The organism is Croceicoccus sediminis, assembly GCF_007570835.1.
Lineage (GTDB): Bacteria > Pseudomonadota > Alphaproteobacteria > Sphingomonadales > Sphingomonadaceae > Croceicoccus > Croceicoccus sediminis.
Genome location: NZ_SUNC01000001.1, coordinates 959,645 through 1,017,315 on the forward strand (window position 1 = coordinate 959,645; position 57,671 = coordinate 1,017,315).

46 protein-coding genes (2 of these 46 running past the window's edge) are annotated in these 57,671 nt (G+C 61.3%); 18 read left to right on the plus strand and 28 right to left on the minus strand.

Going from position 1 to position 57,671, the window contains the following annotated elements:
• Positions 1-738, minus strand: partial view of a CaiB/BaiF CoA transferase family protein gene (locus FAX90_RS04530; RefSeq protein WP_144095921.1) — the 5' portion only. It extends 435 nt beyond the left edge of the window; 738 of the gene's 1,173 nt are visible here — the first part of the coding sequence; its start codon is at positions 736-738; its stop codon lies beyond the left edge, outside the window.
• A gap of 178 nt (positions 739-916) precedes the next feature.
• On the opposite strand from FAX90_RS04530, the gene FAX90_RS04535 reads away from it, so the two are divergent.
• The 3 genes from FAX90_RS04535 to FAX90_RS04545 all read left to right on the plus strand — a co-directional run bounded on the left by FAX90_RS04535 (position 917) and on the right by FAX90_RS04545 (position 4,523).
• A complete protein-coding gene (locus FAX90_RS04535; protein ID WP_144095923.1) occupies positions 917-2,083 on the plus strand; it encodes an acyl-CoA dehydrogenase family protein in 1,167 nt (388 codons plus the stop codon).
• Positions 2,083-3,420, plus strand: coding sequence for an MmgE/PrpD family protein (locus FAX90_RS04540; protein WP_144095925.1), 1,338 nt, complete (start codon positions 2,083-2,085; stop codon positions 3,418-3,420). Before FAX90_RS04535 ends, FAX90_RS04540 begins: the two co-directional genes overlap by 1 nt.
• An 80-nt stretch (positions 3,421-3,500) precedes the next feature.
• The gene (locus FAX90_RS04545; protein WP_144095927.1) at positions 3,501-4,523 is read left to right on the plus strand and encodes a LacI family DNA-binding transcriptional regulator; all 1,023 of its coding nucleotides are present in this window, start codon (positions 3,501-3,503) and stop codon (positions 4,521-4,523) included.
• Here FAX90_RS04545 and FAX90_RS04550 read toward each other — a convergent pair.
• From FAX90_RS04550 to FAX90_RS04565, 4 genes are read right to left on the minus strand one after another with little or no spacing between them, the layout of a single operon-like run.
• Positions 4,520-5,998 (minus strand): aldehyde dehydrogenase, encoded by a 1,479-nt coding sequence (locus tag FAX90_RS04550; protein WP_144095929.1) that lies wholly within the window; start codon positions 5,996-5,998, stop codon positions 4,520-4,522. The two genes, FAX90_RS04545 and FAX90_RS04550, sit on opposite strands and share 4 nt — an antisense overlap.
• The gene (locus tag FAX90_RS04555) at positions 5,995-7,077 is read right to left on the minus strand and encodes an alcohol dehydrogenase (RefSeq protein WP_144095931.1); all 1,083 of its coding nucleotides are present in this window, start codon (positions 7,075-7,077) and stop codon (positions 5,995-5,997) included. Before FAX90_RS04555 ends, FAX90_RS04550 begins: the two co-directional genes overlap by 4 nt.
• 24 nt (positions 7,078-7,101) lie before the next feature.
• On the minus strand, positions 7,102-7,608 hold the full coding sequence (locus FAX90_RS04560; protein WP_144095933.1) for a MaoC family dehydratase: 507 nt from the start codon (positions 7,606-7,608) through the stop codon (positions 7,102-7,104).
• Complete coding sequence (locus FAX90_RS04565; protein ID WP_144095935.1) at positions 7,605-8,489, minus strand: HpcH/HpaI aldolase/citrate lyase family protein; 885 nt, start codon at positions 8,487-8,489, stop codon at positions 7,605-7,607. The genes FAX90_RS04560 and FAX90_RS04565 overlap by 4 nt, the downstream gene beginning before the upstream one ends.
• 104 nt (positions 8,490-8,593) lie before the next feature.
• Between FAX90_RS04565 and FAX90_RS04570 the strand changes: the two genes are divergently transcribed.
• The gene (locus tag FAX90_RS04570) at positions 8,594-9,856 is read left to right on the plus strand and encodes a hypothetical protein (RefSeq protein WP_144095937.1); all 1,263 of its coding nucleotides are present in this window, start codon (positions 8,594-8,596) and stop codon (positions 9,854-9,856) included.
• Between the two features lie 878 nt (positions 9,857-10,734).
• Here the strand turns inward: FAX90_RS04570 and FAX90_RS04575 are convergent.
• The 7 genes from FAX90_RS04575 to FAX90_RS04605 all read right to left on the minus strand — a co-directional run bounded on the left by FAX90_RS04575 (position 10,735) and on the right by FAX90_RS04605 (position 19,524).
• A complete protein-coding gene (locus FAX90_RS04575) occupies positions 10,735-11,442 on the minus strand; it encodes a FadR/GntR family transcriptional regulator (RefSeq protein WP_144095939.1) in 708 nt (235 codons plus the stop codon).
• Entirely contained in the window at positions 11,439-12,194 is a 756-nt protein-coding gene (locus FAX90_RS04580) for an AraC family transcriptional regulator (protein WP_170234864.1), read from the minus strand. Before FAX90_RS04580 ends, FAX90_RS04575 begins: the two co-directional genes overlap by 4 nt.
• Before the next feature lie 55 nt (positions 12,195-12,249).
• Entirely contained in the window at positions 12,250-13,563 is a 1,314-nt protein-coding gene (locus FAX90_RS04585; protein WP_240704712.1) for an MFS transporter, read from the minus strand.
• On the minus strand, positions 13,560-14,963 hold the full coding sequence (locus tag FAX90_RS04590) for an FAD-binding oxidoreductase (protein WP_144096840.1): 1,404 nt from the start codon (positions 14,961-14,963) through the stop codon (positions 13,560-13,562). The genes FAX90_RS04585 and FAX90_RS04590 overlap by 4 nt, the downstream gene beginning before the upstream one ends.
• Positions 14,964-14,967: 4 nt before the next feature.
• Complete coding sequence (locus FAX90_RS04595) at positions 14,968-17,142, minus strand: TonB-dependent receptor (RefSeq protein ID WP_144095942.1); 2,175 nt, start codon at positions 17,140-17,142, stop codon at positions 14,968-14,970.
• A 113-nt stretch (positions 17,143-17,255) separates the two neighbouring features.
• A complete protein-coding gene (locus FAX90_RS04600) occupies positions 17,256-18,029 on the minus strand; it encodes an SDR family NAD(P)-dependent oxidoreductase (protein WP_144095944.1) in 774 nt (257 codons plus the stop codon).
• Positions 18,030-18,039: 10 nt separating this feature from the next.
• Positions 18,040-19,524, minus strand: coding sequence for a carboxylesterase/lipase family protein (locus FAX90_RS04605; protein WP_144095947.1), 1,485 nt, complete (start codon positions 19,522-19,524; stop codon positions 18,040-18,042).
• A 409-nt stretch (positions 19,525-19,933) separates the two neighbouring features.
• Between FAX90_RS04605 and FAX90_RS04610 the strand changes: the two genes are divergently transcribed.
• Positions 19,934-21,352: an alanine/glycine:cation symporter family protein gene (locus tag FAX90_RS04610; protein WP_144095949.1), complete on the plus strand. Its 1,419-nt coding sequence runs from the start codon at positions 19,934-19,936 to the stop codon at positions 21,350-21,352.
• Here FAX90_RS04610 and FAX90_RS04615 read toward each other — a convergent pair.
• Positions 21,340-22,251, minus strand: a complete 912-nt coding sequence (locus FAX90_RS04615) for an AraC family transcriptional regulator (protein WP_240704713.1) — start codon at positions 22,249-22,251, stop codon at positions 21,340-21,342. The genes FAX90_RS04610 and FAX90_RS04615 overlap by 13 nt on opposite strands.
• 223 nt (positions 22,252-22,474) lie before the next feature.
• Between FAX90_RS04615 and FAX90_RS04620 the strand changes: the two genes are divergently transcribed.
• The 3 genes from FAX90_RS04620 to FAX90_RS04630 are packed head-to-tail and all read left to right on the plus strand — an operon-like array spanning position 22,475 to position 25,807.
• Positions 22,475-23,272 (plus strand): alpha/beta hydrolase, encoded by a 798-nt coding sequence (locus tag FAX90_RS04620; RefSeq protein ID WP_240704714.1) that lies wholly within the window; start codon positions 22,475-22,477, stop codon positions 23,270-23,272.
• Positions 23,250-24,629 carry an amidohydrolase family protein gene (locus tag FAX90_RS04625; RefSeq protein ID WP_144095951.1) on the plus strand — a complete coding sequence of 460 codons (1,380 nt, stop codon included), beginning with the start codon at positions 23,250-23,252 and terminating at the stop codon, positions 24,627-24,629. Before FAX90_RS04620 ends, FAX90_RS04625 begins: the two co-directional genes overlap by 23 nt.
• A complete protein-coding gene (locus FAX90_RS04630; RefSeq protein ID WP_144095953.1) occupies positions 24,626-25,807 on the plus strand; it encodes an amidohydrolase family protein in 1,182 nt (393 codons plus the stop codon). Before FAX90_RS04625 ends, FAX90_RS04630 begins: the two co-directional genes overlap by 4 nt.
• A gap of 7 nt (positions 25,808-25,814) precedes the next feature.
• Here the strand turns inward: FAX90_RS04630 and FAX90_RS04635 are convergent, their stop codons facing one another.
• Complete coding sequence (locus tag FAX90_RS04635; protein WP_144095955.1) at positions 25,815-26,867, minus strand: PepSY-associated TM helix domain-containing protein; 1,053 nt, start codon at positions 26,865-26,867, stop codon at positions 25,815-25,817.
• 186 nt (positions 26,868-27,053) lie between these two features.
• A complete protein-coding gene (locus tag FAX90_RS04640; protein WP_144095957.1) occupies positions 27,054-27,641 on the minus strand; it encodes an FMN-binding negative transcriptional regulator in 588 nt (195 codons plus the stop codon).
• A gap of 363 nt (positions 27,642-28,004) precedes the next feature.
• On the opposite strand from FAX90_RS04640, the gene FAX90_RS04645 reads away from it, so the two are divergent.
• Together FAX90_RS04645 and FAX90_RS04650 are read left to right on the plus strand one after the other, a co-directional pair.
• Positions 28,005-30,221 carry a TonB-dependent siderophore receptor gene (locus FAX90_RS04645; RefSeq protein WP_144095959.1) on the plus strand — a complete coding sequence of 739 codons (2,217 nt, stop codon included), beginning with the start codon at positions 28,005-28,007 and terminating at the stop codon, positions 30,219-30,221.
• Positions 30,222-30,418: 197 nt separating this feature from the next.
• Positions 30,419-33,511: an amidohydrolase family protein gene (locus FAX90_RS04650; RefSeq protein ID WP_170234865.1), complete on the plus strand. Its 3,093-nt coding sequence runs from the start codon at positions 30,419-30,421 to the stop codon at positions 33,509-33,511.
• 587 nt (positions 33,512-34,098) lie between these two features.
• Here FAX90_RS04650 and FAX90_RS04655 read toward each other — a convergent pair.
• From FAX90_RS04655 to FAX90_RS04685, 7 genes are all read right to left on the minus strand, one after another.
• Positions 34,099-34,848: an SDR family NAD(P)-dependent oxidoreductase gene (locus FAX90_RS04655; RefSeq protein ID WP_240704715.1), complete on the minus strand. Its 750-nt coding sequence runs from the start codon at positions 34,846-34,848 to the stop codon at positions 34,099-34,101.
• 2 nt (positions 34,849-34,850) lie between these two features.
• Complete coding sequence (locus FAX90_RS04660) at positions 34,851-35,756, minus strand: MBL fold metallo-hydrolase (protein WP_144095965.1); 906 nt, start codon at positions 35,754-35,756, stop codon at positions 34,851-34,853.
• A complete protein-coding gene (locus tag FAX90_RS04665; protein WP_144095967.1) occupies positions 35,753-37,363 on the minus strand; it encodes an FAD-binding oxidoreductase in 1,611 nt (536 codons plus the stop codon). The genes FAX90_RS04660 and FAX90_RS04665 overlap by 4 nt, the downstream gene beginning before the upstream one ends.
• Positions 37,360-37,683, minus strand: a complete 324-nt coding sequence (locus FAX90_RS04670; protein WP_144095969.1) for a c-type cytochrome — start codon at positions 37,681-37,683, stop codon at positions 37,360-37,362. The genes FAX90_RS04665 and FAX90_RS04670 overlap by 4 nt, the downstream gene beginning before the upstream one ends.
• Before the next feature lie 33 nt (positions 37,684-37,716).
• Positions 37,717-38,748 carry an aromatic ring-hydroxylating dioxygenase subunit alpha gene (locus FAX90_RS04675; RefSeq protein ID WP_144095971.1) on the minus strand — a complete coding sequence of 344 codons (1,032 nt, stop codon included), beginning with the start codon at positions 38,746-38,748 and terminating at the stop codon, positions 37,717-37,719.
• A 60-nt stretch (positions 38,749-38,808) separates the two neighbouring features.
• A complete protein-coding gene (locus FAX90_RS04680; protein ID WP_170234866.1) occupies positions 38,809-41,397 on the minus strand; it encodes a TonB-dependent receptor in 2,589 nt (862 codons plus the stop codon).
• 149 nt (positions 41,398-41,546) lie between these two features.
• Entirely contained in the window at positions 41,547-42,341 is a 795-nt protein-coding gene (locus tag FAX90_RS04685) for a helix-turn-helix domain-containing protein (protein ID WP_240704716.1), read from the minus strand.
• A 124-nt stretch (positions 42,342-42,465) separates the two neighbouring features.
• Here FAX90_RS04685 and FAX90_RS04690 point away from each other — a divergent pair, with 124 nt between their 5' ends.
• The 6 genes from FAX90_RS04690 (at position 42,466) to FAX90_RS04715 (ending at position 48,831) form a co-directional block, all read left to right on the plus strand.
• Positions 42,466-43,677 (plus strand): Tm-1-like ATP-binding domain-containing protein, encoded by a 1,212-nt coding sequence (locus FAX90_RS04690; RefSeq protein ID WP_144095975.1) that lies wholly within the window; start codon positions 42,466-42,468, stop codon positions 43,675-43,677.
• Positions 43,674-44,144, plus strand: coding sequence for an acetyl-CoA carboxylase biotin carboxyl carrier protein (locus tag FAX90_RS04695; RefSeq protein ID WP_144095977.1), 471 nt, complete (start codon positions 43,674-43,676; stop codon positions 44,142-44,144). Before FAX90_RS04690 ends, FAX90_RS04695 begins: the two co-directional genes overlap by 4 nt.
• An 11-nt stretch (positions 44,145-44,155) precedes the next feature.
• Entirely contained in the window at positions 44,156-45,490 is a 1,335-nt protein-coding gene (locus FAX90_RS04700; protein ID WP_144095979.1) for an acetyl-CoA carboxylase biotin carboxylase subunit, read from the plus strand.
• Positions 45,487-46,965 (plus strand): biotin carboxyl carrier protein, encoded by a 1,479-nt coding sequence (locus tag FAX90_RS04705; protein ID WP_144095981.1) that lies wholly within the window; start codon positions 45,487-45,489, stop codon positions 46,963-46,965. Before FAX90_RS04700 ends, FAX90_RS04705 begins: the two co-directional genes overlap by 4 nt.
• Positions 46,962-47,816 carry an HAD-IIA family hydrolase gene (locus FAX90_RS04710; protein WP_144095982.1) on the plus strand — a complete coding sequence of 285 codons (855 nt, stop codon included), beginning with the start codon at positions 46,962-46,964 and terminating at the stop codon, positions 47,814-47,816. The genes FAX90_RS04705 and FAX90_RS04710 overlap by 4 nt, the downstream gene beginning before the upstream one ends.
• 106 nt (positions 47,817-47,922) lie before the next feature.
• Positions 47,923-48,831 carry a beta-keto acid cleavage family enzyme gene (locus FAX90_RS04715; RefSeq protein ID WP_240704717.1) on the plus strand — a complete coding sequence of 303 codons (909 nt, stop codon included), beginning with the start codon at positions 47,923-47,925 and terminating at the stop codon, positions 48,829-48,831.
• A gap of 45 nt (positions 48,832-48,876) precedes the next feature.
• On the opposite strand, the gene FAX90_RS04720 is transcribed toward FAX90_RS04715, so the two are convergent.
• The 4 genes from FAX90_RS04720 to FAX90_RS04735 form a co-directional block, all read right to left on the minus strand.
• The gene (locus FAX90_RS04720) at positions 48,877-49,308 is read right to left on the minus strand and encodes an acyl-CoA thioesterase (protein WP_144095984.1); all 432 of its coding nucleotides are present in this window, start codon (positions 49,306-49,308) and stop codon (positions 48,877-48,879) included.
• Between the two features lie 790 nt (positions 49,309-50,098).
• The gene (locus FAX90_RS04725) at positions 50,099-52,273 is read right to left on the minus strand and encodes a TonB-dependent receptor (RefSeq protein WP_144095986.1); all 2,175 of its coding nucleotides are present in this window, start codon (positions 52,271-52,273) and stop codon (positions 50,099-50,101) included.
• 265 nt (positions 52,274-52,538) lie between these two features.
• Positions 52,539-52,796 carry a hypothetical protein gene (locus FAX90_RS04730; protein ID WP_144095988.1) on the minus strand — a complete coding sequence of 86 codons (258 nt, stop codon included), beginning with the start codon at positions 52,794-52,796 and terminating at the stop codon, positions 52,539-52,541.
• A gap of 1 nt (position 52,797) precedes the next feature.
• Entirely contained in the window at positions 52,798-54,159 is a 1,362-nt protein-coding gene (locus FAX90_RS04735; protein WP_205700615.1) for a TRAP transporter large permease subunit, read from the minus strand.
• A 274-nt stretch (positions 54,160-54,433) separates the two neighbouring features.
• Here FAX90_RS04735 and FAX90_RS04740 point away from each other — a divergent pair, with 274 nt between their 5' ends.
• Entirely contained in the window at positions 54,434-55,171 is a 738-nt protein-coding gene (locus tag FAX90_RS04740) for an IclR family transcriptional regulator (protein WP_144095989.1), read from the plus strand.
• Between the two features lies 1 nt (position 55,172).
• Here FAX90_RS04740 and FAX90_RS04745 read toward each other — a convergent pair whose 3' ends face one another.
• Positions 55,173-56,111: a hydroxyacid dehydrogenase gene (locus FAX90_RS04745; protein ID WP_240704718.1), complete on the minus strand. Its 939-nt coding sequence runs from the start codon at positions 56,109-56,111 to the stop codon at positions 55,173-55,175.
• A 59-nt stretch (positions 56,112-56,170) separates the two neighbouring features.
• On the minus strand, positions 56,171-56,857 hold the full coding sequence (locus tag FAX90_RS04750; RefSeq protein WP_144095993.1) for an RraA family protein: 687 nt from the start codon (positions 56,855-56,857) through the stop codon (positions 56,171-56,173).
• Between the two features lie 162 nt (positions 56,858-57,019).
• Between FAX90_RS04750 and FAX90_RS16795 the strand changes: the two genes are divergently transcribed.
• A protein-coding gene (locus FAX90_RS16795; RefSeq protein ID WP_240704719.1) for an MBL fold metallo-hydrolase crosses the window boundary here: on the plus strand, positions 57,020-57,671 show its 5' end (the start). The gene runs 1,433 nt beyond the window's last position; only the first 652 of its 2,085 coding nucleotides appear in the window; its start codon is at positions 57,020-57,022; its stop codon lies off the right edge, out of view.

Here is a 57,671-nt window from a genome sequence, read left to right on the forward strand (position 1 = left end):
GCCATCACGCGCCTCGAACGCCTGATACGGCACGATCTGTACGGCGCCCGACCCTTCCCTTCGCGGCAGATCGCCTGAGGCGAGGTAGTTGCCCAAAGGAACGGTCAGCCAGCCGAGCGCGGTTTCAAGCAGCGAGGTATCGACCCGCCCCCCCTGCCCCGTGCGCCTGCGTTCGTAAAGCGCGGCCAGAATGCCGATCGCGGCCCAAAGGCCCATTCCCATGTCGACGATCGAGACGGCAACGCGCACCGACGGGCGCCCCTCCTCGCCCATCATGCTCATCATGCCGCTGAAAGCCTGAAGCAGCGGATCGTAGCCGGGACGATCCCGCAAGGGGCCGGTGTTGCCGAAAGCGCCGCAATTGCAATAGATGAGATCGGGACGCTTGGCCGTGAGATCCTCGGCACCGAAGCCCAATCGCTCCATCGCGCCGAACTTCATGTTGTGAACAACGACATCGGCCTTTTCGACGATGAATTCACGCAGTCTTTCCGCGCTTACCGTGTCCTTGAGGTCCAGCGCGACGCTGCTCTTGCTCCGGTTCAACACCTGGAACATGACCGACTTGCCTTCCCAGAAGGGTGGGCCCCAGCCCCGCGCATAGTCGCCGCCGTCCGCATTCTCGACCTTGATGACATCGGCACCCAGCTCGCCCAGGATCAGCCCGGCATAGGGCGCAGCGACGCTGTGGCCGAATTCGACGACCGTGATCCCTTCCAGTGGGCGGTTACTCAGCATCCGGGGCGTTTCCTCTTCCTGCCTGGCTATTCGTGCCTGTCGCCGATTTCCGATTCGGATCGATCTGTGCAGCCACTCGCGACCATAAGGACCGCGACACCCGTGTCAATGAACCGTTTCATTGACACCTCGTGGGAGCCTGCTATCCGCTCCTCAAGACCACAGGAAGGGCAAGCTTATGACCATGATGGACACCGGGCTGGACTATCCCGAATTGCGCGATTCCATCGCCCGCCTCTGCGCGGATTTCCCGGGAAGCTACTGGCGCGAACTCGAAGATCGCAGCGGCTATCCGACCGAATTCGTCGCCGCGCTGACCGAGGCGGGCTTTCTCGGCATGCTCGTACCCGAAGAATATGGCGGTTCGGGCCTGCCGCTGCGCGCGGCGGCGGTCGTGCTGGAAGAAATCAACGCCAATGGCTGCGTCGCCAGCCAGAGCCACGCCCAGATGTACATCATGGGCACATTGCTGCGGCACGGCAGCGATGCACAGAAGGCGAAGTACCTGCCGGGGATAGCCGCGGGCGAGCTGCGCCTGCAGGCGTTCGGCATCACCGAACCGACGACCGGATCGGACACGACCAGCCTGAAAACCCATGCAGAGCGGCGCGGCGATACCTACGTCGTCAACGGGCAGAAAGTCTGGACCTCGCGGGCAGAGCACTCCGACCTCATGCTCCTGCTGGCGCGCACGACACCGCTTTCGGAAGTGAAGAAACGCACCGAGGGCCTGTCGGTATTCCTGATCGACATCCGCGAAGCGCAAGGGCGCGGCCTCGACATCCGGCCGATCGACGCGATGATCAATCACAACGCCACCGAAGTGTTCTTCGACAACCTCGAAATTCCGGCAGATTCGCTGGTCGGAGAGGAAGGCCAGGGCTTCCGCTATATCCTGAGCGGCATGAATGCCGAACGCATCCTCGTTGCCACGGAAGCCGTCGGCGATGGCCGCTGGTGCCTGAAACGCGCGGTCGAATACGCCAACGAACGTGTCGTCTTCGGCAAGTCGATCGGCAGCAACCAGGGGGTCCAGTTCCCCTTGGCACGCGCGCACGTAGAGCTGGAATCGGCAGACCTCCTATGCCGCAAAGCCGCGGCCCTGTTCGAAGCCGGTGAGGATTGCGGCAGCGAAGCGAACATTGCCAAGCTGGTGGCGTCCGAGGCCGCTTTCCACGCAGCCGACATCGCAATGCAGACGCACGGCGGATTCTCGTTCGCGCGCGAATATGAGATCGAACGCAAGTGGCGCGAAACGCGGCTCTACCAGATCGCACCGATCTCGACGAACATGGTGCTCGCCTACGTCGGGCAGCACGTGCTCGGGCTGGGCCGGTCTTACTGATGAGCAGCCTGACCGCAGACATTGCCCGCGATGCCTGCACCTTGGCCCCGGGCGATATCCCGCCCGAAGCCCGGCGGGTGGCACGCCACTGCATGTTGGACCTGCTGGGCGTGACGCTGGCCGGTGCCGACGATCCCGTAACCCGCATCCTGCGGGCCGAAGCGGAGGAGGAGCAGGCGCGGCCCGCAAGCACCGTGATCGGTACGCCGCTGCGAACGAGCGTGCTGCAGGCCGCGGTCATCAACGGCACAGCTTCCCACGCGCTCGACTATGACGATGTCAGCCTCGCGCTGAACGGGCATCCGACCGCGGCGATCCTGCCTGCCCTGCTGGCGCAGGCCGAGGCGACGGGAGCCACGGGCGAAGCGGTGATGACGGCATTCGTCGCCGGATACGAAGCCGCTTGCCGCATCGGAACGCTGATGCAGCCCGACCACTACCGGCGCGGGTTCCACAACACCGCCACCATCGGGGCGCTGGGCGCGGCCATCGCATGCTCCCGCCTGCTGGGTAGCGACACGGCGACGACGCAGCGCGCCATCGGTATCGCCGGAACCCTGGCGGCGGGTCTGAAGCACTCCTTCGGAACGATGTGCAAACCGCTCCACGCCGGCTGGGCCAACCGCACCGGCCTGATGGCCGCGCGCTATGCGATGCAGGGGATGAGCGCGCGCGAGGACATGCTCGACGCGGCGGGCGGCTTCGCGCACGTGTTGAGCCGGGATCACAATGTCGAGGGCGCCCGTGCCGAGCCCCCCGGCGGCTGGCACATCCTGTCCAATCTCTTCAAGTATCACGCCGCCTGCTACAACACCCATGCGGCGATCGACGCGGCGCGCGAGATCGCCTGCCAGCCGGATTTCGGCCCCGATGCGATCAGCAGCGTTACCGTACGGGTTAATCCGGTGCTCGACACCGTCTGCAACATCCGCCAGCCATCGACCGGGCTGGAGACGAAGTTCAGCCTCACCCACACGGTCGCACTGGCCCTCTGCGGGATCGACACGGCCAGCATCGCGACCTTTTCTGACGCCAACGCCGTCCGCCCCGATCTGGTCGCCATGCGCGACAGGGTCTCGGTAGAATGGATCGATGCGCCCGATACGTTCGCCCGCGTGATCGTGAAACGCCGCGATGGCGAGCGTTTCGAGGCGACGGGCGACAGCAGCGTCGCGAGTGCCGATCTGGACGAGCAGGAAGAGAGACTGGCAGCGAAATTCACCGCGCTGGTGGGCCCGATACTGGGCAACGAGCGCACGGACCGCCTTATCGATACCGTCAGCCGGTTTGAACTGCTGGACGATATTGCCCCGTTGCTCGCGTATCAGTGCGGTTGACAGCGGTTCGTGAAGCTGGCGGAGTAATCGCGCGGCACTGAGAAGGTTGCCCACAACCGTTCAAACACGAGGCGCAATGCATGGCCAAAAGGCCGACAATCAAGGAATTGGCGGCGGAGGCAGGCGTGTCCGTGGGCACCGCGTCGCGGGTCATCAACAAGCATCCCAACGTCGGCGAAGCGGTCCTGCGCAAAGTGAACGAGGCGATCGAGCGTCTTGGCTTCACGCCCGATTCCGCGGCGCAGAGCATGCGCGGCGGCACCACCCGCAGCATCGGCATCATCATTCGCGACATAACCGTCCCCGCCCTCGCCAGCTTTACGAGAGCGGCGCAAGACACCCTGGAAGAGGCCGGCTACGTCCTCATCGTCCTGTGCTCGACCGACTCCAAGGAGCGCGAGCTGGAACTGCTCGACGTCCTTCGCAAGCGCCGCGTCGACGGTTTGATCATGGCCACCTCGTCAGAGCGCGATCCCGACGTCCTGGCCGCGTGTGAGCGGCTGGAATTGCCGATCCTGCTGCTGGACCGCGAATATCCGAAAGACTGGGACGCGGTGCTGGTCGATCATGAGGCAGGCATGGAAGAGGCGATGGATCACCTCCTGTCGCTAGGCCATTGCCGCATCGGGCTCGTGACCGGCCAGCCGACCGTCCGGCCATCGCGGGCGCGCACCGAAGGCTATCGGCGCAAGCTGGAAGAGGCCGGAATCGCCTACGACCCGGCGCTGGTTCGCACCGGCGGGTTCGATCTCAATTCCGCCTTTTTCGAGGCATCGGCCCTGCTCTCGCTGCAAGATCGGCCCACGGCCCTGATCGCGGGCGGGATCAATATGCTGGGCGGAGCCATTCGCGCGATCCGCGCCGCAAGATTATCGGTGCCCGGCGACATCTCTCTGATCGGCAGTGCCGACACCGAGCTTGCCATGTTCTCGACCCCGCCGACCAACGTGATCAGCCACGACGCGGCCGAACAGGGCCGGCTGAGCGCGCAACTGATCCTGAACCGGCTGGCGGGCCGATCGGGACCGGACCCGCACCGGCTGACCCTTTCCAGCCAGTACGTGATGCGCGGGTCTTGCGCGCCTCCGGCCAAGTCCGGTTAACGCATGACGAAGGGGTTGCCGGTTGCCATCTGCTGCGCGATCCACACCGACTTCGTCTGCATGTATTCCATCATCGCTTCCTTGCCGCTTTCGCGGCCCTGCCCGGATCGCTTGAACCCGCCGAAAGGCGACATGAAGCTGACCGCGCGGTAGGTATTGATCCAGACCGTGCCCGCCTTCAGCCGTTCCGCCATGCGCAGCGCGCGGCCAATGTCCGACGTCCATACGCCTGCGGCAAGGCCGTAGACGATGTCGTTGCCGATCCGCACGGCATCTTCCTCGGTATCGAACGGAATGATCGACAGGACCGGGCCGAAGATTTCCTCCTGCGCGATCGTCATGTCGTTCGTCACGCCGGTAAAGATGGTCGGCTCCACGAAACGGCCACCCTGGCTGCCGCTGCCCGTGTAAGGCTTTCCGCCCAGCACGCAGGTCGCGCCATCGCGTTTCGCGATCTCGATATAGCGAAGGACTTTCTCGTACTGCGGCACCGTGGTGACCGGCCCGACGTGCGTGTCCATCGACATCGGATCGCCGATCGCGGCCTGGCTCGCCACTTCGACAAGGCGGGCGACAAGCGCGTCGTGCACCGATCGCTGAACCAGCAGGCGAGAGCCTGCAAGGCAGGTCTGCCCGGTCGCGGCGAAAATTCCGGAGATCGCACCGTTCACGGCCGCATCGATATCCGCATCCTCGAACACTATGTTGGGCGACTTTCCGCCCAGTTCGAGGGTGACCGGCATGATCTTGCGCGCGGCGCTTTCATAGACCTTCTGACCGGCCATGTCCGAACCGGTGAACGCGGCCTTGGCGACGTCGGGATGCTCCACCAGCGGGGCACCGGCTTCGATCCCCATGCCCGTCACGCAGTTGACCACGCCGTCTGGAAAGCCCGCTTCCCTGACGAGGTCCATGAACTCCAGCGTGGAGGTCGAGGTGAATTCCGACGGCTTGACCACCGCTGTGTTCCCGGCGGCAAGCGCAGGCGCCAGCTTCCAGGCGAGCAGCAGCAGCGGGGAATTCCACGCCGTGATCATCGCCACCACGCCAAGCGGTTCATGGGTGGTGAAATTGAGCATGCCGGGACGGTCCGATGGCAGCACGGCGCCTTCGATCTTGTCGGCCATCCCGCCGTAATAGCGGTACCACTCCGCAAGGTACTTCGTCTGCAGGCTCATCTCGGCAATCAGCTTGCCGTTGTCGCGCACTTCCAGTTCGGCGAGGCGTTCGGATTCACGCTCGATGATCTCGGCCAGCTTTACCAGCAGCTTGCCGCGCGCGGTGGGCCGCATTGTCGCCCATTCGCCTGCTTCGAATGCCGCCTTGGCCGCCGCCACCGCGCGGTCCACGTCTTGCGCGTTACCACGCGCGATCTTCGCCCAGACCTCGCCGGTATAGGGGTTGTCTGTGTCGAAATATTCGCCGCTCGACGGTTCGACCCACGCGCCGCCGATGTAATGACGATAGGTTTTCATTCCTGGCCTTCCCCCACTTCGGGCGTGAACACGATGCGCCCCGTCACCCGGCCTGCCTCGAGGTCTTCCATCGCCTCGTTGATCGCGGAAAGGTTGCGAAGTTCGATCGGCATCTGCGTGACCTTACCGGCCCGCACCATGTCGATCAGGGTGCGAAGCTGGGGCGAATTGCCCACGTGGCTGCCGCGCACCGTCATCGCCTTCTGGGTGAGCCAGACCTGCGGCATCTGGAAATCGCCGCCCGCCTGGCCGACGATGATGTACCGGCCCGCCTTGGCCAGCGCCCTGACCGCAATTCGCGCGGTCGCCGCGCCGCCGAACGTATCGACGATGCCCATGAGCCGGCCCCCGGCGATCCGCTGCAATTCGTCAACCGCTCGCGGGTGGCCGCTGTTCAATACGGCGGCCGCGCCCATCTCGCGCGCGGCGTCCAGTTTCGCATCGTCGATGTCGACTGCAATGATGTTCTCGATGCCCATCGCGCGCGCGATGGCGATGGCATTCATGCCCAGCCCACCGCAGCCCAGGATCGCCATCCACTCGCCATCGCGCAGCGGACCCATTTTCTCGAGCGCGTTCAGCACAGTGACGCCCGAACAGGCATGCGGCACCACGTCGGTCGGGTCGAGCCCGTCGATATCCACCAGCCACTTCTCGTCCTCGACCAGGCAGTGCGAGGCAAAGCCGCCCTTCTGGACCAGGCCGATGATGCGCATCGCCATGCAATCGCTTTCGCGGTCTTCGGCGCAGGCCTGGCATTTGCCGCAGCCGATCCACGGGAAGACGAGCACAGCTTGCCCCTCCTTCACCGACTGGACGTCGGGGCCGACAGCCTCGACGATGCCCGCCACTTCGTGCCCCAGAGTCACGGGTAGCTTGGCGCCGCGATCGGCGAAGCTGAGCGTGCCCTCCTGCCCCAGGTCCATATAACCCTTGCGCGCGTGAAGGTCGGAATGACACAGCCCCGCCGCCGTGACCCGGACAAGCACTTGCTTGCCCGTCGGCTGCGGCAGCGGTTCCCTGCGTTCTTCGAGGGGCGCTTGCCACTCCACAAGGTCGAAGCTGACAAGTTCGCTCATACCATCCTCTCCATCGCTTGTTTTTTAGATTTTCGGTTCGGGAAAGATATTGATGGTCGGCGCGGCATCCCGCTTCCAGACCATGACACTGCGGGCATATTCGATGACGACCACCCCGTCCTGGTTGAGGCCGCGCGTCTTCGCTTTCACGATACCCTGGCCCGGCCGCGACTTCGATTCGCGCTTTTCGGTGATTTCCTGCTCGCAATAGAGCGTATCGTCGGGGAAGACGGGATGCGGCAGGCTGACGTAGTCCCATCCCAGCGCGAAGCCGTTCTCGCTCAGGTCTGCAACGCCCATGCCGCCGATGATCGAAAGCGTCAGCGCGCTGTTGATCAGCGGTCGCTTGAACTCGGTCTTCGCGGCATAGTCGGCGTTGAAATGGATCTGGTTGGTGTTGTTGGTGAGCAGCGTGAACTGGATATTGTCGCTCAACGTCACGGTCCGCCCGATGCGGCAGCGATAGACGTCGCCAACCTCGAAATCCTCGAAAAACCGCCCTTCCCAGCCGGTTACGATGCGCCGTGTCATATCGTTTCGCCCGCCGCTTCGAGAAGCTGGAGCGCGCGGAGCACGATCGGCTTGTCGACCAGCTGTCCGCCCACCGCCACGGAAGCATCGCCCCGTGCCTCTGCCTCGCGGAAGCCCACGGCAATCTGGCGCGCGTATTCGATCTCTTCCGGTTGGGGCGAGTAGATGTCGTTGATAATGTCGATCTGACGCGGATTGAACGTCGACTTCGACGTGAAACCAAGCCGCCTGCTTTGCCAGGTATCGGCGATCAGGCCCTCTGGATCATCGAGGTTGGGATAGACGCCATCGATGCTGAGGATACCGGCGGCCGTCGCAGCGACGACGAGGGCGGACCGAGCATAAAGCAGGTCGGCCGCCTCCTTCACGCGGCTGGTACCGAGGTTGAGGTCGAGCGCGTAGTCCTCGGCCCCGAACATCAGGCCCACGACACGCGGCCCGGCATCGGCAATCGACACGGCATTGACCAGACCGCGCGCACTTTCGATCGCCGCAACGATCGCGGTGTGCCCGACTTCGAGCCTGCGGTCGCGCTCCAGCTGTTCGAGCATCTGCGATGTCTCGTGGATATCCTCGGCGCTGGCCACTTTCGTCAGCGCGATGCCTTCCAGTCCCGGCTGCACCACGGCCTCCAGATCCTCTTTCAGCCAAGGCGTCGCACGGTCGTTGACGCGCACGTAGCGGCGCGGCCCGCCCGCAGGAGCACCAAGAACCTCACGCGTCATCCTGCGCCCTTCGGGCTTCTCTGCAGGAAGCACGCCGTCCTCAAGATCGAAGAACACGACATGCGCGTCGCAGCCGAGCGCCTTCTCCAGGAAACGGGGCTTGTTGCCGGGGACGAACATGAAAGACCGGTTCTGGGCCGGGACGAGTTTTGGCATCGGGAATCTCCAGCTGTAAGCAGGTTGGCCCTCAGTCGTTGAAACGTTTCACCAAGTCAAGGGTCGGAGCCGTCGATGCCGAAAATCGAGAAGGACACTGATCCATGGCTGACATCACAGAGCATCTTCCCGGTTCAGTTTTCTACAGGAAGGAAAACTGCAAACTAGTTCATGGCCGGATCTCTGTGAATACAAATACCCTCAACCTGAATCCCTTAACGGCTTCGTCACCCGTCAGACCTATTCTGGCGCATCGAAAAGATCGCGCCGGGAGCTGTTCCATGACCAATTCTCGCATCCTGCTGGTTGTCGCCTCGCTTGCCCTCTTCAGCTGCAGCGCACCATCGGACGCGAGGCCTCTCGCAGGCGAAATCGACATTTCCGGGCAGGCAACAAGTTCCTGGGCAACTCGGCTAAATCCGTCCGGTAAGATCCCGAACGAGGGCTTTAGGGCAGTTTACTTCGACCGGAAGAACCTCAGCCGTCCACCTGCAACCGAAACCGTTGAAAGTATTGCAATCAAGTATGCCTGGGCCGACTTTCACCAGATTGATTCACCAAATTTCGGCGGATATTGGGTCGGCCAGCTGAACTTCCGCGAAGCAACCCTCAAGCAAATCACTGTCAGCCAGAGCTGGGCCAAGGCCCGCATCCTGATAGATGGCGACGTCGTCTTCGAAGGCGGCGAAAGCAAGAGTTTCGACCATGAATTCTCTCGGGGAAGTCACATTGTCGAAGTGGAATACATCAACAACTGGCACACGACCGAATTCAAGGTGACTATCGGCGACGTCGTGAGAGAATCTTCGCCGGAAGAAGTTCTATCCTATTTGCGCGACCACACATCGAAGAATGCAGGTTTGAATTATGTCGGCATCTACGAAAGCGGTTCGTCCGATACCCGTATAAACCTTTCGGTGCCGCGTTCGGGCAAACCGTTGGTACTGTGGCTTTCGTCGTACGAAGCGGTCGATTGGAACATTTCAGCATCCGACCATGTCGAGGCTGTAGTCATGTCGTCCTACGCGCCAGGCTCACGGCTATCTGGCATCTTGCCAAAGAAGGTCTTCCACATGCGTGGAGGCCCCAGACAGCATACCGAAGCGAAGCGTTGCACGTGTAGCGGTGGCGGCATATTCCACTGCGAAGATCGTAGTGACCTTGTCGCGATCGCGAGTGAACTTAAGCAGGCATCCGGACTCTCGCTTGTCGGCTATGCCATGAAGTATGCGGCTAGCGACCTGTCGATCGTACCGTTCGACGAAGACGTTAGGCAGCGCGTGGTCGCCATTCGCAAAAGCAATGACGAAGCAAAGCGCGCATGCTCAGTGCACTCCAACCCTGACTTCGATGAATTGTTCGACTAGGCACGAGTATCAGAGCGGGATTTCGCTGTTGAGATCGCAGCCACTGCGAAATCCGGTCAGCTTGCGTAATCGGATCCCTACCATGCGATCACGGCCGTCCGAACGTCCAAAAATTAATTGCATTGATTCGGGTGGGCAGCGTTCGCATTGACGTCATTTGCTGCCCAGCCGCTTCTATCTCAAAACCCGCGTAAGCTGACATGACGGCTTTTGGCGACGGATCCAACGCGCGGCAACGTCGGCAATTGGGGTGGGAAGCGGACTATTAGCCTTCCCAGTGACCGGCAGGCCATTTCTCTTTGCTGCGTCTTGGTCGACGTCTTTTCCTGCGCCATTCGAACGCGACTGGCACCAAGAGCGTGACCGACAATATGAGGGCAAGGCCGCTAGTGCCGACCCAAAGCCCAGCCACTTGTTCTGATTGCATGAATGGCTGATTGCCGAGGGCTAGTCCGCCGACAATTCCTGCCCAGCCTGCGACAAACAAGATTGCACCAGACATGGCTCGATGTCGAAACGAGAACCATTTAGGGATTAGCAAGAGGGCGATCACGAAAGCTACCGCACCAATCACCTTGCTTGTCTCGGCCCAATCCATAGTTGTCAAACTAGCATTTTGCCGAACGTCTGCAATGGGGTCGTTAGCTGCCTGTCCGGCTTCGGTAGCCGTACTACCATTCGCCAGGCGCTAAGCCGGCCGGTCAGCAATGCGTCCCAATATCGGTCGTTCATATTTCTAAGGCAATTACCCAAAAGCTGCCGATTAAAGGTCACAGGCCAACCACGGATTGCGTCGTGTCGCAATGCACCGGTTCGGCGGGTTCTGGTTTGTTTTTCTCGTGCGTTTGCCGGGAAGTTGCGATCAGGCTCTCGACACCCTAGCCGTCCCGCGAAAACAGATCGCCGATCGAACGCGCGAAATGGGCCTCCATCGCGTTTCGTGCCGCGTCGGGCTTCTGATCCGCTATCGCTTCGGCGACTGCCTGGTGGAGCCTGAGCGTCTCACCGTGCTCTTCCTCGGTTGTGCGACCCGCCCAGGCCTTGGGGATCGCCACTTCCATCATCTGTTCGAACGATCGCACGATCTGGTAGAAAAGCTGGTTTCCGCTCGCCAGCGCGATGGTCTGGTGGAACTGGGTGTCCGCGGCCGTGCGCGATTGGTCGTCCCGGCTGAGCGACAGTGCGTGGGCCGAGGACAGGATCTGATCGGCCTGTTCCTCGCTGCGGCGGGTTGCCGCCAGTTCGGCGGTGCGCAGTTCCAGCGTGCGGCGCACTTCCCACACGTCGGACAGCGTGACTTGCGACGTGCTGACCGCGTGGCTGATGGAGGAGCCCATGACCGACCCGTCGATCGCCGCCACGCGCGCGCGGCGGCCATTGCCGACATCGATCACTTTCAGCGCCGACAGTGCGTGAAACGCCTCTCGCATCACGGGCCTGCTGACGCCGAAGTCGGTGGCGAAACTGCCTTCGCTGGGCAGATTGTCGCCCACTTTCAGGTTGTGTTCGCTGATATAGTCTCGCACGGCAGCGGTCGCAGATGCGACAAGTCCGCCCTTTTCCGCGCGTATCTGCGGATTGGTCATGCCGCGATTCCCCGATGGCGCAGCGCTGTCGGCGCGAGGCCGAAGCGGCGGCTGAATGCACGAGTAAAACTGGCGTTGCTCTTGTAGGAGCATCGATGCGCCACGCTTGACACCGGCAGGTCGCTCGACAGCAGCAGGGTTCGCGCCTCGTCAAGACGCCGCTCGCTCAGCGCATCGTGAATGGTCTCTCCGTAGATTTCACGGAACCTGCGGACGAGCTTGTCACGGTTCACGCCGACTTCGCGCGCCAGCAGCGGAATGGTCAGCTTTTCGCGCCAGCGCTGATCGATAATGCGCCGGGCGCGCACGATGCATTCGATCTCGCGCGTCGACATATCCGTTTCACAATCGACAGCCACCAGATCGCCCGTATCCATGTATGCGTGTAATTGGCACAGCAGTTCGATGCTGCGCGCAAGGCGGAGTGTCTTGCGAGCTTCACCCTGCCCCTCGCAATCGGTGATCGACAAAGCGACCCGGCGCAGGGCTTCGGGCAAGTGCCAGTTCGCCGATTGGCCGCGCGAACGGGCGAATATACGCTGACATGCTTCGGCGTGAACGAGAAAGACCAGCAGGCTGTTTTCCAGGCCGTCCAGTTCCGGGGCCCCGCGGTAAGCGATCCGCGGTTGCCCTTCGTGGCCCAAGCCGAGGAAAGCGAAAACGACCCAGTCCCTCTGGTGCTCAACGGTTGGGAGCGGACCCTCACCGATGTAGCTCACCATGTCCTCCGACACGCGGATTTCGGTCTTCATTACCGGCATCTCCTCTTAGCGGAGACTTATCACCTGTCATATAGGTATACAAGACCTATCTTACAGGCTTTGGGGCCATCCGATAAGCGACGGCGAAACCGACGCAACCCAGCGCGCTGACGACACCGCCGACCAGCGCGAGAGCCATCGGCAACTGGTCTTCGCCGCCGAGCAATCCGCTGACAATCGTCACCAGCGTCGGTGCCACGCCGAAGGCGATCAGTCCGCCGATGGCGAGGAATGTGCCGATCGAAAGTCCACGAAGTTCATTCGGTAACAGGACCGCCAGTGCGGTTGCGGTGACCAGTCCGGTGATTGTGCCACCTAGCAGCAACACGAAGAGCGCGATCGCGAATACCGTCGTATCGGGCGCGAGTGGGAACAGCACGGCTGGCAGGGCGATGATCGAACCAATGATGGCCGCGATCAGGATGCCGCCACGCCTACCCGTGCGATGCCCGGCATCGGCCGCGATTCCGCCGATGATCGCGCCCAGAATACCCGCCCCGAAGATCACCGCACCCATCCATCCGGCGAATTCCTGCGGCGTGACACCGTAGGACCGCGCCAGCACGGGTGCCGCCCAGACTGTTGCCGCCGCGTCAGCCATCAACACCCCGATCTGCCCGACGAACAGCGGAACGAGGAACCGCCAATAGCCCAGCAATTCGCGAAACACCTCGCGAAGCGGCGCCTGCGGCCCGACGCGCGTTTCCATGCGCGGCGGTTCGCGCAGGAACGCCAGCACCGCCACGAACAACAGGCTCGCCAGTCCGAGCACCAGGTGAATGCTTCGCCATGGCGCCAGTCCGATCAGGCCGCCGCTCTCGATGAAATATCCCAGCAACCAGCCGCCAATCGCAAAGGCCAGGCCTGCGCCGGCATATTTGCCGATCGTCAGCAACAGCAGCGATCGGCCGCGCTTTTCGGGTAGGCAGAGATCTGCAGCGAGGGAGATGGCAATGGTGGTGGAGATATTTGCGCCGACGCTGCCCAGCATGCGTGCGATGAACAACACGGGCATGCTGTAGGCAAAGGCGGTCAGCAATGTTCCCGCGGTCCAGGCAGCCGCAGTCCAGAACAGCAGACGCACGCGCACGGTGCGGTCGACCAGAAGACCGACCGGAATGGCCAACGCGGCCAGCGGCAGAGAAACCGCGAGGCCATTGAGCAGGCTCATCTGGAAATCGCTGAAGCCGAGTTCGGCCTTGGCCTGTTCCTGCACCGCGCTGAACACGCCGAGCATGATATTGCCTGCCGCCATCGCAACGGCGAGCACGATCAGGACCAGCCATGCCTTGCCCGCCGCGGGCGGCGTCTGGTCGCTTGCCACGCGTTTGGGCGGAAGCGCCGCCTGAACAGCGCTCACAGCGTAAAGATCTTTCCGGGGTTGAGGATGTTGTGCGGATCGAAAACCCGCTTGATCATCCGCATCTGTTCGACCGCTTCGCCAAGTTCGGCGACCAGCGAGCTCTGCTTGCCCAGCCCTATGCCGTGTTCGCCGGTGCAAGTGCCGTCCATCGCCAGAGCGCGCTCGACCATCTTCTGGTTGATCGCTGCGACCTCGTCCATTTCCTCGGGCGCATCGGGATCGATGGAAAAGACGACATGGAAATTGCCATCGCCCACATGGCCCAGGATGGTGGCGGGTATCGCGCTCTGCTCCAGGTCCGCATGCGTTTCGCGGATGCATTCGGCCAGCCTGCTCATCGGGACGCAGACATCGGTCGCCCATCCGATCGCGCCCTTGCGCAGGTTTACCGCCGCGTAATAGGCCTCGTGCCGCGCGCGCCACAGCTTGTTGCGCTCTTCGGGCAGGTTCGACCATGCGAATTCGCCGCCGCCATTGTCCTGCGCCAGGGCTTTCACCGTCTCGACCTGCTCGGCCACGAAGCTGGCGCTCCCGTGGAATTCAAAGAACAGCGTCGGCGCTTCGCGATAGTCCATGTTGGACCATGCGTTGACGGCCTTCATCTGTAACGCATCGAGGATTTCGACCCGTGCCAGGGGGACGCCGCATTGTATGGACTGCACGACGGTATCGACCGCGCCGTCGAGCGTTTCGAAGCTGCAGACTGCAGAGGAAATCGCTTCGGGAATGGGATGCAGTCGAAGCGTGATCTCGACAATGATGCCGAGCGTGCCTTCCGATCCGACATAGAGCCGGGTCAGATCGTAACCTGCAGCCGATTTTCGCGCCCTTCGCGCCGTGCGGATCACCTTGCCCTGCGGCGTTACGACCTTGAGGCTGAGGACCGCATCGCGCATCGTACCATAACGAACAGCATTGGTGCCGCTGGCGCGCGTCGATGCCATACCGCCGATCGTGGCATTGGCACCGGGATCGATCGGGAAGAACAGGCCCTGATCGCGCAAGTGCAGGTTCAATTCCTCGCGCCGCACGCCAGGCTGTACCACGCAATCGAAATCCTCTGCATTCACCGCGACGATCCGGTCCATCCGCGTCATGTTGAGAGACACGCCGCCCCGCACTGCCGCTGCATTGCCCTCGATCGAAGTGCCCGCCCCGAACGGTATCAGCGGCACCCCGTGTTCGACGCACAGCTGCATCAGCGCCACGACATCGTCTGTGTTCTCGGCAAAGACGACGGCGTCGGGCAACATCGACCGGTAATGGGCCTCGCTCGACCCGTGCTGTTCGCGGATCGCCTGGCCACTTTCCACCTTGTCACCGAACCGGGTCTGCAAGGTCGCCAGAAAGCCGTCGGGCAACGGTTTCGGACTGGCGCCCGTGTTTTCCTGCGCCATCGGATCAGAACCGGTAGCTTGCGCGGACGCCGTAGCGGCGGGCATCGCCCATGATGCCAAGGTCTGTCGCCGGAAGCCCGGCGAGGAGCAGCGTGGTCTTCTCGATATAGCTTTCCCAGTAGTCTTCCTGGAACGCATTGCGCACGAATGCGGCGACCTCGATCGGTCCGTTGCGATAGGTCGCAGACGCACCGACCAGCCAGTAGCTGTCGAGGAACGTGGGCGTGGTCTCGTTCAGGGTGGCGGCCAGCCGCTTGCCCTTGCCCGTCACGTTCGCGCTCAACACGAATTCGCTGCCGCCGGAAATATCGATCACGTAGTCGGTCGCGAAATTGGCCATCCAGTCGGGCTGGAAAGTCAGCCGGTCGGACGACAGCGTGCGGCCGGTGGTCTGGGTATAGGCATCCGAATTGGTGAGGCGCGCGTGCAGCAGGGTCAGCCCGCCGGAGATCGACCATGCCGGAGTGGGACGAAACATCCCTTCAAGTTCGAGGCCGTAGGATTCGACATCACCACTGTTCAGGTCGACCGTCACCAGCCCGCCGCCGGCGGCAGGGGCAATGGAATTCAGGCCTATATAGTCCGAATAATCGTTGTAGAAGATCGCGCCCGCCAGGCTGAAATCGTTGGTGGGAGAGGCGATCTTCGCGCCCAGTTCATAAGTCCACGCGCTGTCGCCCTTATAAGTGCGGAAGGGCGCGGTAGGCGCGTTGAACCCACCGCCGCGATAGCCGCGCGCGACCGACGCATAGGTCATGAAATCGGGCGACCAGTTCCGCGTGATGGTCAGCTTGGGCTGGAACTCGTCGGACTTTATCTTTGCTTCGGGCAAGTCGCCGCCGGCTGCCCCGAGGGGGCCCAGAACCGTGATGACCGATCCATTGGCCGTGCGATCCTCGTGATCGTAACGAAGGCCCAGTGCCACTTCGAGATCGGCTGTCGGTTCCCAGAAGATCGTGCCGAACACTGCATAAGTATCGGCGCGAGTCTCGCTGGTGGAGGTGCGCTCGATGTCGAACGGCAGACCGGTGAAGGCACCCTTGATCAGCGATACGTCCCGCGCCGAGACTTTCTCGTTGCTGTAGAACAGACCGAGCAAGGTGGAGATGCTGTCGCTGACCTGGCTGTCGAGCCGCAGTTCGGCCGTGCGGGTTCGCAGATCGTCTCCACCGGTCGAGCGAACGAAATCGCCGAAACCGAAGTCCGCATCGGCATCGGGGCTCGAACTGTCGCGCGCATCGATCGCGCCGATCAGGGTGAGCGTGCTGGCAAGGCCGTCGAGCGGCAGCTCCATCTTCGCGTTCACGCCCTTGTACTTATACGCGACGCGGCCGAGCGCATTGAACTGGATATCGCGCGAATAATCGTCCGGGTTGGCGACCGACGAGTAGGGCGTGTTCACCGTGTCGATCCAGTCGTAATAGCCGTTGACCGTCAGCGTGAACGGGTCTGGCGTGAAGCGGATCGAGGCGTTTACCGAATCCGAATTGAGCGGATTGCCGTCGGCATTGAGCAGCGTGTTGCGGATGAACCCGTCCTGCTCGATGTGAGAGGCGGCGACACGCACCGCGACAAAATCGTCCACCAACGGCGTAGAGATCGAGCCGGCGAAAATCATCCGGTCGTCGGGACCTGCATAGCTGGCGCTCGCGCGGGCCTCGAACCTGTCTCCAGGCTGGCGCGTGATTACGTTGATTGCGCCGCCCAGTGTATTCTTGCCGTATAGCGTACCCTGCGGCCCGCGCAGAACCTCAATGCGTTCAACATCCAGCAACGGGTTGTTGAGATAGCCGGTGTTGGGCCGGTAGATGCCGTCGACGAACAAGCCGACGCCCGGCTGAACCGATTGCACCAGTGTGACACCCACGCCGCGAATTGCCACGAACGCGCGCCCGCCACCGTCGCTGTTGATGTTGAGGCCAGGCGACAGGGCAGCCGCCTCACGCACCGAATTGATGCCGCGCGCCGCCAGCACCTCACCGTCAATCGCCGTTGCCGCAATCGGCACGTCCTGCAGCGTTTCCTCACGCTTGCGGGCGGTTACCACGATGGTGTTCCCGCCCGTGTCCTGCGTTGTCGCAGTGTCGTCACCTAGCGCGGTCTGCGCCGCTGCGGGAACGGGTGAAATGGCAAGCGCGGCTACGCTGGCGAGCAGCATACGGGGGGGTGTCAATCTCATCGGCCTCTCCCAAGGTCATCCGTGTTCTTGTTACGTGACCTATCTTATAGCTTTTAAACCTGTCTGAAAGGTCGGAGACTGTGCCGAATGTCAGAAACGGTGTGCCGAACGGCTTACCAGCAGGTGTATCCGCCGTCTGCCAGAACGATACTGCCGGTCATCAGCGAGGCCATGTCCGATGCGAGGAACAGCGCGATTGAAGCGATTTCCTCCGGTTCGCCCAGCCGGCCCTGCGGCGTTCCGTCGATCCAGCGCCGGTACAACTCGCTTTCGGTGTCGGCAAAGGCGTTGAGCGGCGTTGCGATGTAGGTCGGAGCGACGGCATTCACGCGGATGCCCCGGTCCGCCCATTCGGCGGCAAGGCTCTTCGTCAACTGATGCACCGCCGCTTTCGACGCGTTGTAATAGCTTTGCGCCTGCGGGCGGTTGACGATGAACCCGCTCATCGATCCCACGTTGACGATGGCACCTTGCCCTGCGGCCAGCATGTGCCTGCCGAACGCGCGGGCGCACCAGAAACTGCCGTTGAGATTGACGTCGAGGACGTTCAGCCACAGCTCGTCGGGCACATCTTCGGCAGCGGTTTCGCTGCGCGCGATCCCGGCATTGTTGACGAGAATGTCGATGCGGCCTTCCTGTTGCATCATGGCGTCGGCAGCTTTGGTTACAGCAGCAGAGTCAGTGACATCGAGCAGCTGACCTCGGCAGTTAACGTTCTTGCCGCGCAAGTGCGACAGAGCCTGCTCCAGCCCTACCGCATCCCGATCCGCGATAACGACCCTGGCGCCCGCTTCTCCCAGAGCCTCAGCACACGCAAGACCGATGCCTTGCGCGCCACCTGTTACGAACGCGGTCCGCCCGTCGAGGCGCAATTTTTCAAGGTACATGTCTGATCCTTCAACGCGGGAGGAAAGCCGCGGCGGGCATTTCCGGTTCGGCAATCGCCTTGCCCGCGGCCAGCTGGTAAACCGGGTGCTCACCGTTCCATCGGGGCCAGGGAAGCGTTCCGTCGCTCGCAAACCCGGCCCACAAATCATGGATTTGCCGCGCCAGCGCGCGCGGTGGATCCTCACCCGTCAGCCCGCGCGGGCCGGTCACCGTGTGGAGCGTATCGAAAACGAACGGCAGTTCGATCCCGTGACATGCACCAAGCAAGCCGCCGCAGGCGGGCGACTGCCATTCCATTTCGTACATCCAGGTGTTGCCCTGGTGCGCCTCGGCAAACTTCCTCGCAGGATAGCGGAAGACCAGATCGGTCGTCGCCTCGGTAAATGCCTCGCCCGCGCGTTTTCCCTTCTGACCCAATCCATATGCCTTGAGCGCCTTGCGCGCCTTGGGAAGGGAGCGGGAAAGCAGCCACCACGCCATCAGGCCGGGCAGCTTGGCTCGCACGCCCGTGGGCACGAAATAGAGGTTCATCTCGTCGGCATTGGTGCCGATCAGCAGGTCGATATCGGCGCCCGACCCTTGCCGCAGGGCATCAATGGGCTTTTGCGGCAGCACGTCGTCGCCATAAACCGGGATGAACCGGCTGATGCCGAACACCGGTTCAAAGCCATCGGCATCGCGCAGGTCGATCGCATTGGGTTTCCCCAGCGCATCGATGGCGTCTGCCGCCGCGTCATGGCTTACCGTTCGAAATCCCGCCATGTCCGGCGTGATTTTCAGTTTCGCGGCCAGTTTGCGGACAAGCTTTTGCGCGACGCCGATGTCCCGAACCATCGCCCCGTGCCCGCTCTGTGCGATGGCCCTGCGGAACAGCCCCTTTGCCATCGGCGATGTCAGCAGGTCGGCAATCGCCATCGCTCCCGCGCTCTCTCCGAACAGGGTGACGTTTCCGGGATCACCGCCGAAAGCGGCGACGTTGTCCTGCACCCACTGAAGCGCGAACAGGATGTCTCGCAGGCCCAGATTGGTCGGTGCGCCCGGCACGGGGAGGAAGCCGTCGATCCCCATGCGGTAGTTGATCGCAATGCAGATTACGCCGCTTCCGGCAAAGGCGCTGCCATCGCTGATCGAGGCGTCCTTGCTGCCGACCACGAAAGCACCGCCGTGCACCCAGACCATGACCGGCGCATTCCGGGCCTCGCGCGGGGCCCAGACATTCAGCCTGAGATAATCGCCGTCGCCGCCGTCACTTCCCGTGCCGACCAGCGGCTCGATATCGATTGCCGGAAACGCCCTGATCCTTTGCGGCGCGCTGGGGCCGGGTTCGCGCGCATCGAACACACCCTCCCACGGCGTGCGGGGCTGCGGAAGTTCGAACCGTCGCGGTGGATCAGCATAGGGCACGCCAAGAAACGTCCGGACGGCCCCGGAATTTCGACCCAGCACCCTTCCCCCGGATATGGTGACCGTATCGGTGAGTAAATCTGTATCCATACCCTGTTATGGCCTGCCGGGTACGGAAACGCAGCCGCAAAGCGTTTGCCAAACTGCATAAAGGCTTTGCCGATTGCATATCGTGTTCGAACCGAAAACGGTCTGTACCGTTCGAAGGCGGCATGGATGAGAAGCCGGATGGCGACTTAGCGCGCCCAATTGAATGTCGGCTTCGTACCCTTCGCTTGCCAATAGCAGACTGCCGGGGGTGGCACTCGGCGGTCAGAAGCGGCCCAAATCGCCTATTGAATGTCCCGATGGAAAAGGGACACACGCACGCGAGCTGTTATTCGGAATGCATAGATAATCCGCAACTGCGAGCCTGCCGAATTCGTGGTAGCGTTGACCCTCGCGGCATAAGATCAAGCCTTGGCTCGTTAATCCTCCCCATCCGTATTTGGTTGAATCAATGAACGGTTTGAGCAGCGCAGTTACCGCAATTGCAGATGGATTGGCCGCTCTCATTTTTGCGGCGATTTCGATTGGCGGGGTGGAGGTTAATCTCATCGTCGTCTGGCTGTTTGCAGGGATGGTGTTTTTTACGGTCTGGCTTGGCTTCGTAAATCTGTACGGTTTCGGTAACGCATTCGATGCCCTGCGGGGCCGATATATGAGCCCGACCTCCCCGGGTGAGCTGACCCCGTTCCAGTCGCTGGCAACTGCACTTTCCGGCACTGTCGGGCTTGGCAATATCGCCGGCGTTGCCATCGCCATTGCAATTGGCGGTCCGGGCGCCGCCTTTTGGATGGTGGTCATCGGCTTTTTCGCCATGAGCCTCAAATTTGCAGAAGTCGTCATGGCGGTCCGTTATCGAAAGGTGCGGGATGACGGCACGGTCTCCGGTGGGCCGATGTGGTACCTCTACTTCGGCCTATCGGAGCGTGGACTGCCCAGGCTGGGCCGCGTCCTTGCTTATATTTACGCCTTTCTCGCCCTCTTCGCCGTATTGCAAATCTTGCAGGTCAACCAATCGTATTCGCAACTGAGCGCGGTTTTGGGTATTCCTGAAAAAGGCGGGTACGCTTTCCTCTACGGAACGGTGATCGCGCTTTTGACTGCTACGGTTCTTCTTGGCGGCGCGCGGTGGGTCGGGGCAGCCACCTCGAAGATCACGCCGTTCATGTGTGCGCTCTACCTTGTCAGCACGGTCTTCGTTCTCGCAGCCAATGCAAGCCAGATCGACGATGCAGTCGTGACGATAGTGACATCGGCTTTCTCTACCCAAGCGGCAACGGGCGGCGTTCTTGGCGCCTTCGTCGCAGGGATGCGCCGGGCGGTCTATTCGAATGAAGCCGGCGTGGGCACGGCGACCATGGCACACGGCATGGCCAAGACCGACGTGCCTGCTTCGGAAGGCTATGTCGCGCTGATTGAGCCGTTTATCGATACGATCGTGATCTGTTCGGCGACAGCACTGATGATCGTGGTAACCGGCGTATGGGATGATGGGTACAACGATATCGCGATGACCTCCGCCGCCTTTGCCACGGTGTCGCCCTGGTTCCCGGCCCTGCTCGCCGCCTGCGTCGTTCTTTTTGCCTTTTCAACCATTCTTGCTGGTGGCTTCTATGGCCAGAAAGTATGCGATTTCCTGTTCGGAGACCGCAAATGGGTGCACCTTGTCTATCTGGCTCTGTTTTGCGTGAGCTTGCCCATTGGCGCGATTGCGGATGTCGGTGCGGTCATCAATCTCGTTGACAGCTTTTTCTTCCTGTTGACCGTTCCGAACCTGATCGGCCTCTATCTACTGCGTCACGCAATCCGCCGGGAAGTGTCCTTGTTCAAGGAGCTTAAGGCTGCACGTGGCAAGACGGATCAGGCCATATAGCGGCTTGGCGGTACGCCGAAGGCGCGGCGGAACATCGTGCCAAAGCCGCTTGGGCTATCATAACCGACCTCGTACGCGGTCATCGTGATCGACTGACCTTCCGATAGCAGGGACAAGGCCGCAAGCAGCCTGACCTGCTGCCGCCATACGGACAGGCCAACCCCGGTTTCGCGACGAAAGGCACGCGTGAAAGTGCGTCGTCCCATCGCTGCAACCGAAGCCCAGTGGTCGATGTCCTGACCGTCGGCCGGATCGTCGAGGATCGCCTTGCAAACGCGCAACAGGCGTGGATCGCTGGGCATTGCCACGGAATACGGAGCTGTCGGCATTTCCCTGACTTCTTCCAGCAGGAATTCGACGATCCGATCCTCACGCGCCGTCCAGGTCGCATCAGGGTCGAAGTCCGCGATGGTGACGATCAGGGCTTTGACAAGATCCGAAACTTCTATGACGCGGCAGGCTTCAAAGTCGCTAAGCGACCCGGATTTTATATAGATCGTGCGTAGTGAAACCGGGCCACGGCAGGAAACTTCGTGGAGAGTACCTGCCGGGACGATGACAGCGCGTTGGGGCGGGATCACGACCGCCAGTTCAGGCGTCTTGACCGACATCACTCCGCTCGTCGCAAACAGGATCTGCACTGCGTCGTGAGCGTGCATGGGGTCCGTGAAACCGGAATCGTATTCATCCTTAAGCGCAACGATCGGATGGTCGGCTTGAAGGATGTCATCGCTTTTCAGCATGGCCCGTTCCCTAGTGAAAGCCCACTTTACCATTTGGAGGGCCAGTCGTAAAATCCGGAAGCATGCTGAGCGCCAACTTGGCCCGATCAGACCATCAATCGGCCCGCGATTTGGCGGGCTTCGTCCGCGCGTTACGCTAGGCGAGATCGCCAGCAACCTTGCTGGAGAACGTGAATCTTGAAATAGGGCTGAGGTGCGTAAGGTGGAGACGACGACAAGCAAGGGAGACCTGGACCCGGTGGACAAGGGCGTCCGCCAGTTCGTCGATGCGCTGAATGAAGGGTATGCGGCCTACCCCGATCTCGACAGCCTGCCTATTCAGCGCCGCCGGGAAATCGCCGAAGAAGTCCGCCGTGCGTGGCGAGAGGCCGGACCGATCATGCACGAAACCCGCGACTTCGAAGTATGTGGTGTGCGACTAAGGCTGCATCGCCCTACGGCGAACAAGGGTTTGCCGGTCCTGGTTTATCTTCACGGCGGCGGCTGGATGTTTTTCAGCAACGATACCCATGACAGGCTCATGCGGGAATATGCGGCCGCATCGGGCGTTGCCGTTATCGGGGTCGAGTACAGCCTTTCTCCCAAGGCGAAATTTCCGACCGCGTTGAATGAAATCGACACAGTGATCGATTGGCTGCTTTCCTATGGGGGTGGCCTGGGTCTCGACCCGTTGAGCATGGCAATTGGCGGCGATTCCGCGGGGGCAAACCTGGCGTTGTCGACGGCCCTGATCCGGCGCGATGAGGGCAAACGGCTTCCCGATGCATTGGTCCTCAACTATGGTGCTTTCGATCCGGAACACACCGATAGCTACGATCTTTATGGCGGCCCTCAGTTCCCTTTGAACGGAACGGAAATGGACATGTTCTGGGCCAACTATGTTGCCGACCCTGCCCAACTTTCCGATCCACGTGTTGCGCCGCTTCGGGCCGACCTGAACGATCTGCCGCCTGTTTTCCTGGCAATTGCCGAGTGTGACATCCTGACCGATTGCAACCATGCCGTTGCCGAAAAACTGGTCGCCGCAGGCGTGCCCGTCATGGCTCGCACCTATCCCGGCACAACGCACAGTTTCCTTGAGGCGATGTCAGTGGCAGAACCGGCGCAGCAGGCGATCGCCGAACAGGCCGCCTGGATCAAGGAACAGTTGACCGATGGCACTGAACTGGATCGCTGAAACTTTGCCGAATTGCTTGTTTGGCAGGCTCGCATGCGCAGCCCTGTTTCTTGTGCCCGGCCCCGCCGCCCTCGCCCAAGAACAAAAGACGGAACCAGTGACGGCCGACATCCTGTTTCGGGGTGCCAATGTGCTCGACGGAACCGGCGGCCGGTTCGTGGGGGATGTACACATCCGCGACGGCAGGATCGTGGCAACCGGGCAGAACCTCGCGATTGATGAAGCGGAGGTTCGCGATGCCTCGGGTCTGTGGATCACGCCCGGCATAATCGATGTGCATACGCATTACGGGACGTTTCTGATGCCGTACAACGCCGGGCAAGGCGAGGTATCGGATGTTACCGAGCAAAGCGGACCGGACGTTTCCGACACCTGGATCGAACATGGTGTCAGGCCGGTTGATCCTGCCTTTTCCCGTGCGCTGGCCGCGGGGGTTACGACGGTCCAGGTCCTGCCCGGATCGAACACTCTCCTTTCCGGCCGGGCTGTCGTCCTCCATCCTGTTCCCGCAGCAATTGTAGAGCGCATTCGTGTCGAGAAGGCACCGCGCGGGCTCAAGCTGGCGTGTGGCTCCAACCCGGCCTCAAGATCAGTGGACGACAACCGCTTTCCCAGCAGCCGCCAGGGCCAGATCGCGTTCCTTAGAGCTGCGCTCAGCAAGGCCAGGGCCCTGAACAAGCAAGGGCTGAACCCCACACTTGTGCCGTCGGATCAGAATGATCTGACATCGGACGAGGCAAAGGCCGCCGCGTTGATCGCGGCGATGGCGGGAAAGGTTCCGGTCCACATCCATTGCTATCGCGCGGAGGACATTGCGAACTGGGTAGAGCTGCTGAACGAGTTCGGCATTTCCGATATTACCGTCCATCACGCCTCGGAAAGCTACAAAATTGCCGACCTGCTGGCGAGGCGCGGCGCGTGTGCGGCGGTCTGGTCCGATTGGTGGGGCTTCAAGCGCGAGGCAGAGGACGCAATTCCCGAGGCTGCGGCGCTGATTGATGCCGCTGGTGGCTGCGCCATTATGCATTCCGACATTCCCGTCCTCGGCACCTTGTTGAATATGGAGGCGGCAAAGGCGGCCGCGGCAGGGCGGCGAGCGGGTCTCGATATCGGACCAGAGCGCGCCATAACGTGGATCACGCACAACGCGGCGCGGTCGCTGGGCATTGCCGACCACACGGGATCGCTGAAGCCGGGGTTCGACGCGGATGTCGTCGTGTGGTCTGGCGATCCGATGAGTGTCTACAGCAAACCCCTGGAGGTCTATATCGGCGGCGTGCTGGAATACGATGCGGACAAGGCCCCGCCGCCCACCGATTTCGAACTTGGCCGGCCGCAGCGCGGAGCGGGCCGATGATCGTGCGCATCTTCTTCCTGTTCGTGGCGTTGCTGTCGATGCCAGCGAACGCCAAGACTGTGGCCATCCTGAACGGGCAACTGCCAACCGGGCCGGACCACGGAGACGCCGTGACGATCATCATCACCGACGGCAGGATAACTTCGCTCGCCACTGACAGACCTGTTCCAGAAGACGCGATGGTTATCGATGCCGAAGGCCGAATGATAACCGCGCCCCTCTTCGCCGCGGCGACCCAGATCGGCCTCATTCAGCTTGGCGGATCCAGCAGTGAGGACGACAGTGCCGCCGGTTCCAGCGCACTCGGCCCGGAATTTGATCCCTCCCTCTCATTCGATCCCAATGCTCTTGCGGTTCAACTGGCGCGCGCAAACGGGGTCGGCCGGGCCATGGTCTATCCGGGCGGTGCTCCGGATCTGTTCGCGGGCATGGGCTTCCTGATCGACCTGAACGCCGATGGGGCGGAAGTGACCCGACCGCGATCTGCCCTATTCGCAATGGGTACCTCGGCGCGCGACGCGGCAGGTGGATCGCGGGCGGCGGCATGGGCCCAATTGCGCGCCCGCCTGCAGGACGGCGGACAAGACGGCGCCATCGCCGAGGTAAGAAATGGCAAAGTCCCGATCGTCTTGCAGGTCGAGGACACGGTGGACATCGACCGGGCCATTTCCTTGCAACGGGAATTCGGGCTCAATGTCGTGATCATGGGTGGCGCGGAGGCGTGGCGGCGAGCAGAGCAATTGGCGCAAGCCGACATCGCCGTGGTGCTCGATCCTCTGGATGACCTGCCATTTTACTACACGATGGTTGGCGCGCGCGACGATAATGCCGCCATACTGGCTGCAGCGGGAGTGCGGATCGCATTTTCCGTTTCGGCGCAGGGAATTTACCGGTCATGGACGGTTGCGTCGGCAAGCCGTTTGGGAGCGGGCGTCGCAGTCAGAAATGGCCTGCCTTACGGTGCGGCCCTGGCAGCCATAACCGAAAATCCAGCAGCGATCTGGGGTGTTGAAGGCGAAGCCGGCCTGCAAATCGGTAACGCGGCGGACCTCGTCATATGGGACGGTGATCCGCTAGAGCCGTCCACCGCTCCCTGGATGATCCTGTCCGGTGGTGAGATGTTATCGCGCGAGAACCGGCAGATCCTGTTGCGGGATCGCTATTTGAAGCGCGACTGACCTCGCCTCATCGCTTTGAACGACGCATTGTCCACTGCCGGTAACCGAGCCAGGCCAGTGTCAACAGCCAGAACCCGATCAGCATTGCCGCAATGCGGCCGGGCAGTCCCCCAAGCTCTCCGGTGTGCATCGGGAACAGGCCGTCGACAAAAGAACGTGCCATACTGTCGTTGAGCGGATCGAACCGGGCCATTTCCGAGCCCGTCGTGGCATCCACGATGACAGTCGTCATTCCATAGATCTTGCGGCCTTCGCCGGGCTGACGCAGGCGAACGACATAGGCCTTGTCGCCTTTCGTGGGCATCGTCAGCGCGGTGAGCGTGGCGCTTGGAAAGGCATTCATCGCAATATCGATAGCCTCTGCGGGGCCGGTCCGCATCGGCGCCTCGACCATATGAGGCGGCAAGGTGCGCGGTGGCGGCGATACGGTTGTTTCGACCGTATCGTAAAAGACCAGCAGGATTCCCGATCCGACTAACAACAGCGCGGGGATGGCTGCCCAAAGACCGATCGCGCGGTGCCATGAATAGTATCGGGCCCGCGCCGGTCCACGCCCGATCGGAATCAGGGAGCGGCGCCATCCTGCCTTCCACGGTCTCGCGATCATGAACCCTGCGATGATATTGCTGAACAGAAGCGCGCCACTAATTCCCACGATCCAGCTGCCGGTTTCATCCATCAACAGGTTCTGATGAAAAGTGACCAAGGTTTCCATCCACGCACCGTTGGCAATTTTCTCGCCGTCTTCCTGCACGCGCAGAACGGTACCCGATCCATCGATCCGCATTTCCCTGCTGCCCGTGGCGTCGGAAAGATAAACATCGAAGCGGTCTTGCCCGCTGCCGCTTGTCCAGATCGATGAAACTTCGCCGTCGTTGGCTTGCAGTTCTTCTATCCGCGCACCGACCACCTGGGAATCGAATGCGGCGGAACCTTGCGACAGCAAGGCGTCATCGATCTCCCAGTTGAAGCTGATGATCACCCCGCTGATGGCCTGCAAGACCCAGAAAATGACGACGGACAGACCGAGGTAACGGTGAATTTTCACAAGTGACGTCATGGAGATTCCAAGTTCAGGAGTGAGATAGCCGGCGGCCCATTTCCAAGACGTATTCCAGATCGTCAGCCCATCGCGGATGGGTGAAATACTGGCTGTTTGGCCTGACCATCATCAGGCCGGACGTGTGCCAATGACCGCTTCGCCTATGCGCACTGGAAGATGCCGCCACGATGGGTGGACAAGACATTACGTTTGATCGTCCTGCCGCCTCATCGCCGCGCCGAGCGGACTATCGGGAAAGTGATTCATGATCTTCTGGCGGGTTTCTTCAGTTTCGTCCTGCCCCAGCTTGAAGCGTGGTTTGCAGACCTCGACGGTGAATTCGAAACCCACGATCCGTTTCGAAAGCAGATCGAACCGATCGCCCATTCTGCGCGCAATCCATTCGGGATCGTTGCTGCCTTCCATATGCGCTGTCAGACGCTTCACGATGGATTGCGTGCGATGCTCCTGAAAATCGACGGTACCGCGCAGGGCAACGCTGGCAAAATTCCACGTCGGCCCCCAGCGCTCGTCTCCGACAACGCGGGGGGATATATAGGCGTCAGGGCCCTTGAACAGGATCGTCAACCGCGGGTCGGTGCGAAGGATCGCGGTTATGGGTGCGGCGATCGGCAAATGCCCTTCGATCCGAAATTTTCCCTGCTCGACGGGAAGGCAAGGCATCAGCCGCGCCTCTTCGGGGGCGGCCGCAGGCACCAGCCATGCCAGAGGACTGTCGGCAACAAGCGCGCGAACAGAGTCCTCGGCTACATCGGAAAAAGCTGTGTTCATGGCTGTGGCTGCACTGCGCTTTGCATCATGGTTTGGCGTGATGTTTGAATGCTAAACCGTGGTTGTTTGGCCCGCAGCCTCATGCAAGCCAGATTCTCCCATTTTCGGGCCACCGGCAGACCCATGGCCGCGCAGTATTACGAGTGCCGGTTCCCCGCCAATTTGCAGGGCCAGCCATCGCCCGCCCGTCTGTGGAGCAAAAAAGTCACAGTACCCCGCCAACCATAATGCATGACCAATTAGGAACAGTAGATGGCCCATCCTGGCGAATGGGCCGAGGGAAGAAAGGGTATTACGTAATTGGAAATGCGTGGCGCCGTCGGAGGGATCGACGGTTGCTCAACGATACCAAAGGGGAAAACTATGGCTCAGTTCGTCGACTTCAGCCGTGCCGCCGCCAAAGCGGGTATTGCAGGTTCCGCCATGGCCACGGTGCTCGCACTTAGCAGCACACCGGTTCTTGCACAGGACACTACGGGAACCGACAGCCTCGAGACCATAGAAACAACGGAAGGGGGCGAGCGGGTTATTATCGTTACGGCCCCTATGTATGTTCCGACCGCCGCGCAGACTGCGACGAAAAGCAATATCCCGCTGGTCGAGACGCCCCAATCGGTGAGCGTGGTCAGTCGCGATCAGATGGATCTCCTGAACTTCATCGATGCCCAGCAGGCGGTGCGATACGTGGCGGGTGCCTCGGGCGAGAACTACGGGCCCGACCTGCGCTTCGATTTCATCCAGGTGCGTGGTTTTCCGCCCAAACAGTTCGTCGACGGGCTTGCGACCCCTGTAACCTCGACGATTTTCTCCAATGGCCTTGATCTTTACGCATTCGAAAGCCTGGATATCCTGAAGGGGCCGGCCTCGGTCCTGTATGGCTCGGCACCCCCGGGTGGCATCTACAATCAGACGAGCCGTCGTCCCAAAAGCGCGTTCGGCGGCGAAGTGTCGATGAAATACGGCACCGATGATTACAAGCAGATAGCCATGACCGCGACCGGTGCGGCGAGCGATTTTGCCGACGTACGTGGCACTGTCCTGTTTCGCGATCGTGGTGCAGAGCGTGACGGTGTCGACGCCAAGCGTCTCTATGCCGCCCCCGCGTTGACGCTGCATCTCGGCCCGGATACCGATCTGACGCTGCTGTCCTATTACCAGTATGACGAAGTAAACGGCGATACGAACGGCTTCCTTCCGGTCGTTGGTACCTTGCTGGAAAATCCGAACGGTCAGTTGAGCCGAAGCGCCAATCTCGGCGCGCCGGACTACAACAAGTACGAGCGGAAACAGTGGGGCGCTGGTTTTGAATTCGAGCACGATTTCGCTGGCGATTTCGGCCTGACCGTCAATACCCGCTATTCGAAGTATTCCGAGGACCAGAAGGTCATCTACGCCTCCGGTTTCACCGATGAGACACAAAGCCGGGTTCTGCGGTCAAGCTTTCCTTATGCCGAAGACGTGAAGGCACTCGCTCTCGACACGCGCCTCGATGGCAAGGTGATGACGGGCGCTGTGGAGCATACGCTGCTGGCAGGTGTCGATTACCGCGACGTAGATAACGAAGCGGCCTTCGGATTCTGCGGGCCTGTCGATGCGCTGTTCTTCCCGTGCGCGCAAGGCGCCGTCTCGATAGACCTGTTTGATCCGGTCTATGATCTTGGTGATGCCTTCGTCGATACGCCCGTACTGTTCCCGTACACCGATCAGACGCTGAAGCAGACGGGTATTTACGCGCAGGATCAGATCGCGATAGGTGGCCTTCGCCTGCTCTTTTCGGGCCGGTACGACTGGGTAAAGCTCGACAGCTTTGGCGCCAAGGGCAGCCAGGAGGAATTCACCTGGCGTACGGGCCTAAGCTATGTCACCGAAGCGGGCGTGGTCCCTTACATAAGCTATGGTACTTCGTTCGAACCGACGCTTGGCGTTGATCTCGATGGTGACCCGCTAAAGCCGACCAGTGGCGAGCAGTGGGAAGCAGGCGTAAAGTTTGACGGGCGTTCGCTTGGTCCTGACGTCGACCTGTTCGCCACCGCGGCGCTCTTCGATATTCGTCAGAAAAACGTGACCAGCGCGGTCTATTCCCCGGTGGCTGCCCCGATCGGATCGACACAGTCGGGCGAGGTCAAGGTGCAGGGTGGTGAGCTCGAACTTGTCGCACGTATCCGCGATCAACTCGCGATCAATGCCGCCTATTCCTACACGGATAGCGAAATCATCGACAGTGAAGTTGCCGCCGAAGTGGGCGAGCCGCTGCCGGTCACGCCGAAGCACAAGGCTTCGCTCTTTGCAGACTGGACGTTCCAGCGCGGCGGTCTGGCCGGCCTCGGCTTTGGTGCGGGCGTCCGTCATGTATCGAGCAGTGCCGGCAGTGTGCCGGGACCTTTCAACCCGGTTGTCTACGCTTCGGAAAGCTCGACGCTGTTCGATGCCATCATCCACTACGATACGCCCAATTGGCGTTTTGCAGTCAACGGTTCCAACATCTTCGACAAGAAGTATGTTGCCCGTTGTGCTGCGGAATTTAACTGTAACTTCGGTGCGGGCCGCCAGGTGATTGGCACGGCGACCTACAAGTTCTGACAACAGGAAGGCCAAAGGTGATGACATTCAGGAGGCTGGCACTATCGATCGCTTGCCTCCTGATGTCAGGGCCGGTTTTTGCGCACGATCGCACGACGAACCAGGTTCTATCCGCCGGGCCGCAAAGCTCTTCGGCGTCAGGCGAAACACCGCCTTCTGGGCTATCCCCCACTCCGCCCGCTAGACCGGGGCAGACCTTGCCTCTCAAGCCGACGCGCGAGATCGCGTTCGACGTCGAGGAAGGCACCGCGCTTCAGCCTGATCTGTCGCCGGATGGACGGTGGATCGTTTTTGCGATGCTGGGCGATCTTTACGTGTTGCCCGCAGAAGGTGGTGAAGCACGCGCAATCACCCGCGGCATGGCTTTCGATACGCAGCCGGTCTTTGCGCCCGATGGCAAGTCGATTGCCTTTCTCTCGGACCGGTCCGGCGCGGAGAACCTGTGGGTTGTTCGGCCGGACGGCACCGAGGCCCGGCAGGTTTCGTTTTACGATGACGATCCGATTTTTACCTCGCCATCGTGGAGTGCCGACGGGCTGTCGCTGACAGTTTCGCGTTATTGGCCGGATCGAAATGCTTACGAATTGTGGCGTTTCGACGCATCCAGGGGCGGGATGGGCAAAGCAATCATCGCCAATCGCACCGAAGGTGACGACAGGTTACACCATGCATTGGGTGCCGTAACATCCCCGGACGGTCGTTATCTCTACTATGCCTCGCGAGGTGGCGATCTGAACCTTGCCGAACCGGTCGAGTGGCAGATCGTCCGCCGGGAAATACAGACCGGCGAGGTCGATGTACTGGTCGAGGCGGTCGGCGATATTCGTCTGGGGAAGATTCAGTCGAGCGCCTTCAGGCCGGTTATCTCTCATAATGGCGAACGGCTCGCTTACGTAGAGTGGCGCCCCGGTGCAGCGGTCTTGCGTTTGCTCGATCTGAAAACAGGGGAGTTAACCGATCTTGCCCCGCTCGATCCCGTATCGCTGCAGGCTTCGTACTGGAGCGATATTGCTCCGCGCTTTGCCTTCTCACCCGACGACAAGGCTGTCGTTTTTAGCGCAGGTGGCCAATTTCGCCGGATCGATCTTGCCAGCCGCCAAATCAGCACGATTCCGTTTCGTGCAAGGGTTCAGGCTGAACTGGCTCCTCTGGCAAGGGCCCCTGCTCGTGTAGAGACTGGTCCTGTTCACGTACGGATCCTGCAGAACGCCTCTCTTTCCCCTGATGGAGAGATGTTGGCCTTCTCTGCCCTGGGCAAGATATATCTCATGCCGAGCGCAGGTGGTGAAGCACGAATGCTCGCACCGGACTTGCCGCCACAGTTTCACCCGGCCTGGTCTCGCGATGGAAATTCCCTGATCTTCGTAAGCTGGACCGCGCGCGAAGGTGGGCATGTGTGGCGGCATGACTTGGCCACCGGCAAATCGGTTCGCTTGACGAACGCACATGCATTTTACACGCATCCGGTCGCGACGCCCGATGGCGGTATTCTGGTCATCCGATCGTCTACGGCAGACCGGTTGGCGACCTATCTCGAATTCGGGCAATTCCGGGATGCCGAACTCGTGCAGATCAGGGCCGATGGCTCCGAACAAGTCATGGCCAGTGGCATGATGGGCGGTACGCCGCAGATCCTTTTCGACGGTACGATTCTTTTGAACAGGCCAAGCGGCGTGTACGGTGTGAGGGACGACAGCCTGCGTGTCGCCGTCGAAGGCCCCAATTGGTATTTCAGCGAAGGCCCCGCCCAAGCAGACGATATCCGCGTCAGCCCGGATGGTAAGTACGCCTTGGCCCAGATCGCCCAGCAGCTGCATCTGATCTCGATACCCGAGGAAGGCGGGCGCACGGTTTCCCTGACGAGCAGTGCCGTCGGGCACGAGCAGGTCAGCACCGTGGGCGCCGACTATTTCGGTTGGAGCGATGACGGCCGGTCCTACTTCTGGTCGATCGGCTCCACCTTTCATTTTCGTGAGCTCGACAATTCATCCGATCGGACCATCACGGCCGACATCACCGTCCCGCGCGACATCACCAAAGGCCAACTCTTGCTGGAAGGGGCGACTGTGATCACGATGGGGCCGGCAGGTACGATCGCCGATGCAGAGATTCTTGTCGGGAACGACCGTATCGTCGCGATTGGGCCGCGTGGCACGCTTGCGGTTCCCGCAGATGCCGAGAGGCGGGACGTCAGCGGTGCTTACATCATCCCCGGATTGATCGACGTTCACGATCACGTCGCAGACATCCGCCGGGATGTCCTCGATTTCGAGGCATGGGGGCCAGCAGCCAACCTGGCCTATGGCGTAACGACCGCGTTTGATCCCTCGACGCTTTCGATCGATATGCTGGCCTATCAGGATGCAATCGATGCGGGCCTGATGACAGGCTCTCGCATATTCTCAACCGGTCCGGCGCTGTTTTCGTTCAACGACTTTCGTTCATACGATCAAGTCGAGTCAGTCCTCAGGCGTTACCGCGATCACTACCGCCTGACCAATATCAAGATGTACCGGACGGGCAATCGCAGGGTTCGTCAGTGGATTGTGCAGGCCGCTCGCAAACTGGGTCTTCAGCCAACGACAGAGGGTGCTTTGGCGATGAAGCTGGACCTGTCGCAAGTCCTTGACGGATATGCAGGAAACGAACACGCGATACCGCCACCGGTGCATTACGCGGACCTTTCGAAACTGCTGGCGCGCAGTGGTGTCAGTTACGACCTGACGCTCCAGATTACCCACGGCGGCTATCCGGCGCAGGACTATTTCATCGCCCGGGATACTCCACATGGCGATGCGAAATATGCCCGGTTCGCTCCCCCCTGGTTCCGCGATCAGAGGTTCTGGCAACGGGAATGGACCGATCCGAAAGGTTACATTTTCCCGCAAGTCGCGGCCAGCGCGGCCAGATTTGTGCGGTATGGCGGGCTGCTGGCAATCGGCGCACATGGCGAAGTGCCTGGGCTGGGCACGCATTGGGAAATGCAGGCCTATGCGATGGGCGGCATGACGCCATCGGAGATTCTTGCCGCTGCGACAATTGACGGAGCGCGGGCAATCGGGCGCAGTGCCGATCTCGGCTCGCTCGAGCCCGGCAAGCTGGCCGATCTCGTGATCCTGGCCAAAGACCCTCGTGAAACTATCGCGAACACGCTTTCGCTGACGCACGTGATGAAAGGCGGCAAGCTTTACGATGCTGGCACGATCGCCTCGGTCTGGCCCGAAGCAGGACCGCCTCCCCAATTCTGGTTCAATGAGGGGGGCACTGCCAGAGCAAATGCACCTGATTGACGCGTGAGGCGGCGCGGGTAGGTCCATGCCCGGACCCCACAAACCAATCAGTCCATTTCGTTAATTCACGCAGCCGATCTTGCAATAGCGTCCGCTATTGGGGTCGTTTGCTGCCGGTCCGGTTTCGGTCGCCGGATCGAGCAAAGCTACCATCCGCCAGGCGGTAAGCCATCAGGCAGCTTCGCGCCCCAATCCCAACCTTTGAAGCTGCCTTGCGGCACACCTGAAAGCTGATGCAATCGCCATACAGCACAGAGGGCAGGCTCTGGGACTTTCCTGTCGATCCGATGTGATCTGTGGAATGGCCGGAGAAGCGCGGCGCCGATCGGCTATGAGAGCGATGAGAGGTGAACCGGAAGAAGTCAGGCGCGTTGTGCTTGCCGGCATGCATAGAGCCGGCTTCCGCTAAATCGCTCCCTGCCAACGACGCCCTAACGCAAGACTGCCGCGCTCACCGAGCATGTGGTCCTTGGCCATTTGCACCCACGCCCAAAGTCATTCGCTCATTCCGACATGGAAACACTGTGAAGGCAGGTCTCAAAACGGCAGCTTCTTGGCGAGGCCATGCAGCGAGGATCATGGAACGGCTAATGCGATGTCTGTCCACCATCCATCACGAAGAACGAACCGTTGGTAAAGCTGGCCTCGTCGGAACATAGGTGCAGGACTGTGCCCGCGATTTCTTCCGGCTGAGCCGCGCGTCCGATAACGTTGTGCTTGAAGAACTCTTCGCGAAATTCCGGCGAATCCAGCCAGGCTTGCGTCATCGGCGTCGCCACGAGGCCAGGGCCGATGCAGTTCACCCGGATGCCCCGCTGCGCATATTCGATGGCCACCGCCTTGGTGAGGCCCACGACCGCGTGCTTCGCCGCGACATAGGCCGACATGTTGGGATCGGCGACCTTCCCCGCGACAGAGGCCGTGTTGACGATGGCACCGCCGCCGTTGTCGAGGAAGTGCCGCACTTGCGCCTGCATGGCGAAGAACACGCCCTTGAGGTCCACGTCCATGATCAGGTCGAGATCCTTCTTGGGCACTTCATGAAACGGAACCGGCGGCGGCAAGACACCGGCATTGTTGAATGCCGCATGGAGGCCGCCGAATTCGGCAACGCACCTGCCGACCAGGTCTGTCATGGCGTTAGGGTCGCGCACGTCGGCGCGTTGGTACATTGCCCTGCCGCCCGCGCTGCAGATCAGGTCCGCGGTTTCGCCGGCATCGTCATTCAGATCGCCGATCATCACCGCTGCGCCTTCGCGGGCGAAGGCCTGGCAGGTGGCCCGGCCGATGCCGGTGGCGCCGCCGGTGACGAGAACGGCCTTGTTTTCAAATCGCATGATCATTCATCCCAGGGTTCGATTTCGCCGGTTGCCACTTGGGCCGACGTGCAGAGCAGGAAGCAGTCCAGAACGTCGGTCGCGCCGGGAAAGCGGGCGCGGACCATGGCCTGCAACTCGGCCGAGTTTTTCGCCTTTGGCGCGGCCTCGCCCATGAAGGTGATGTAATCGCGCGTCCACTTGATGCCGGCATTGTCGTTGGTGCGGCCCGGAGAGGTGTGCCCGGCAATCACGCGGTTGGGCTTCATCGCCTCAATCCGGTCGAGCGCGGCGATCCAGTCGTCATAGCGATCGGGCGTGTGCTCCCCCAGCCAGACGTACATGCCGTTGTAGATCACGTCGCCCGCCACCAGCGTACGGGTCTGTTCGTCCCAAATGACGGTGGAGCGGACATGATCGCCCTGCATCGGGCCGAGGATCCGGAGCGGATGCCCCTCCAGCGAATAGACACCGCCTTCCACCGGCTCTGGCACGACAGGGCGGACGGGGGCATTGGCCCCCAGCATCGGGCCCCAGCGTTCGAACTTGATCGGCACGGTGCGCACCATGTCGGTGACGACGGCCTGCCCGGCGAGAATTTCCGCTTTCGGGAAGGCATCCTGCAACACGTCCAGCCCGAAGAAGTGATCAGGGTGATCGTGCGTGACCAACACGGCCTTGAGGGTCTTGCCGCTGTCGAGGATGCGCGCAACGACGCGATAGGCATCGGCGCGGCTGAACGGCACGTCGATCAGCACCGCGTCGTTTTCGCCCGATACGAGCGTCATGTTGGCGTGCAGGCTCAGCTCCGACGTCGGGATGACTTCGTAGGATAGCAGCGAAACCGGCGGCGGGCTTTCCTCGGCCTGCGCCGTGCTGGCCGCAAGCGCCAGAGTGCCGGCGATGGTTGCTGTGATCAGATGCTTCATGCGATCCCCGACTTTCCTGGTGCGATGATGTGATTGGGATCAAGCGCCTGCTTGATCTTGGCGTTGAACTCGCGGTTCACGGCGCCGTATTGCTGCGCGACCAGGTCCATTGTGTTGACCCCGGTGCGATAGCTGGCCCAGCCCTGCTCGCCAAAGCGCGAGACCATCTCGCGATAGCAAGTGTCTGCACGCCTGTGCTCCTCGGCATTGCTGCGGTCGAACAACAGGGCGATGATGTGGTGCAGATCGCGCCAGCCGATGGCAAAGGCGGCGGTATAATCGAAGCCGTACTTGTCGAGGATCTGGCGCGCCAGGCGCGTCTGCCGCTCGGCCTCGTCGCCCTTGGCCGCGGCGACCGGCGCGAACCACGCGAGGCCACCGCCACTACCGCGCCAGCGGATCATGCCAATCTCGTCAAGGTTGAGCCCGCCCTTCATCAAGGTGGCGTGGTGATGGAACCACGGATTGTCGCCCATCTCGGCCTCGGTGAGCACTTCGCCGCCACTGGCCGTCAGCACCTGGCGGACGACCGGTTCGATCGCGGCCACCGTTTCATCCGTGCCGTAGAGCGCGAAATAGGTGTTCCACATGCCCAGCCCGTTGGCTTTCGCCGCGCGCTTCACCGATGCATCGTCGAGAGGAGCGCCATCGGGCACCACGCTGTCGCGCCGCTTGAACATCGATAGCTGGTACGACGCGCTCATCATCAGGTTGCAGTTGGCGATCAGGTTGGACACGCGCAGCGGTCGCATCGCCTCGATGATGGCGGGCACGTCCTCCATGTTCGGGTGGCGGATCATGAAGGGCTTGTAGGCAGGCGGCTCCGGCATCAGCCACATGCCCAGCTTGGTGACGATGCCGTAGTTCGACTGGGTGAACAGCCCGTCGACGTAAGGGCCGTAACCCCACTTGAACGACTGCCATGCCGTCGATCCCTTGATGGAGCCCATGCCGGTGCGCATCAGCTGGCCATCGGGCAGCACCACTTCCATGCCGCACTGGAACAGGAAATGTTCGCCGTAGGGGGTATAGCCAACGCCGCGATCGAGCGTGTTGCCCATTGGCGAGGCGATCGGGCCGACGGTCGGCACGTCGATCCACAGCGGGATGTTGTTTTCTTCCAGATAGTCCTTGAGCTGCTGGTAGGTCACGCCCGGCTCCACCAGGCAGGTGCCCAGATCGGGGTCCACCTCGAGAATGCGGTTCATCCGCTTAAGGTCGAGCACCACCTGTCCCGGCGTTGCCGGCACCGCCGTGCCGTAGCCCATGTTCTTGCCGGTCGATATCGGCCAGATCGGCTGGCGAAAGCGATTGGCCGCCGCCACGATGGCCTGCACTTCTTCCACCGTGCGCGGCGCCACGGCCCCCACGGGGTGCAGCTGGTCGGTCGGCTCGGGCACATACGCCTTGTCATAGGGGAGCAGCCCCTCCGGGTCCCAGTATGCCCACTCTTCGCCCACGATGGACTGCATTTCCTTCATGAAGGCGTTGACGTCGGCGACTGTCTGGCCCTTGGCCATGCGCGAGTTGACGAGTGCTGCAGCGCCCGCCGTGGCCCCGATCGCGCCTGCTGCACCCAGCAGAGTGCGCCTGTTGATGCCGCTCATTGTCCACGCTCCTTCGGATCGGCTTCGCTTTGCTGGAGCCACGTGGCCAAGGCATCGAGCTCTTCATTGCTGATCTCGGTCTCACGAAACGCCGGCATGGCGTTGGGGCCCATGCGCACGAAGGCCTTCGTCACCTCCGGCGGCAGTTCGCGGCCGCGGATGACCGGGCCGACGTTCACACCGTGGCAGTACCCGCAGGTCTGCGCATAAATCTTTTCAGGCGCCCGCGGAGCAGGGTAGTTTGCAGGCTCCGCCGCCCACAGGCTTCCGCCGATACAGACCGCGATGACGGCCGACACGCTTGAGGCCAGGCGTTTCATTGGCTTAATCCCTTATGGCTAAAATGCTGCGCGTCATGCACGGTCGAGCGACTTCATCATTCGCTGGAAAATGGTGATCCCCTTGTCGGCGCTGGCCGGCATCGGCGGGCGATCGGGCTGACAATCGATGATCCTTTGCTGAGCTTCGATCATCACCTTGTCTTCGAGGAACGCCCCCTTGGCGACGTCGATCATGATCTGCGCGATATCCTCGCCGCCAAAGCGGGCGCCCGGTCCCCAGCTGAAGTAATACCGCGAGGTCTTTTCCCCTGTGGGCACGACCGCCTGGCTGGTGAAATTGTCGAACAGGATATCGTCGTCATCGGTCGGCGCCCTGCCGCCAAGCCGCTGCGCCGTACCCGTGGGGCACAGCGCGGTGTAAAGCAGGAAGGTGCCCGGAATGATGAAGTCGTAACTGGTCCAGATGTCTACCCGGTCAAGCTCTGCCGCCTTGCCGAGCGGCGGGACAGGCGGCGTATCGGCAATCCAGCGGGACGAGCGCACCCCGTTCGGCAGCGTTTCGACGTGCGGCCGGCTGCGCGACCATGCTTCATCGGCACCGAAGCTGGCCGCATGGACATAGGCCAGGTGCGTCAGGTCCAGCAGGTTGTCGTTGATCAGCTCGTAATTGGCTTCGTAATCGATCTGGCCGGTCTTCAGCACCCATTCCGGATCGTCGAGCGCCTTGGACTGCGCCACGACGGAAGGGTCGGCACGTTGCGGATCGCCCATCCACACCCACACCCAACTGCCGTTTTCGATCACCGGATAGGATTTGACGCAGGCGCGTTTCGGAATCTCGTCTTGCCCGGGAATTTCCACGCATTGCCCGTCGGCCGAAAACTTGAACCCGTGATAGAGGCACCGGATCGCATCGCCTTCCAGGCTGCCCATCGATAGCGGCGCCATCCGGTGGACACAGCGATCTTCCAGCGCGACCACACTGCCGTCCTGCTTGCGGTACAGCACGATCGGCATGCCCAGCAGCATCCGTTGCTGCGGTTCGCGCCCGAAATCGTCGCGCCAACCGGCTACATACCACGCGTTGCGTACGAGGTTGGACATGCCATTCTTCCTATCATGGCCGTTGCGGCCCCGGACGGCCCGCAACGGCTCTACATGCTCTCAGAGATCGACGCCAAGGCGCAGGTACCATTCGCTCGGGCGGCTCCAGGTCCCATAGATCATGCCGGCACCAAAGGCCTGCGACTGCCCGGTCACGATGTACCGTTCGTTGAGGATGTTGGTGACACCGGCCGTGAGGCTCCATCCGCCGGATGGCGCGTCATAGGTCGCATTGGCGTTGAGCATGTGCACGGACGGCCTTTCCAGCAGCAGCGTGCGCTCTGAATCGTTCCACATGCGGGAAGTATAGGTGTAATCGGCCAGCAGGGCGATTGACCCGCCGCCGACGTCAAACTCGTATCGCGGCGTCAGGTTGAACTTCCAGTCCGGCGATTTCGGCAGGTCCGCGCCAACGAAAGTCCCGGCCTGGAAAGGGTTCGGTGCAACCTGCGCCGGCGGCAGGACGTCGGTATAAGTCGCATCGGTGTAACCCAGCGATGCGTTGATCGTGAGGCCATAGCTCGGCGCCACCACGGCTTCGACTTCGAAACCCTTGATGCGTGCCGTACCGGCATTCTGCACCGTCGGGCTGACCCCCTGCTGGAAGTTCAGCTGGATGCCCTTGTACTTGGTGGTGAATGCTGCGGCATTGAGTTGCAGCATCCGGTCGAACAGCGTCGCCTTGACGCCCACTTCGAAACTCTCCGCCTTTTCCTCGTCGAAATCGGGCGCATACGGCAGCGGGTTGGAAAGACGCGTGGTCCAGCCACCGGTTTTATAGCCACGCGACCAGCGTCCATAGACCATGACATCGTCTGACGGGTGCAGTTGCAAACCGGCCATGGGCGAGAAGTTGCTGAACGATTTCTTCTGCGTCCCGTCGACGTAGTAGCGCAGCGGCTCACCTTCCACCGGGAAGCCGAGGATGGTGGGGCATGGCACCACGTCGCCGTTGTAGTCGGGGCAGTTGAACAGCTTGTAGTTGAAGCCGTTGGCATCGGACTGACCGCCGACGAACTGCTTGTCTTCGGACGTGTAGCGACCGCCCACGGTGATCCCGACAAGGTCGCTGACCCGCCAATCGACCTGTCCGAAAAAGGCGTAGTTTTCGGTTTCCAGGTCGTTCGGGCCGATGATCTGCAACAGGCCTTCGGCAAAGGTCACAAAGTCGCGCATCGACCCTTCCTCGCGGAAGTAATAGGCGCCCGCCACCAGGTTCATGGCACCGTCCATCGCTTCGCCGAGCAATTGCAGTTCCTGGCTGAACTGGTTCTGCGAGAGGGAGAAAGACGGTTCGATAATCGCCACCGGCGAATTGTCGAGATCCATCCCCGACGCCCATTTGAGATCGCGATAACCGGTGATTGACTTGAGCGAAAAACGGTCGGTCAATTCCACGTCCACTATGCCGGTGAAGCCGAACGTCTCCATGTCGGAAAAGCTGTTGCCGGTGGCATAGCTCTTGTCCTTGTCCGTCGACACGAAACGATCGTCATAGGTCAACCGGTCGTTAGAGGGATCGCCGTCAACATTCACACTGGCCAGCGGCGCCAGGTTGGCCGCCGGGTCCAACGGCGTACCGCGCACCCCGCACAGGGCGCCAGCGTTGCGCGCGGCGATCTGGTCTGCCGTCGCGTTTATGCAGAAATTGTACAATCCGCCGAAGAAAAAGCCGGACGATCCCGTGGCCACGTCAAGCGCCGTACCGGGGATGTTGTTCGCGGCCAGGCCGGCGAACGGGCCTCCGACATCGGTGGTAACGGCCAGCACCGAATTGGCCATGGCGGAGGAGTTGATCCGCATGTAATCACCACCGAACGTCACTTTCACCCGGTCGCCCGAATCCCACACCAGCTTACCGCGAAGGCTCCATTCGTCCTGCCCGCCTTCGCGGCGGGATGTCTCGTACCCGGTTTGCGGCAAAGCCATCGGCCGGTCGGCCGAATAGGGCTCGTCTGCCGGAAAGGGGACGCGTTTCTGGTATCCGTCGCGGTTCTTGGTGGAAAAAGTGACCGATGAACGCAAGTTCTCGGAGATCGGCAGATCGGCATACCCGCGTATATCCAGCCTATTGAATCGGCCGGTGGCAACGTCTCCGGTAAAGGCAAGTTCGTCACCCGGTTCGCGCGTCACCACGCTGATCGCGCCGCCGATCGTGTTGCGTCCGAACAAGGTGCCCTGCGGCCCCTTGAGGACTTCGATCCGTTCCACATCGGGCAGGTCCAGGTTGGCACCGACAGTGCGGGCAAGATAGACACCATCGAGGTAGATCCCCACGCCGGGGTCGATGTTCATGGCGAAGTCGTTCGCACCGATGCCGCGGATAAAGGCGGAAAGTACCGCCGTGGAGCCCGAGAACGGCGTGCCTGCATCAAGCGTCACGTTGGGTGCTGCGTTGGAAAGCTGGGCCACGTCGGAAACGGCACGCTCGCGCAATGCGTCACCGCCGAAAGCGGAGATGGCAATGGGCACGTCCTGCACATTTTCCGCGCGCTTCTGCGCAGTCACGACAATCACGTTGACCCCCGTCTCTCGAGAAGCAGGGTCTGCACCTTGCTGATCAGAGGAACCGGTGTCTTGAGCTGCTGCCGGAACGGCAATCGCCAGGGCCATGGCCGTGCCGCACAGGTGCACGAAATTCGTACGCATTCGCCTTCTCCCAAAGGACGCCCGCTTATGAGCAGGCTTTTTATTGCGACTTTTGGGATGGGGCGTTTTGAGCGGTTTGAACATCACCATCGCGGATGCATTTCACTTGGTGAAACTTCACGACGGAGAAGCAGGCTTGAGGTCCGGGGTCACCCCAAGGCCTCATCCAGCCGGCGACCGATGATCGATGCCGTTGCCTTCATGGTTGCCAGGTGCAATTCGACAACCTCGGCCAAGGTGGTGCGGCTGCTGGGCCAGGTCAGGTTCAGCGCTGCTATCGCTTGTCCAGCCGAATAGATAGGCACCGCCAACGACCGCCGCCCGTCTGCCCGCACCGCATCGTAGGTGCGATCCGGCCAGAAATGCACCGGGTCGCGGGCAGAATAGCCTTGTCTACGGGTTTGCTCCACGATCGATTCCAGCAGGCGCTCGCCTTCGGGATCGGCCTGTGCGGGGCGGATTCGCTCGATAATCGCCTCGCGCTCCATCGCGCTGCAAGCCGCCAGGTAAGCCCGCCCCGTTGCCGTATGCACATAGCTCAGCTTCAGGCCGACCGGGCCGAGAACCGCGGAATCCAGCCGCACGATAGGTCCGTTGGTCTCGATCACCTCGATATATTCCATCCGCGGCGCCGCGATCACTGATGGCCACATGACCCTCTTGCTGAGGTCGGCAAGGAAGGGCGAGGCGATCTCCGCCAGCTTGTCCGTGATGTCGGGCGGCTGGCCGGTAAATTTCAGGGCGCCCGCGACATAGGCGCCATCGGCCATGCGCTGCCACACCATGCCCCCTTCCGAGAGGGTTTTGAGGATGCGCAAAAGGGTGGCCTTGGGCAGCCCCGTGGCCTGGTTGAGTTCATTGAGGCTCATGCCGCGACGGGCCCGGATTGCACCGATAACCTCCAGCGCGCGCTCTACCGCGCGGATCGTCTTTACTTCGGCCACGAAAATCCTCCCAGTTTCACCACGTGAAATAGAGTTATGATTGGCGTTTAGTCAAATGACGAAATCTGGTTTGTGTCGTGGCAGAAGTTCCGCGCGATCGGAACCGCCTGAGAGGACCTGAGCAATGTCGAAGCCCAAAGTGATGATGATCGTCACGAACGATTCCAAGCATGAGGAAGCGGCTTTCGTGCGCGGCGTGCTAGAAGGCGATGGCTGCGACGTCATCCATCTCGATTGCAGCATCCGCCGCTATGTCGAAGGTGCAGAGATCACCCCGATGCAGGTTGCCGAGGCTGGTGGGCACACGATCGAACAGGTCCGCGCGCTGGGTCACGAAGGCAAGTGCCAGGCGGTGATGATCGAGGGCGCAATTAAGCAGGCAATGAAGACCCATGCCGAACAAGGCCTGTCGGGCGTGATTGCCGTAGGCGGTTCGATGGGTACCGGGCTGGCAGGCTTCGTGATGCAGGCGCTGCCTTATGGCCTGCCAAAGCTCATCGTCTCTACCATGGCCTCCGGGTTTGTCGCGCCATACATCGGCGTGAAGGACATCGCGATCATGAATTCGGTTACCGACATCTCGGGCCTGAACACCATTGCGCGCGACGTTTATCGCAATGCCGCCAATGCCGTTGCAGGAATGGCCAAGGGTTACTTACCGGAAGCAAGCTCCGGAAAACCGCTGGTCCTGATGACCATGCTTTCCACTACGGAGAAAACCGTACGCCCTATTCGCGAGGCGCTGGAGGCCGATGGCTGCGAGGTGATGGTGTTCCACTCTTCCGGCGCGGGCGGGCCGACGCTCGATTCCATCGCGGCCGACAAGGACGTGGCACTGGTGCTCGACCTGTCGGTTACCGAAATCGGCGACTACCTGCAAAACGGCCTCGCCAATGGCGGGCCGGATCGCGGCAAGGCGGGATTGCAAAAGGGCGTGCCGACCATCTTTGCCCCTGGCAACGCCGACTTCGTGATCGCTGGCCCTCTGGAAGAGGCGGAGAAGACCTTTCCCGGCAAGCGTTATCACAAGCATAATCCCGCACTGACTGCAGTGCGCACCGAAATGCCCGAACTGAAGCAGCTGGCCGACCATCTCGCGGGCATGTTTGCCGAGGCGAATGGCCCGATCAGCTTCTTCGTCCCCCTTGGCGGGTTTTCCAACCATGACAGCCCGGATGGACACATCCACGATCCCGACATGCCCAAGCCCTTTGCCGACTATGTCCGCAGCGTCATGCCGGCCAATGTCGATCTCCATGTCGAGGATGGCCATTTCAACGATGAGACGTTCGCCAATGCGATCCTCGCCAAGGCCCGTGAGTACCTGGCAGCATGAGCAAATTGCCCCTTACCCCTGAAGCCGTGTCCGAGATCGTCGCGATAATCGATGGCAGCGGCTACGACCGGCTTGATATAAGGACCGACGCCTTTCGCCTGCGCCTCGACCGGGGAAGCACAGAGGGCGGTTCAACTGGTGGCTGGACGCAGGACTGGGCTTTCTCCGAAACCGAGGCCACCGCTGGCGGTGAGAAGGTTGCCGCGGTTGAACAACTGCCCGATGGCCTGCTGGCCGTTGCCGCCCCGCTTCCCGGCGCCTTCTACCGCTCGCCGCAACCGGGCGCGCCGCCTTTCGTGGAAGTGGGCGACACGGTGGACGAGAATACCGTGGTGGGCATCATCGAGACGATGAAGCTGATGAACCCGGTGCACGCCGGATGCGCGGGCACGATCGAGAAAGTCGTCGTGGAAAATTCCGAAATGGTCGATGGCGGGGTCACGATCATGCATGTGCGGCCTGCGTGACGGAGCGGGGCATGATCAAGCGCCTCTTCATCGCCAATCGCGGCGAAATCGCCCTGCGGATCATCCGCACGGCGCAGCGCCTTGGCATTACCACCATCCTTGGCGCCTCGCAGGCCGATGCCACCAGCTTACCTGCCTTGCAGTCTGACGAGGTGGCCATCGTGGGCCCTGCCCCGTCGAACCAGAGCTATCTCGATGTCGATGCCGTCATCGCTGCGGCCAAGGCTTCGCGCGCCGACGCCATCCATCCCGGCTATGGTTTTCTGTCTGAGAACGCCCGCTTCGCGCAAGCCGCGGCCGATGCCGGGATCGTGTTCGTCGGCCCCGATATCTCCAGCCTGAACGCGATGGGCGACAAGCTCATGGCGCGCAAGGTCGGGATCGAGGCTGGCCTTCCTGTCGTGCCCGGAGGGGAAGCCGCTGACAAGGACGCGGCACTGGCCCGGGCCGAGGAAACCGGCTTTCCCGTGCTGCTGAAGGCCGTGTCCGGCGGCGGCGGCAAGGGCATGCGCCGCGTCGACCGGGCGGAAGACCTGTCGGCAGAAATCGACACCGCCATGGCAGAAGCGCAGGCGAGCTTCGGCGACCCGCGTATATACGTGGAACGCTTCATCGCAAGCGGCCGCCACGTGGAGGTTCAGGTGCTGGGCGATGGCAAGACGGCCATCCATCTCGGCACGCGCGACTGTTCGATCCAGCGGCGATTTCAGAAGCTGGTCGAAGAGGCCCCCGCCCCCGCCATTCCGGACGACAAGCGCGCCGCAATCGAAGAGGCCGCCGTACGCCTTACGCGCCACCTCAACTACAAGGGCGCGGGTACGGTCGAGATGCTCGTCGATGCCGAAACCTTCGACTTCTACTTTCTCGAAATGAACGCTCGCATCCAGGTGGAGCATCCGGTGACCGAAGCCATCACCGGCGTAGACCTGATCGAGCAGCAGATCCTCATCGCAGACGGCAATCCGCTTGGCATCAGGCAAAACGATCTCCTCCCCGTAGGTCATGCCATCGAAGTGCGGATCAATGCCGAAGACCCGGATGCCGATTTCCGGCCGTCCCCCGGAACGATTACGCGCGCCGCATGGCCCGCCGGTCCCGGCATCCGGGTCGACACGCATATCGCGACGGGCGGCAAAGTGCCGCCGTTCTACGATTCGCTGATCGGCAAGCTCATCGTCCATGCCGCCACGCGCGAAGAGGCGGTCGCTAAACTCGGCATGGCTCTCGCCACGATGGCGATAGAGGGCATCACCACTACGGCTGGCCTGCACGCGAAAATCGCCGCCGACGAGGCCTTTCGCAAAGGCGGCGTCGACACCCGCTTCTTCAAGGAGTTCGCGTCATGAGCGCGATCACGCTGACCGACGTGTCGATTCGTGACGGCAACCAGTCGCTGTGGGGCGCGACCGGCCTTTCCACCGCGCAGATCCTGGAAGTTGCCGGCCTGCTCGATCGCGTCGGTTTTGAAGCGATCGACTTCATCTCATCCAGCCACATGGCCGTGGCGGTGCGCTATTTCCGCGACAACCCCTGGGAACGCATCCGCCGGGTGCGCGCAGCGATGCCGCGCACGCCGTTGCAATTCATCACCACCGGTCTGCGGTTTATCGCCTGGCAACAGGCCGATCCCGAATTCATGCGCCTGGTTTACCGCCGCTTGCAGGCCAACGGCATCCGCAAGTTCATCATGCTCGATCCGATGCACGATGTCGAAGCCGTGCTGGCGGCGAGCAAGCTGGTGAAGGAGGAAGGCGAGGCGACCGTGATGGGCGCGCTCACCTTCACCCTGTCCGAAGTCCACACAGACCAGTTCTACGCCGGTTTCGCCGCCAAACTGGCGAAAAGCGAAGACATCGACTGTTTCTACATCAAGGATCCCGGCGGCTTGCTGTCGCCAGAACGCGCGCGCACCTTGGCCCCGGCGGTGAAAGCGGTGATCGGTAACAAGCCGCTCGAAATCCATGCGCATTGCACCATCGGCTACGGCCCGCTGGCCAGCCTGGAATCGGTGGAGAGCGGCGCTGTCGGCACGGTGCATGTCGGCATCGGCCCGCTTGGCGATGGGTCATCGCTGCCCGAAGCCTCGCGCATGGTCGCCAACTTGCGCGAACTGGGGCACGACGTTCCTATCGACGACAAGGCGCTGGCCGCCGTGTCCGATTACTGGAGCCGCCTTGCCGCCGCAGAGGGGCACCCCATAGGCCGTCCACAGAACTTCGATGCCAGCTTTCTGCGCCACCAAGTCGCAGGCGGCGTCATGACGACCACGCGCCGCCAGCTGAGCGAGCTGAACCTCGAGCACAAGTTCGACGAGGTGGTGGCCGAGACCGAACGGGTGCGTGCTGAGCTGGGGTATCCCATCATGGTCACGCCCTTCCCGCAGATGGTCATGAGCCAGGCGCTTGCCAACGTGATCGGCACGGGTCGCTATGCGCAGGTAAGCGATGAGATCCTGCGCTATGTCATGGGCAAATTCGGCCATCCGACCAGCCCGCTGGACCCGGACGTCGAAGCGGCGATCCTCGACCGGCCCCGCGCACGCGAAATCGCGGCAGAGCCTGCGTTCCCCTCGCTTCAGGAACTGCGCCGGAAATTCGGCCAGACCATGCCTGACGAAGAATTCCTGCTGCGCGCGGTGATGCCGGAAAACCACGTCGACGCGATGCTGGCCAATGGCCCTTCAGGTGCTCGGTACAGCCCCGAAGCAGCGCCGATCCTCTCCCTTCTCAAGCAACTGGCCGAACGCCCCGCGGCAAAAGACCTCGTGGTCGACGCCAATGGCATGCGGATCGCCCTCCATGCAGGACCTGCCGTCTCATGAGCCTGATCACGGATCAACTGGCCCAGCGTATCGCATCGGCCAAGGCCTTCATCTTCGACATGGATGGCACCATTGCGCTGGGCAACGCCGCGTCCGGCGGGCACGAGGCCCTGCCCGGCGCGATCGAACTGCTGGATGCGATCCGCAGGCTCGGCAAACCTTTTCGCGTGTTCACGAACGGCACCGGCAAGCCCCCGGCGATCTATGCAGCGGGTCTGCGGCAGGCCGGCTTCGACATCGCCGACGACGAGTTCATGACCCCGTCCACCGCCGCGGCGATCTGGTTCGAACAGCAGGGCATCGGCAAGGTCCGCGTGCTCGGCCGTGACGGGGTTGCCGCGCCGCTGCGCGAACGCGGGATCGAATGCGTGGAGCCTGCTGCCGAGGCAAGCGGTGTCGAGGCGGTCTACACCGGCTGGTTCCGGGAATTCACCTTCCCGGATCTGGAAGCGGCCTGCAAATCGATATGGGACGGGGCGATCCTCACATCCGCCAGCCACGTGCCGTTCTTCGCCACCGCCGACGGGCGCGCGATCGGGGCCAGCTTTGCCCTCAACGTCATGATCCAGTCGCTTACCGATACCGAGTTGACCGTGCTGGGCAAGCCATCGGTGACTGCCTTCAATTCCGCACTGGCGGGCATGGGCCTGTCCCCGGCAGACAGCCGCGACGTCGTCATCGTCGGAGACGATCCCGTCCTCGAAATCGGCATGGCCAAGGCCACCGGTGCGTTTGGCGTGGGGATGACCACCGGCCTGATGAAGCGCGACACGATCGACCAGCTGCCGCCGGAACAACGACCCGAACTGCTGATCGACGATCTTGCCACCCTGCACGCCGTCATCTCGTGAGGGCCACGCCAAACGATTGATAGCGATGCCAGCATTTGAACCAGAGGCGACGCGTGCCTGAGCGCACGATGACCCCGTCCCTCACCCTCGAGCCGAGAGATATCCGATGTCTTCACAAATCGATCTGAACAACCGCCGCATGCTCACCATCGCACCTACCGGTGGCATGTCGATGAAGAGCGCCAACCCGGCCCTGCCCACCCAGCCGCAGGAAATCGCCGACGTCGTCGCAGCATGCAGCAAGGCTGGCGCCTCGATCGCCGCGATTCATGCCCGGCGGCCGGACGATCAGGCCACCTGTAATCCGGACATCTATTCCGACATCAACGCGCGCATTCGGGCCAAGTGCGACATCATCATCAACAACTCCACCGGCGGCGGCAATTCCGGAGACATGCTGGTCGACCGCGGCGATGGCCTTTTCGAAACCGATTTCGAGGAACGCCTGCGCGGCTGCGATGCGGAGGGCGCGGAAATGTGCACCTTCGACGGTGTGACCGTGGCGGATTGCAACGGGGGCGAACGCGAAGTGGTGGTGATCACGACCCCTTCGCGCTGCGAAACCCTGGCGAAGCGCATCATCGACAAGGGCAAGAAGCCGGAGTGGGAAGTGTTCAGCCCTGAGCATATCCTGCAAGACGTCACTCGCCTGATCCAGAAGGGCTATGACAAGCCGCCCTATTACATCAACATGGTGCTGGGCGGCGACATGGGCTTTCAGGGGGCCATGCCCTATTCAGCCGACATTCTCGATTTCATGGTGAAATGCCTGCCCCCGCAATCGATCTGGTGCGTGTCCGGCATCGGCCCGGCGCAGCTACCCGCTTCGACGCAGGCCCTGCTGCTCGGCGGCCACGTTCGCGTGGGACTGGAGGACAACCACTATTATGCACGCGGGGTAAAGGCCACCAATCTCATGCTGGTCGAACGCCAGGTTCGCATCATGGCGGAACTGGGGATCGAGCCGATGTCTGCCGCACAGTCCCGGGAAGTGCTGGGCCTCAATCCGATCTGATCCCTTGCGGAAAGGCGCTGCTGGCCTAAGCCAGCGGCGTCTTTCTCACGCAAAGGCGTTACGGACCGCATCCGGAACACGTTCCGCCTTCATGCCGCCGGTTCGCGATGCGTCCGCAACGGTCCAGACGCGCTTCTCGACACCCGATACGCACAGTTCGCCATCCTTCAGCAGCCGATGCGCGATTGTGAAACTGCTGTTCCCGAAATCCGGCGCGGCCGCTTCAAGCGTGACCACGTCGCCATAGGCGGCGGGACGAACGAACTTGGCTGAAAGGTCCACCATGGGATAGCCGACCACGCCTCGTTCCTTCAGCATGTCGCGCTTGCGAACGCCCAGCGCCTGCTCAAAGAGAATGATCGTGCTTTCGCCAAACATTTCGAGGAAGCGAGGCGCATAGACGATACCGGCCGGGTCACAATGCCCCCATTCGATGCGGTATTCACGGGTCAGGAATGGCGTAAAATCTGATGTCATGCAAACGGCTTACTACGGCGATTTCGGGGTCGCAACAGGCTTCGAAACTGTCAGACAATGCGGAAGTGTTAGCGGGTTTCCGCTCGCTGCTGCACCATCAGTTTCAGTGACTGTTTCCGGACCGACAATCACAATTGGGCCTCGGATGGCACGTCCGGAATTCCAACTTGCGATCCTGGTATATGCCGCTCCCAGCCATTCGACTTTGGCGCAACTGGCGACGAGCGCTTCGATGCCGTCTTTTGAGAAACTGGCGAGATAGCCCAAAGGATCGAGCCTGGGGCAAATGATCCGCACAGCTTCGCGATGAATCCGTCAAAATCAGACAGACGTGCAGGCCTGATCAACCTACCGAAGTTGGTCGGGGACCGCCGGTGCCGAGGATCTGCGCGTACAACAGCTTTCTGTTTCTCGCCGCCCGATACGCAATCTTCCATAGTCGGTCCGGGGAATTTGCCGATTTCCAGATTTGGTGCGCCCGGCGTAACAAAGATGGGCACTCAAATCATTGGGAAATTCTGGTCCGGAGGAGAAGATGCGGTCCACTATGCGCCCTCGTTCAGGACGTAGACACCCAGTCCATCAACTCCCAAAACGGACGTTGTGCACGTGATGAGTTGCGAGAATAATCATAAATTGGGTTCTCAAGCCGGACCGGCTGTTAGGTGAGTGCGCGCACCCTGGCAGTTACTCAATGTGTGGGGGAATGCCCTCATCCCGGCATGGGGAAGAGGAACGACCACCCAGACTTAACCCATGCGATAAGCCTTCTGGTGGTCGTTCCAGTCAATCAAAAGTCGAAGCGAGCGCGCATGCCATATTCCCTCGGCGCCCCATAAAACTCGTTGTTGTCTCTCTGGCCGGTCGAATATTCTTCGTTGAAGATATTGGTGGCGAAGAAATCGAATTTGATATCATCATATTCGAACGAGATAGAGGCATTCACCAGATCGAACGCGGGCAGCTTGTCGCGCACGGGGTCGTAAGCGATATAGGCGAAGCGACTGCCCAGGTGTGTATAGGTGACCCGTGGCGTAATCGCGATTTCATCCGCATAGAACGTGTAGGCGGCCGTCGCATTGAAAGTAAGCTCTGGCGAGTACAGGGTCGGGCCGCCATCCGTCGTCAGGATAAACGGTGAATAGTCAGCGCAGGTCGGCGGATCGCCGGGATCTTCGCTCGGCCCGCACTGCGGCAGGTTGTTGACGCCCGGATTGGCATCCGCAAAGCTGCGGATATCTAGGATGTCGGCCCCGGAAAGCGAGCTGTCGGTATAGGCGAAGCCGCCGCTCAGATCGAACCCGCCGCTGCGGACCTGGACCTGGCCTTCGATACCTTTGACCGTGGCGTCCGTCAGGTTGATCAGCGAAGATCGCCCCGTTTCCGGCAGGGTGATATCCAGCTGGAAATCGCTGTAATCATAATAGAAGGCGCCAAGCTGGGCCTTGACCGGGCCAAGACTTCCCTTCCAGCCGATTTCGTAATCCCAGATGACTTCGGGATCGAACGAAGTTGTCGGGCTCGCAAAACCGCCCGACTTGTAGCCCTTTGCCACAAAGGCATAGAACAGGTGGTCGGGGTTCGGTTCAAAATTGAGCGCCAGCTTTCCGGTGAACTGATCATCATCATAGTCACCGGCGAGACTGCCCACTTGCACACCCGGAGGCGGGCCGACAAGACGCAGGCGAACGGCACCGTCTCCCGTGACATCGTAAGTGCTGTACCGGCCGCCAAGATCGACCGAGAGTGTATCCGTCAGGTCGTAGGTGACCTGTGCGAACAGGCCCGTGGTGATCTTGCGATTGGTGCCATCGACGTCGACCGGGAAACCGTTCGGGTTGTTGGTGATGTCGATCAGGATTTCGTTCCGCTGGTAATAGCCACCCGCGATCCAGCTCAAGCGCTTGCTGTCATCGGACAGGATGTTCAGCTCTGCCGTGTAGACTTCCTCGCGGACGTACTGGCTCTGCTCGTTAAGTGCATCGGACGTCGCGTCCTGATCGTAGAAATTGTTGATCTGCTTGTCCTGGTAACCGCCGATTACGCGGAAAGTCGTTCCGCCTCCGGTATAGTATTCCAGGCGAGCCGTGACTTGCTCGTTCGTTTCGTCGTTTTGCGTGGGGCTGTTGTAATCGAGACGGCGGATGTCCGACGTGCGCGCGTCTTCATAAAACGTGCCCAAGGTGGGGCGATAGGCATAGCCGCCTGTCTTCTTGTCCGCGAATTCGGCCCGGATGAGGGCATTGAAGCTGGCGGAAGGTTCCCAGTAGACGCCCAGCCGGGCACCGTATTCGTGCAGCTTGCCCGGCTCGCTGTCGATGGGAGTGGTGTAGAAGCTGCCACGATCGCGGAAAATGCCGGCAGCGCGAACGGCAAGCGTGCTGCTGACCGGAAGGTTGACCGCACCTTCAAGGCCGCGACGCTCGTAATTGCCGACTTCGCCCTGAACGTAGCCGTTGACAGCGCCAAGCTCGGGCGCCCTGGAATTGATAAAGATCGCGCCACCGGTGGAGTTCGAGCCGACGAAAGTGCCCTGCGGACCGCGCAGCACCTCTATCGAGGCAATATCGTAAAAGCTGTTGGTGCTCACGATCGGCGGCTGGAATACGCCATCGACATAGGTGGCGACACCGTTGGCGGCATTCGGGCTGCCGCTGGCGAGGCCGATACCGCGAATATTGACGGATTGGGTCAGGCCGGAATCGGTAATCGAGAGGCTGGGCGCAACCGTTTGGAGGTCGTCGAAACGCTCGACGCCAAGATCGGCAAGGCTATCACCGTCGATCACGGTTGCTGCGACGTTGACATCCTGCAGGTCCTGGTCGCGCTTGAGGCCCGTCACGATGATCACGTTGTCATTGCGAACCACATCCTGCCCCGAGGGTTCGGCCACTTGTGCGATGCCAGGACTTGCGACGCCGATTGCGGCGAAAGAGGCGCCGACGATAAAGGCAGATTTCTTCATGATTGTGCTCTCCCATCCTCCCGGTGCGGCGCACGTCAAAGTGCAACGACACCGATGTTATTGCGGGTCTGTTGGCAGCAGATTTGCCGTAAGACAAGCCTAAAACGAAACGAAGTTGCATTTTAATAGCAAAAAATTCTCACGCGACGGCGCCGGGCAGGACCTTCCGATCCGCAAACACGTGGTTTCCGGAATACCGCTCTGTGTTTCTGCAGGCGCGGTGACGCTGGATTTTGAGCGTGTTGTGGATGGCATTTGATGAAGGCTAGATTTCCTCAAGCTCTTCATCGTGACCTTGCCCGCCCGGCTGGAAATAGGATGCAAGGAAGGAGAGCAGGCCAAAGGCCGCTGACGCCGCAATGGCCGGTTTCAGAAGCAGTGCTTCGCTCATCACCAACAGCTGCGGCATCTGCAGCAGAACGCCGATAAACTGCGCCAATGTCAGTGCCGCCCCCAGGATCATGCACAGGCATAACGAAATCACGAACAACGTGCGCAGATGCGAAAAAATCCGGTTCTTCATGTCAGCCTCTCAAGAGCGGCAATACGCCAATGCCGACCAAGCAGGCGATGGCGAAGATTGGCAGGACGTAATAGACGATCAGTGGAATGAACGTCGCCTCGGGTTTCGCGCCGGTCAGTCCGGCGGCGATGAAGATGGATCCCGATGCCGGGGGAGATGCCCCTTCCGTCGACGCAAAGACCAGGATCGCAACGACCACCGCCAGAGGATCGAGCCCGATCCCGACCAGGGTCAGAAGCGAAACCTGCCCCACCGCGGTCAATGTCGCTGTAGAGGACAATGGCCCCGCCACGATGACGATCAGCAAACCAACTGCAATGAGCATGCCGAGCGCCGAGAATGGAACGGTCCGGGTAAGCATCTCGACGTCTGCTGCCAGGCCCAGGTTGCCTAAGACCTCGCTGGCCGCGATGGCAAAATAAAGTAGCGCTCCGATTGTCGCAAAACGCGGCATGGACCGGCCGAGCATGTCCACCCAGCCATGCACGCTGTGTGGCAGATTCCGGCGACCTGCGATCAGGGCAAAGGTCGTGATCATGACCGGAATCCAGATCAGGATCGAAATCGAATCGAGCGCGCTGGCCATGGCTTCGTTGCGACCGAAATAGTCGGCGATGGGGCCGATCGTGACAGCGATCGGGATAATGGCCCCCAGGAAGATCGACAGCGCCCCAAGGCCCGCTTTCAGCGTGGTCCTGAGCGGGAGGATGTCCGTGTTGCCCGATGTATGCGGGATGTGGTCCATGGCGATGAACAGTCGGACCATGACGATGCGATGCAATATCTGATATATTCCGGCGGTGAGCAGGGCGAGATAGACCTGTCCGGTCGTCACCAACTCACCTGCAAACCCGATCATGATCAGCATCGATGCGCTGGGCGGCAGCGCCGCGCCAAGCCCGCCATTGCCTGCCAGGACGGTAGCGGCACGCGCCGGGGTCCAACCGGTGCGCACCATCCAGGGTCCGGTAAATGAACCGCCGGCAGCCGTGTTGGCCGAGTTCGAGCCAGAAAGCGCGCCAAAGATGGCGGAGGCGATTGTCGCAACATATGCGGGGCCGCCGCGAATACGCCCGAAGGCGGAATTGAGGACATCGATGATTTTGCCGATCAGGCCAGTTTCGTCGATCAGGAACGCCATGAAAACAAAGGCGAGCGCGGCAAACAGAACCTCATGGTCAAGCGCACCGGTAAGTCCGTCGACAAGATAGCTGGGCGCTTGCGTGCCGGCAAAGGCAGCTGTCACCAGCAGGCCAAGCGCCATCGCCTCGCCCATGTTGCGCTTGAACAGCACATTCCAGGCGATGATAACGACGATGAAGGCAACAAGGGCCGCCAGGGCGGTGGGGATCGGCACTGTCATTCCACTTCGTTGCGACCCTGTCGGCCGAGATTGCACGAAGGCTTGGATGTTTGACGCGCGGCTCCGCCATCGGGCCATTGAGGCTCCCCGGAGCGCTTCACACCTTTTCCTCACCCTTTGGGACAGTCTTTTAGCTACACACTAAGAAAATGCAACGACGTTTCATATAAGCGCAGAATTCGCGGAGAGAAAGGCCCGCGCGCCGGGTTCGGACCCCAAAAACCGGCACTATGTGGAGCTATACAAGCGTTCTTCGCTCCATTAGACGGAACGCATGGTGGCAAAAGATCCGAAAACGATGCCTGGTCGAGCAAGCGCAGATCGCTTCCTCACGATCCTCACCTGTTTCCAGCGCGGGGACGAATCGCTCTCGCTGGCCGAAATCGCAGCGCGCACCAATCTGGTGAAGAGTACCGCCTTGCGGCTCTCTGCCTCGCTCATCGATCATAATCTTCTGATCAAGGATCTGCATGGCGATTACCGGCTGGGTCCCGAAATTTCGCGGTTGAACCTGATCTATTCCGAAGCGATGCACGCCGAGCACTACGTCATTCCGGTGCTTCAGTCGCTCGTCGACATTTCAGGCGAGACCGCTTCGATCTATATCCGGCACGGCAGCTATCGCTTGTGTCAGTATCGCGTGAACTCGCCACACCAACTGGGCGTGCACAAGCAGCCGGGTGAAATTCGCCCGATGGATGATGCCTCTTCGGCGAAAGTGCTGCGTCGCTTTGGTGACAACGCCGATGATGTGACAGGCTTTACCCTGCCGTTGTACTCGTCCGGCGCTTCAGACCCCTATGCTGCATCGTTGTCCATTCCGGTATTCCAGAGTGGCGGTGCCCTGTTCGGCGCAATGGTTCTCGCAGGTCCATGCAATCGCCTGACGGAGCAGAGGGCCACTGAGCTTGCCGACGACATGCGCGCCTCAGCGCGGTTGCTCAGCAGGCAACTTGGCGGCGAGGATGCGATGGCGGCGGCGCTGAAAGCCAGTTTCGCGGTCGAGGCCTGACCTACTGCGGTCGGGATGAGCTGTCTTTCGATTTGTTGACGACGTAACGGCGGTCGATCTCGCGTCCCGCGAGGCAATCAAGCACCTGCTGCATGGCCAACTTCCCGACCCGCGCACCAGCTTCAAGCGTGCTGGCCCCGACGTGCGGGCTGACCACCAACCTCCCTTGGCGGCGCAGACCTTCTGCCAGAACCGGCGGTTCTTCCGGAAAGGTGTCGAGACCAGCGCCGCCAATCTGGCCAGCGTCCAGCGCATCGACGAGCGCGTCGTGGTCGATGAGCCCGCCGCGTGCCGTGTTTATGATGATTGCGCCCTGTTTCATTTTCTCGAACTGAGGGGCCGAGATCAGATTGCGCGTCGCCGAATTCAGCGGACAATGCAGGCTGACGACGTCGCTTTGGCGCAATAGCTCATCGATGGAGTCGACGCGCGTGAACGCCTCATCTCCGGCAAGAGAGGGGGCTGGATCGAAGACCCGGATATCCATTCCGAGGCCGCGACAGATCTTGGCCAAGTGAAGCCCAATCGCGCCAATGCCGACGATGCCCAGCGTCTTGCCGAACAATTCGGTGCCGAGGAAATCGGCCTTGTCCCAGTGCCCGTCTCTCATTCTGCTGTCGAGCCAGGCGACCCCCCGGGCAACGCCGAACATGAGGGCAAGAGCATGTTCTGCCACCGAAATGGCATTGGCTCCGGTGGCGACCGAGACAGTGATGCCGCGCTCGGTTGCAGCCTCCAGGTCAATGGTGTCGTAACCAACCCCGTGCTTGGCGATGATCTTTAGCCCCGGAGACTTGTCCATGGCTTCGCCATGTATCTTGCCCAGGCGAAGTATGATGGCATCGGGTTGATGCGATGACAGGAACGCCTCCAGTTCACCGGCATCCAGATAGGCATTGGATGCGATGACTTCGGCACCAACCGCTTCGGCCATGTTCATCGCCGAAGCGGCGATAGGCTTACCTAGGATTGCAATGCGCAGCCTGGCTTGTTGCACCATCAGGCGGCTACTCCGGGCATGCCTGTGCAACCAGCGGCCATCAACGCGCGGTCAACCCAGGTACGATCGTTCTCGCCCCGTTCGATCGCCTGCATCTGCGCGGTTTCCGCCTGATGTTTCGCCAGTGCGGCTGCATAGACGGTATCGAGCTGCCGTTGCGGAATGGCGATCAGGCCATCTTCGTCACCCATGACGAGGTCGCCTGGCTGAACCGGCATGCCATCAAGCGCGATGACCTTGTTCACCTCGCCCGGGCCATCCTTGTATGGGCCGCGATGCGTGACACCTGCCGCAAAAACCGGAAAATCGCCCTTCGAAAGTTCACCGAAATCACGGATGGCGCCATTGATGACGATCCCGGCAAGTCGCTTCTTGCGGGCATAGGCTACCATCAGCTCGCCAATGATCGCGTTCGTGAGGTCGCCGCCCGCATCGACAACGACGACATCGCCGGCAACAGCCATGTCGAGTGCCTTGTGCACCATGAGGTTGTCACCTGGGCGCGTGCGGACCGTTACGGCAGGGCCGATCAGCAATCCCTCGCGATGGATCTTGCGAAGCCGCGCTCCACCAGCGGACAGACGGTTCATTGCGTCACTGACGACCGCAACCGGCAGCTGTCGGTATCGCTCTACGTCTTGTTGGCTGGCGCAGCTATTCCGCTGGCTGATGGAAAACCCGGTCATCCTAACCCCGTCGATTAATTGCTTTGCGCTGAACTATATAAAACGCAACGCCATTGCAATATGGATATGCATTCTTGACTAAGAGGGGCGAGCCTCTTCATACGATGCGGGTAGGGCAGAACGGTGTTGCGGCATCCTGACCCATAGGTGGAGAGGTAAATCGTGAAAAAGATCACCGCTGCTGCGGCCTTGGCCGGCATGATTGCGACCGGCCTCGGTCCAGCTTCCGCACAGGATGCCTCGAAACGGGCGATCCCTTCGGAAAGGCAGGGCGACGTGGACGAGTCTCGTTCAGACAGTCCAAACGGTGGTCGGCCGGAAATCCGAACCCATGAAGACATGGCGGTCATGGCGCCCTACACCGCGCCCGGCGCGCGCACTTATTCTGCACTGGCAGTCGATGCCAGCGACAGCCAGTGGCCGGTGACGCTTTACTATCGCTGCAAATATCCGCGTGGCGGGACATCCATCAACGCGCCGGTCCCGCAACCGATGGAAGTGTTCGACGACGTCTATTCGATCGGCGACGATGCCAACAACATCTGGGCGATCGACACCAGCGAAGGCATCATCCTGATCGATGCGCTCACGACCGAAGAGGATGCGCGCAATATCATCGTGCGCCACATGAAACAGGTCGGCCTCGACCCGGCCCGTATCAGCCTGATCATCGTCACGCATGAGCATGGCGATCACTATGGCGGTGCACCTTACATGAAGTCCCTTTCAGGCGCGCCGATCGCCGCGACGCAGGAGGCGTGGGACTCGAAACCCTCGTTCGGGCCGCCGATGCCGGTTCGCGGTCCCGATGACC

Bases quoted from the DNA above. Each gene is read 5' to 3' on its own strand.
- FAX90_RS04630 (WP_144095953.1), top strand. From the start codon at position 24,626: ATGATCGTGCGCATCTTCTTCCTGTTCGTGGCGTTGCTGTCGATGCCA.
- FAX90_RS04735 (WP_205700615.1), bottom strand. From the start codon at position 54,159: ATGACAGTGCCGATCCCCACCGCCCTGGCGGCCCTTGTTGCCTTCATC.
- FAX90_RS04710 (WP_144095982.1), top strand. From the start codon at position 46,962: ATGAGCCTGATCACGGATCAACTGGCCCAGCGTATCGCATCGGCCAAG.
- FAX90_RS04730 (WP_144095988.1), bottom strand. From the start codon at position 52,796: ATGAAGAACCGGATTTTTTCGCATCTGCGCACGTTGTTCGTGATTTCG.
- FAX90_RS04600 (WP_144095944.1), bottom strand. From the start codon at position 18,029: ATGTACCTTGAAAAATTGCGCCTCGACGGGCGGACCGCGTTCGTAACA.
- FAX90_RS04705 (WP_144095981.1), top strand. From the start codon at position 45,487: ATGAGCGCGATCACGCTGACCGACGTGTCGATTCGTGACGGCAACCAG.
- FAX90_RS04580 (WP_170234864.1), bottom strand. From the start codon at position 12,194: ATGAAGACCGAAATCCGCGTGTCGGAGGACATGGTGAGCTACATCGGT.
- FAX90_RS04590 (WP_144096840.1), bottom strand. From the start codon at position 14,963: ATGGCGCAGGAAAACACGGGCGCCAGTCCGAAACCGTTGCCCGACGGC.
- FAX90_RS04725 (WP_144095986.1), bottom strand. From the start codon at position 52,273: ATGAAGAAATCTGCCTTTATCGTCGGCGCCTCTTTCGCCGCAATCGGC.
- FAX90_RS04645 (WP_144095959.1), top strand. From the start codon at position 28,005: ATGGCTCAGTTCGTCGACTTCAGCCGTGCCGCCGCCAAAGCGGGTATT.
- FAX90_RS04680 (WP_170234866.1), bottom strand. From the start codon at position 41,397: ATGCGTACGAATTTCGTGCACCTGTGCGGCACGGCCATGGCCCTGGCG.
- FAX90_RS04690 (WP_144095975.1), top strand. From the start codon at position 42,466: ATGTCGAAGCCCAAAGTGATGATGATCGTCACGAACGATTCCAAGCAT.
- FAX90_RS04720 (WP_144095984.1), bottom strand. From the start codon at position 49,308: ATGACATCAGATTTTACGCCATTCCTGACCCGTGAATACCGCATCGAA.
- FAX90_RS04750 (WP_144095993.1), bottom strand. From the start codon at position 56,857: ATGACCGGGTTTTCCATCAGCCAGCGGAATAGCTGCGCCAGCCAACAA.
- FAX90_RS04565 (WP_144095935.1), bottom strand. From the start codon at position 8,489: ATGCCAAAACTCGTCCCGGCCCAGAACCGGTCTTTCATGTTCGTCCCC.
- FAX90_RS04745 (WP_240704718.1), bottom strand. From the start codon at position 56,111: ATGAACATGGCCGAAGCGGTTGGTGCCGAAGTCATCGCATCCAATGCC.
- FAX90_RS04635 (WP_144095955.1), bottom strand. From the start codon at position 26,867: ATGACGTCACTTGTGAAAATTCACCGTTACCTCGGTCTGTCCGTCGTC.
- FAX90_RS04540 (WP_144095925.1), top strand. From the start codon at position 2,083: ATGAGCAGCCTGACCGCAGACATTGCCCGCGATGCCTGCACCTTGGCC.
- FAX90_RS04575 (WP_144095939.1), bottom strand. From the start codon at position 11,442: ATGACCAATCCGCAGATACGCGCGGAAAAGGGCGGACTTGTCGCATCT.
- FAX90_RS04660 (WP_144095965.1), bottom strand. From the start codon at position 35,756: ATGAAGCATCTGATCACAGCAACCATCGCCGGCACTCTGGCGCTTGCG.
- FAX90_RS04740 (WP_144095989.1), top strand. From the start codon at position 54,434: ATGGTGGCAAAAGATCCGAAAACGATGCCTGGTCGAGCAAGCGCAGAT.
- FAX90_RS04640 (WP_144095957.1), bottom strand. From the start codon at position 27,641: ATGAACACAGCTTTTTCCGATGTAGCCGAGGACTCTGTTCGCGCGCTT.
- FAX90_RS04535 (WP_144095923.1), top strand. From the start codon at position 917: ATGACCATGATGGACACCGGGCTGGACTATCCCGAATTGCGCGATTCC.
- FAX90_RS04555 (WP_144095931.1), bottom strand. From the start codon at position 7,077: ATGAGCGAACTTGTCAGCTTCGACCTTGTGGAGTGGCAAGCGCCCCTC.
- FAX90_RS04655 (WP_240704715.1), bottom strand. From the start codon at position 34,848: ATGCGATTTGAAAACAAGGCCGTTCTCGTCACCGGCGGCGCCACCGGC.
- FAX90_RS04695 (WP_144095977.1), top strand. From the start codon at position 43,674: ATGAGCAAATTGCCCCTTACCCCTGAAGCCGTGTCCGAGATCGTCGCG.
- FAX90_RS04570 (WP_144095937.1), top strand. From the start codon at position 8,594: ATGGCTGACATCACAGAGCATCTTCCCGGTTCAGTTTTCTACAGGAAG.
- FAX90_RS04595 (WP_144095942.1), bottom strand. From the start codon at position 17,142: ATGAGATTGACACCCCCCCGTATGCTGCTCGCCAGCGTAGCCGCGCTT.
- FAX90_RS04665 (WP_144095967.1), bottom strand. From the start codon at position 37,363: ATGAGCGGCATCAACAGGCGCACTCTGCTGGGTGCAGCAGGCGCGATC.
- FAX90_RS04700 (WP_144095979.1), top strand. From the start codon at position 44,156: ATGATCAAGCGCCTCTTCATCGCCAATCGCGGCGAAATCGCCCTGCGG.
- FAX90_RS04620 (WP_240704714.1), top strand. From the start codon at position 22,475: ATGCACGAAACCCGCGACTTCGAAGTATGTGGTGTGCGACTAAGGCTG.
- FAX90_RS04545 (WP_144095927.1), top strand. From the start codon at position 3,501: ATGGCCAAAAGGCCGACAATCAAGGAATTGGCGGCGGAGGCAGGCGTG.
- FAX90_RS04670 (WP_144095969.1), bottom strand. From the start codon at position 37,683: ATGAAACGCCTGGCCTCAAGCGTGTCGGCCGTCATCGCGGTCTGTATC.
- FAX90_RS04715 (WP_240704717.1), top strand. From the start codon at position 47,923: ATGTCTTCACAAATCGATCTGAACAACCGCCGCATGCTCACCATCGCA.
- FAX90_RS04560 (WP_144095933.1), bottom strand. From the start codon at position 7,608: ATGACACGGCGCATCGTAACCGGCTGGGAAGGGCGGTTTTTCGAGGAT.
- FAX90_RS04605 (WP_144095947.1), bottom strand. From the start codon at position 19,524: ATGGATACAGATTTACTCACCGATACGGTCACCATATCCGGGGGAAGG.
- FAX90_RS04610 (WP_144095949.1), top strand. From the start codon at position 19,934: ATGAACGGTTTGAGCAGCGCAGTTACCGCAATTGCAGATGGATTGGCC.
- FAX90_RS04550 (WP_144095929.1), bottom strand. From the start codon at position 5,998: ATGAAAACCTATCGTCATTACATCGGCGGCGCGTGGGTCGAACCGTCG.
- FAX90_RS04675 (WP_144095971.1), bottom strand. From the start codon at position 38,748: ATGTCCAACCTCGTACGCAACGCGTGGTATGTAGCCGGTTGGCGCGAC.
- FAX90_RS04625 (WP_144095951.1), top strand. From the start codon at position 23,250: ATGGCACTGAACTGGATCGCTGAAACTTTGCCGAATTGCTTGTTTGGC.